The organism is Plantactinospora sp. B24E8, assembly GCF_039871735.1.
In the GTDB taxonomy this organism is placed as follows: Bacteria; Actinomycetota; Actinomycetes; order Mycobacteriales; family Micromonosporaceae; genus Plantactinospora.
The window spans coordinates 1-53,703 of sequence record NZ_JBDPMH010000044.1 but is presented as its reverse complement, the minus strand read 5'-3'; the positions used below and the strand labels follow the sequence as shown (position 1 = coordinate 53,703).

Sequence of the window (53,703 nt, the reverse complement as noted above, 5' to 3'; positions counted from 1 at the left end):
GTCGGTCAGCGCCTCCTCGCTCTGGCCGCTGTGATCTGGCACAACACCAACATCGGCGCACCCAACCCACGATCACTCATCGCGTACGACCATTGACCAGCAAAGATTTAGGACTCAATCATCTAGGTTTCTATATGCTCGGCCATCGCACCAGGAGTCGTCGCTCCACCATCCCCACGAGGCAGATCAAGTCCGGGCTACGCCTACGAACCCCCGCTTCGGTCGCAGGATCGGTGACGACGGGCCAGCCGACGCACCTGAGCGAAGGCTGGCTAAACAGCAGCGGTCACCGCCGTTGCCGGGCAGACTGCCCGCTCAGGGCTCCCGCATCCACGTTGCCGGATCGGTGATGAAGATTCCCTTGCCCTGGTGACGCCGGATCACCCGCAACGCCTCCAGCCGCGCGTACGACATCTGTACGGTGCCGTGACTGACGTCGTACTGCGCACGCAGCTCAGCAATCGAGGGCAGCTTGTCCCCCGGCTTCAGCCTCCCCGATCTGACGTCGGCGATGATCTCGTCGGCTATCCGCCAGTAATCCGGCATCTCAGGCATGGCGCTCCTTGCGTGGCACGCCAATTCGATCACATGACACCCCCACTCAACAAGCTGCATTGACTTATCTAGCTGTACTAGATATGTTTCCTGATGAGCCGCTCCTCGCGTGGCAACGAGATCGGCTCACCTGCGGTCGGGGCGGGTGCACACGTCCCGACCTTTCCTGGACTGCCCTGCTGTCGTACCGCCGAACGAGGCTGCGGTGGCAGGTGCCGGGCGGGCCGGTCACGGCCGGCAGGTGGACGGCCCGCCCTTCCAGTTCGGACCAGAGGGAGGTATTGGCAACCGCGCCCACCGCTCGACCCCGGGCAGCCCCGGCCCGAGACGGTACCCCCACGACGGGAAGGATCGAGGTGGCACAGATCTATCGAAGTGGTCACGCCTACGGCGGCGGCCAACCGGACCGCTGCCCCCGCTCGAGGTACGGACCCGCGAGTTCGCGCCGCGCCGACGCGGCATCGACCCAGCGGAGGTACGCGCCTTCCAGCGCAGACTGGCCGACGAGCTGGCCGCTACCCTGCAGGAGCTACGGATCGCCTGCCAGGAGAACGACCGGCTCAAGCGGGCGCTACGAGACTGGCATACCCAGCACGCCCGCCGGTGCGACCCGGAACAGCGGTCCCGGGGCAACACCGGCCGCTGGTAGCCGGCAATGCCCTCGCAATGGTGGTCGCCCCCGGACGGTCGACGTCAGCCAGCCGCCCCGATCACCCCTCCCCCACCGCCCGGACCGTCGCAATGGTGGTCGGCCCCGGAGGTCGACATCAGACCGTGATCGAGAAGGTGGTGTCGGCGCTGAGCCGGGACGGCCAGGGGCTTCGTCGCCGGATCGGCGTCGGAGGCTGCCCGCCGTTACGGGCCATCGACGGCCGACTAGGCTGCCGGGGTGGCGGACGGTGGCTTCCGGCTGAGTGTGGACTATGGCACGTCGCACACTGTGGCCGTGATGCGCTGGCCGGACGGGCGTACCCGTCCACTGTTGTTCGACGGTTCGCCGCTGCTCTCCTCGGCCACCTGCGTCGAGGACGGCGGCACGATCCTGTCCGGTCAGGACGCCACCGGCGCGGCCCGGCGGCGGCCGCACGGCTTCGAGCCGTATCCGAAGCGGCGCCTCGGCGAGAGCACTCTCTGGCTCGGTGACCGGGAGGTCGCCGTCAGCTCGCTGGTGGCCGCCACGTTGGCCCGGGTCGCAGACGAGGCCGCTCGGGTCGCGAGGCCGGGCGAGCCCGGATCGGTACTGCTTACCGTGCCCGCCACCTGGGGGCCGACCCTGCGGGCGCTGCTGGTGGCCGCCGCCGTCGAGGCCGGCCTGCCCGAGCCCCGGCTCGCCGCCGAGCCGGTCGCCGCCGCGAGCTACCTGGTGGGGGCCGGTGAACTGGCCGTGCCGGCCGGCGGTCACGTCGCCATCTACGACCTGGGCGCGGGCACCTTCGACGCGACCGTGGTCCGCCGCACCGCGACGGGCGGCTTCACCGTGCTGGCCACCGACGGGCTGTCGCAGACCGGCGGGCTGGATCTCGACGCGGCGCTCGTCGGCCACATCGGTCGGGTGCTGGCTGACCGCGACCCGGTCCGGTGGCGGCGGCTGACCGCACCCGACGACGACGCCGACCGCCGCGCCGCACTGGCCCTCTGGGACGAGGCCCGTCGGGCGAAAGAGAGCCTGAGCCGGACCTCGGTCGGTTACCTGCACGTCCCGCTCTTCGACGAGTCGGTGCCGGTCGGCCGGGAGGAGTTCGAACGTCTGGCCCGGGTGGTGCTGGACCGCACCGTCGAGGTGATGATAGCGGCGGTCCGCTCGGCCGGCACCGGAGCGGAACCGGCCACGGTCGTCCTGGTCGGGGGCGCGAGCCGGATCCCGCTGGCGGCCACCCTGCTGCACCGGGCCCTCGGGGTGGCGCCGATCGTCACCGAGCAGCCGGAACTCGTGGTCGCCGAGGGCGCCCTCGCGGTACCGCCGGACGACATGCTGCCGGCCGGCCCGGCCCCGGCACCACCCGCCCCGCCGCTCCCGGCACCGCTCCCCCCTGCGGCCACAGCACCGACTGGCCCGCCGGTCCCAGCACCAGCCGGAACGCCACCGCCCGCCTCAATGCCGACCGCCCCTCCGACGTCACCACCTCCGACCGGCTCTCCGGCGCCGGAGCCCAGCACGTCAGCCCCGGTACCGGTGCCGGGAGCCGACCCGTCGGCCGGCGTCCCGGGCCGGTCGGCGCCGTCCCGGGCACGCGGCCGGGTCCTGCTCGCCGGGGTACTCGTGCTGGCCGTGCTGGCCGTCGCCGTGGTGCTGCGCCCGTGGGACTGGTCCGGCGGTGGGGACGCCGGCCCCACGCCGGGCTCGCAGCCGACGCCGACCTTCGCCGACGGCACCACCATGCGAAGGTTGCAGGCAGCGGGGCGGATCGTGATCGGCAGCAGGTTCGACCTGCCCGGCACCGGTTACCGGGAACCCGACGGGACGATGTCGGGGTTCGACGTGGAGATCGCCCGGCTGATCGCCAGTGAACTCGGCCTCGACCCCGCCGGCGTGCAGTGGACGGAGGCTTCGTCGACGGACCGGGAACAGCTCCTCGAGCAGGGCGCGGTCGATCTCGTCATCGCCACCTACACCATCACCGAGACCCGCGCCCACCGCGTCGCGTTCGCCGGGCCGTACCACCTGCCGGGGCAGCAACTGCTGGTACGCGCCGACGAGACCACGATCACCGGCCCGGAGTCGATACCGACCGGCCGCCGAATCTGCACCGTCACCGGTACTCCACACCGTAGCCGGCTCGAAGAGCAGCTCGGCCGGTCGTTGGCGACGACCTCGCTCGGCAGCTACCAGGAATGCGCCGAGGCGCTGCTGATGCGCGGGGTCGACGCGATCACCGGGGACGGGTCGGCCCTGGTGGGCCTGGTCGCCGGCAGCGACGCGGGATTCCGGCTGGTGGGCCGGGCATTCGACCCGCAGCCGTACGGGATCGGCCTGCGCAAGGATGACGAGCCCTTCCATGTGTGGCTCACCGAGACGTTGCGGCGGATCATCGCCGACGGTCGCTGGCGGGCCGCCTGGCGGCGCACCCTCGGCCAGTACGACAAGCAAGAGCCGACAATTCCTGAGGTCCGCTGAGTTCAGAGCGGTCTTCGCATCGTGCCCCAACGCGTCGATTCAACCCTCGTCACCGACGACGGGCCTGAGCCCGTACTCCACGTAGCCAGCGCCTGCGCCCACGATCACCACTGCATCCAGCCAGCAGCCGTCGACGCTGCCTTCCCCGACGACTTCCCACCTGAGCTCGCCCACGGCCGACACATCCGGGCCCTCAGGGGCGACTCAAAGCCGGTCCGAACCCGGTCGACCGCCGCGAGCGCGGTTCAGCCCACAAGCCGGGGACACTGAGTTTGGTCAGGTACCGGACCGCCGCGTTGACCGGGCGGGCCGGGCGGCGATCCAGGTCCGGGTCCGGCGGTAGCCGATCCCGAGCATCGTGGCGACGGCGACCGTCAACACGTACCACCAGAGGTCGCCGTCCCGGGTGGTCAGCTCGCCGTACCGGTTGGCGAGGAACCCGGTGAAGACCAGTACCGACAGCCCGCCGACCCAGGACACGGCTCGCAGGTCGGCGACCCGGGCCGCGAAGACGCCGGCCGCCAGGGCCATCACCACCAGTCGCGCCGGCAGCTCCCGGGGCGGGAACAGGGCCCCCGCCACGCAGGCGGCCAGCACGACAAACACCGATCCGACGCCGACGTTGATCCCGGTCGGCGTACGCCCCGCCCGGTCGGACTGCACCCCGGAGCCGGAACTGGACATCTCCCCCACCTCACTCCGACGCCCGACGGCACCGGGCGTCCACCCGGACCGGGGAAGGGCTCCGGCACACCGCCACCGACCCAGGTCAACGCAGGATCGGGCGGCCGCCAACCGGCCTTGACGCGTTCCCGACGGGGAGCGCCGGTTTCCGCACGTCCCGCCGACGGGCCGGCGACAGACCGCCGACGTGATGACGGGCCGGCAACAGACCGCCGTCCTGATGACGGGTCGGCGACAGACCGCCGACCCGGTGACAAACCGCCCACCGACCTGACGATCGGCCGCTGACCAGCGCAGCGCCGGACCGGTGACCCGCCCGGCCAGAAGGGCCGTATCGGCGGCATGGGGAAGCGGGCCGTCGCCGTAGCGGCGGCGTCAAGACCCCTGGCGGACCGACCGCCGCCAGGGCGACCGTCGTCGCCGTGACCACATCCGTCCGTTCTGCTGGAGGCGTCCGATGACCCTGGCGGAGATCCTTCCCTCCCTGCGCACCTCGCTGCGGACACCGCTGGAGGAGGTCTGGCCGGCCACCGCGTCCTGGGGCGCGCACGGTGACCTGTTCGTCGGTGGGGTCGGCCTGGCCGACGTGGCTGCCCGGTATGGCACCCCGACCTACCTGCTCGACGAGGGCGACGTACGGGCCCGCTGCCGCGACTACCTGGCCGCGTTCGGTCCGGACAACGTGGCGTACACGGCGAAGGCGCTGCTCAGTCGGGGTGTCGCCCGATGGGTGGCCGAGGAGGGGCTACGGCTCTACGTCGGTTCGGCGGGTGAGCTGCGGGTGGCGCTGGCGGCCGGCTTCCCCGCCGACCGGGTGGTGCTGTACGGCAGCGCGAAAACCCCCGAGGACCTGGTCGCGGCGTACGCGGTCGGGGTCGGCACGATCGTCGTCGAGTCGGTCGGGGAGATCACCCGGCTCGCCGCGACCGCTCCGCCCGGCCAGCGGGTGCTGCTGCGGGTGATCGGGGCGACCGACCCGGCCGACGGCGTCGACCGTCGCTTCGGGCTGCGGATCGCCTCCGGGGACGCGGCGGCGGCGGTGGCCCGGATCGTCGCCCAGCCCCGGTTGACCCTGGTCGGGATGGACTGTTCGGTCGGCCACCAGGTCAGCCGGTTCAACCGCTACGAAGACGAACTGCACGTGGTGCTGGACTTCCTGGCCGCGATGCGGGCCCGGCACGACGTCGAGGTGACCGAACTGAACCTCGGCGGCGGACACGCCGTCGCCTACTCCGGTGGTGACCCCAGCCTCGCCCTGGCCGCCTTCGCCGGACGGATCCGGGGTGTGCTGCGGCTGGTCGCGGAACGCCACGAGCTGCCGGTGCCCCGGCTGACCGTCTCGCCGGGCCGGGCGATCGTGTCCCGGGCCGGGGTCACCCTCTACCACGTCGTCTCGGTGACCCGGGACCAGGACGGACGCGGCCTCGTCGCGGTCGACGGCGGGATGACCGACTGCCCGTCGGGCGCGCTCTGCGGTGCCCGGCACAGCGCGGTGCTGGTCGGGCGCCCGACCTCCGCCCCGTCGGTGCCGACCTGTGTGGTGGGCCGGCACAACGACGTCGACGACGTGGTCGTACCGACCCTGGCGCTGCCCTCCGACGTACGCCCCGGTGATCTGCTCGCGGTGGCCGGCACCGGCGCCTACCACCACAGCCGGGCGTCCAACTACCACCTGGTCGGCCGGCCGCCGCTGCTCGCGGTCCGCGACGGCCGGGTCAACACCCTGGTACGCCGGGAGTCTCCGGAGGATCTGCTCCGCCGTGACGTGGACGAGCCGGGCTGCTGCTGATCACAGGTCCCCGGCGGCCGGGCGCGGCCTGTCGGGCCGCCCGCCACGTGTGGTGGGCGGCCCGTGGCCGTCAGGGGAGGTACCGCACCTCGGGGAAGGCCCGGCTCGGACCGTCGAGTAGCCGGCTCCGGATGCCGCGGAGATGACGGTCGAAGAAGGCCAGCGGGTAGGCCTGCTGGATCCGGGTCGCGCGGGCCGGGTCCAGCGTGCCGATCCAGCCCTCGAGCTCCTCGTCAGTCCAGCCCATCAGCCTCGCCAGCTGCGGGATCAGCGACTGGTGGTCGCAGTAGGCGCCGTGCCGGGCACCCTCGGCCTGCACGTTGAGCCGCCATCCGCGCAGGAGTTGCCAGAACTCCTCGACGGGTGGGGCGTCGACCCGGTTGAAGTCTGCGGTCATCAGCATGAACGGCCGGTCCAGGGCTGCGGGCCGTGGTCCCGACTCCATCGGGCCGTCGAAGCTGAGACCGGCCCGCACCCGGCTGTCCACGTTCATGACCAGGGCGGCGGCGGTGGCGCCCTTCGAGAAGCCGTACACGCCGACGTGGCGCAGGTCGAGGGCGGCGGCCAGGCCGGCGGGCAGCGGAAGGTGTCCGGGGTTGCGGCCGGCGGCGATCTTCTCGAGGCGGTCGAGAACAAAAAGGATGTCGTCGGCGTGGGTCCAGGGTGTGGTCGACTCGTCGTCGGGGACGGCGAGCCGGCCGTCGGGGAACTCGACGTAGGCGTCGTGGGGGTGGTCGACGGTGGCCACGACGTAGCCGTGGCTGACCAGTTCCTGCGCCACGACGGTGGCCTCGGAGCGGTGGCCGTTGGCGCCGTGCGAGAACAGGATCACGGGGTAGCGGCCGGGGCGCACCGGCGCGCCGTCGCGGCCCGACGTGAGTGGTCCCGCCGCCACGTCGGGGTCGAAGCCGTTGTCCTCGAGGAGTGCCCGCAACGGCGCGGCCGGCATCCACGGGGTTCGCGGATAGTGCCGGGCGCCGGGCGTGGCCGGGTACCAGACGCTGGCCATCGTGCTGCGGTCGGCGAGGTGCAGCGACACGGTACCGACCGGATGCGGGCCGGTGGGTGCGGGCAACGTGAGCCGGACCGGGGCGGCCGTCACCCGGCTGGCACCGGCAGCCGTGGCGAGCGGGACGGCCAGGCCGGCGGCGAGCAGGCTGCGGCGGGTCAGGGGCATTTGTCCTCCGTGGTGGTTTCGACGCGGGCGATCAGCACCTTGAGCCGGCGGATCTCCTCGGCGAGGGCGGTGTTGCCGGCGGGGGTGAGGGTGATCCAGGTGCGGCCACGTTTGCCCTCGTAGCCCTTCTCGATGTCGATCAGACCGGCCGTCTCCAGCACGCTCAGGTGCTTGGAGAGGTTGCCGGCGGTCAGGTCGAGCTGGATACGCAGGTAGCCGAACTCGACGCGCCGTGCCTCGTGCGCGATGGCGAGGATGCCCAGCCGCACCCTCTGGTGCACGACCTCGTCGAGGCCGGTGGCCGGGTGGTCGGACGGGTCCGGGGTGTCGGTCGCGGCGGTCACCGCCGCCTCCGGCGGGCCACCGAGAAGCCGATCCCGCCGGCCAGGAGCACCGTGCCGGTGATGAGCTGGGGCGTCGTCATCGACAGCCGGAGCTGGGTGTCCGCCGCCGACATGAACGACAGGAGTGCCCAGTCCGGCGGTACGGCGCCCTCGGTCGTCGGCAGTACCAGCAGCACCAGCGCCAGGTAGCCCAGGGTGAACAGCAGCAGCGGGACGTTGCGTTCCAGGCGGGCCAGCACGAGCAGCGCAAGACCGATCAGGCCCCACGGGGCGATCAGCCGGTCCAGCACGATCCACCAGAACGGCGACGGACCGCCCCCGAACGGCGGGTGGCTCGGGAGGTAGAGCGCCGCCGCCACATACGCCGTGGTGAGGACGCCGGCAGTCACGGCACCGGTGATCGCGTACGGCAGCACGCGGGCCCCCAGCCCTTGCGCCCGGGCGGCCCGCACGTAGCTGACCGCGATCGCCGCGTAGCCGAGCAGGAGTGCCGGCGGCCAGTAGTAGAGCAGGCCGCGCCGCGCGAACATGCAGCCGTCGGCTTCGCACCGCACCGTCATGAAGAGCCAGTCGAACGGGATGGCCAAGAAGGTCGCCGCGGCCAGCACCAGCAACGCGACCCAGGTCAGGCGCTGGTCGCGGCGCACGCGGCCGGCGAGGATGCGCATGTCGGAGAGGAGGCGGCGGGGGTCGTCGCCGGCCGACACCGAGTCAGTGGTCATAGCAATAGGTTTCCACAGCAAACCTATTTGCACTACCCCCAACTTGGCGAAACACAGTTCAACCCAGACCTGCCCCGATGGACCCAGCCGTCGACGCGGCCGCGCGCCGGGCCGGCCAGAGCCGGAGCACGCTGGCGAGCAGCAGCCCGACGCCGGTGGTCGCGGTGACGGCGGCCACCACGTCGATGAGGTAGTGCTCGCCGAGCAACACCCGACTGGCCGACACCAGCAGCACCGCGCCGACCGCGACCGTCAGCACCGGTCGGCGCCATCCCGGACCCAGCCGCCAGGCGAGCAGTACCGCAGTGAGCGCGGCGGCGGTCACCACCACCGCGTGGCCGCTCGGATAGGTCCAGTCCGCCGCCGCGACCGGCGGGCCGGGTCGCTGGAAGACGACCTGCAGCAGCAGGGCGCTCGCGGAACCGAGCAGCAGGAGCAGGTGCCGGGCGAGTGGTCCGGCCGCCCGCCGCCGATCCCGCCAGAGCAGCCGGCCGGCGACCACCAGCAGCAGGGCCAACGCCGCCAGGGTGCCGACGCCGCTGACCACGGTGGCCACCGCCGCCACGGGCACGCCCGGTGCGGCGTACAGGTGGGCCAGCAGCCAGGCGTCCAACGGCGGTACGTCGTCACCGAGCAGCACGCCGACCAACGACACCGTGGCGAGGCCGGCGGCCCCGCCCAGAAGCACAACACGGCGGTCGGCAGGCGGACCGGCCGGAACGAGGTCAGGACTGATCGACATACCGACAGTCTGGGAGTTCCGCCGGCCGCCCGACCTCCGTCGACGCCCTGAGATCCCCCGGAGATACCCCGCCCCCTGATGGCCGACGTACCCCCGGGGCCGGCCGCCGCAGACCGCTATCGTGGCGGAAATCGTCAAGACGGCGTCATTGCCGCCGGCTCCGATCCGCCGCGACCATGGGTGCATGAACCGCCGCCGGATCGTCTTCGTGCTCTTCCCCGGATTCCAGGTCCTCGACCTGACCGGCCCGCACGAGGTGTTCACGCAGGCCGAGCGGCTCGCGCCCGGCTACTCGCTGGAGACCGTGACGGCGACCGGCGAACCGGTCACGTCCAGTGGTGGCCTGACCTTCACCCCGACCAGCGGCATCGGGGCGGGCGACGGCGAGCCGATCGACACCCTGATCACGGTCGGCGGGCCGGGTCGGGTACGGGCCTGCGCCGACGGGCGGCTGGTCGACTGGCTCGGCACGGCCGCCGCCCGCTCCCGGCGGATCGCCGCCGTCTGCACCGGCGCGTTCCTGCTCGCCGAGGCGGGGCTGCTGGACGGCCGGCGCGCGGTCACCCACTGGGCGAGCTGCGCGGAACTCGCGCAACGGTATCCGGCGGTCACCGTCGAACCCGACCCGATCTTCGTCCGGGACGGTACGGTCTGGACCTCGGCCGGGGTCACCGCCGGCCTCGATCTGGCGCTCGCGCTCGTGGAGGCGGACCGGGGCGCCGAGACGTCCCGGACGATCGCCCGGCGCCTCGTCATGTTCGTGCAACGCCCCGGCGGTCAGACCCAGTTCAGCACCCAGCTCGCCGCGCAGCGTCCGAGCCGTACACCGCTGCGCGACGTGCAGACCTGGATCGCCGAACACCTCGCCGACGATCTCGGCGTGCCGGTACTCGCCGCCCGGGCCGGCATGAGTGAACGGCACTTCACCCGGGTCTTCGCCGCCCAGACCGGACAGACCCCGGCCGCGTACGTCGAGGCGGCCCGCGTCGAGGCCGCCCGGCGGCTGCTGGAGAGCACCGACGGCACCGGCGAGACGATCGCCCGGCGCTGCGGCTTCGGCACCGTCGAGACGATGCACCGCTGCTTCAAACGAACCGTCGGGGTCACGCCCGGCCGCTACCGACAGCACTTCGCCGACCGAGGAGAACTCTGATGCGCATCGTCATCCCGCTGTTCGAGCGGTTCACCGCCCTCGACGCGGTCGGCCCGTACGACGTACTCAACCACCTGCCCGGCGCCAAGGTGGTGCTCGCGGCGGCCGAGGCGGGGCCGGTCCGGGACGGCGCCGGCCGGCTCGCGCTCACCGCAGACGCGGCGCTGGCCGACATCACCGCCTGTGACGTGCTGGTGGTGCCCGGCGGCCCCGGTGCCCGCGACTACCCGGCCGACGGACCGCTGCTGGACTGGCTCCGCCGGATCCACCCGGGCACCCGGTGGACCACCTCGGTCTGCACCGGTTCGCTGCTGCTCGGCGCCGCCGGGCTGCTGACCGGACGCACCGCCACCACCCACTGGGCCCGGACCGGGCAGCTGGCGTCGTACGGCGCGACGTACACCCCGAAACGGGTGGTCGTCGACGGCAAGCTGATCACCGCCGCCGGTGTCTCGGCCGGGCTCGACATGGCGCTCACCCTGGTCGCACGCCTCGCCGACCGACTCACCGCCGAAGCCATCCAGCTCCTGATCGAGTACGACCCGCAACCGCCCTTCGACGCCGGGTCCCTGGCGAAGGCGTCCCCGGCGGCCCGGGAGCGACTCAGGACTCTCTGACCGCCGCGCCGACGCCCCGGTCCGCCAACCGAGGCGGGCGACCGCGAGGGTACGGATGCCGGGCACGAAGGTTGCCGATCAACCGGCGGCGCCGTCGCCGGTGAAACCCTGCTGAAAGGGCGATGAAGACTCGTCTCGATAGCGTCGCGCCGACATCCGGATCCGATCAGCCGCGGAGGTAGGCGATGAGACGTGGACGCACGATCGTCGGGACACTCGGCGTCGCCGTGGGCATGCTGGTTCTTGCCCTGGCCGGCGCCCCGGCACAGGCGGCCCCGACGTCCCCGGTGACGGACTCGACCGTCATGGCCGCGTCGCCGGGTATCTCGCCGGCCGCCGAGCGGGTCACGCACGTCGGCCGGTACGACTTCGCGGACCACCCCTGTCCGCTCGGCCGGGCCTGCCTGGCCGTCTGGGACGACACCGTCAGTCAGTGGAAGGTCTTCCACCTGTACCGGTGCGGCGTGTACACGCTGTCGAACTGGTACGACCTGGGGGCGATGAAGAACAACCAGACCGGCAACGCCGCGGTGCGGACCTACGGATCCGGCGGTGGCCCGATCAGGACGTACCCGCCGAACGGCAACAACATCTACGAGGTCGACTGGTATCCGGTGTGGACAGTCAGGCCCTGCTGATCCCGGCCGGCGTCGGCGGTGGCGGTGGTCGCCCTGCTCGTCGTGGCTGACCGACGTTTCCGCCCGGCGACCGACCCTCTGCGGGCCGGCCCGGCCGTACGGTGCCCCGCCGGAGTCACCCCGATGTGCGGATGTCGTCGAGTTCGGTCTGCCCCTCGCTGGCGCGGTCGGGCAGGAGCAGCAGCGTGACGGCCCGTTCCAGCCGGGCACCGATGCGTTCCCAGCCCCGTACGGCGGTGCGCAGCACATCCCGGTCGCCGGTGAGCCTGCCGGGCCCGGGCCCGGGCCAGGCAGGCTGCCGCCCAGGCGTTGTCGGCGCCCGCCGGTTCGGCCCGGGTGAGCAGGTCCGCCGCGTCGGGCAGTTCGGCGACCACGGCGGCGATCGGCACCGGCCTGCCGGTGTTCGGCCACTCGGGTGACTACCAGCGGCTCGACCTGGTCAACGCACAGGCGTTCGATTGCGGCATCATCGCCCTGCACTACGCGCCCAAGCGGTCCTGAACCTGGTCCGCCGACCGCGACGCCGGGTCGGTTGGTCCGGCGTCGCGGTCGGGACCCGCTCAGCCTCGCCCGAGCGAGGCGGGCGGAATCCCGGTGTACGCCCAGTGCGCCAGGGCCGTCCGGTCGAGCAGGACGATGTCGAGTTCCCGGGCGAGTTGCTGTCCGTCGCCGGCGGTGAACGAGCCGTTGGTCACGATCGCGCAGATGTCTCCCCGGTGGATGCTGCGGCAGGTGCCGGCGAAGCGCTGGATCGCGGCGCTGCCCACCCGGTTCGTCGGGCTGTGCCGCTTGCACTGCAACACGAGCCGCCGGTTGTCGGGGGTGGTCGCGACGATGTCCGCGCCCCGGTCGCCGGCCCGACCGCTGACCGTCACTCCCGAGAATCCGGAACGGGTGAGCAGCGCGGCCACCCACTGTTCGAACTGCGGACCGGTCATCGTGTCGGTGACCTCGACGTGCAGCGCCCGCGCCTGCTCCTCCGCCCGCTGGCGCTGGTTGGCCCGGACAACCAGGGTCAGCACGCCAGCTCCGGCGGCCAGCAGCCCGACCAGGATGACAACCGACCAGATCGGATGTCGCCGGACGAACTCGGTGACCAGCCACAGCGCCACCAGCAGGGCCAGACCGGCAAGCCACCAACCGGACCGGTCGGGGGTGGACCGGGCCGCCGGACGGCGGCGCGATACCCGGGGCGCCCGCCGGAGGCGGGAGGTGGTCGCACGTCGGGTGCGCTGGTGGCCCCTGACCCGGGTGCCGTCGCGTCGTCGGTACGAACGCACTCGAGACATCGAAACTCCTGTAACGAGAGGGTGTCCCAGTGTGACATTCGCGTACGACAATCCTGTCGTCCGCCAAGGTGGCAAGATCAGTTGGATCATCGGCGACAGGCGAGGAGGCAGGGTGGCGAACCGGTTCCTGCATCTGGTCCGGCACGGCGAGGCGACCGCCGACGGCAGGCTCACCGAACGGGGTGAGCAGCAGGCCCGGCTGGTGGGCCGGCGGCTGGCCGGGCTGCCGATCACCACGATCCAGCACAGCCCGCTCCCCCGGGCGGTCCGCACCACCCAACTGATCAGCGAGTGCCTGCCCGAGGTGCCGGTACAGGTGTCGGAGCTGCTGGACGACCACGTTCCGCCGGTACCCGACCCGCAGTCGCTTCCCGACGTCTACCTCCGGTTCCTCGACGGCGTGACCGCCGAGGAGTACGCCGTCGGAGCACGGCTCGCCGAGGCGGCGATCGCCCGGTACGCGGTGCCTGCCGAGGTCGACACCCACGACCTGGTCGTCACCCACAACTTCCAGATCGGCTGGTTCGTCCGGCACGCCCTGCACGCCCCCGGCTGGCGCTGGCTCGGCCTCAACCAGGGCAACTGCGCCCTGACCACGATCCTCTACCGTTCCGACCGCCCCCCGGCCCTGGTGCTCTTCAACGACATGGGGCACCTGCCGCCGGAACTGCGCTGGACCGGCTTTCCGGCGGACCAGCACGTCTGACCAGCCCGGTGCCCCGGTCAGCCCGGTCCACGCACCTGTCGGTCAACCCGACACCGACCGGACGGGCCCTTGCCATACTGGCCCGATGATCGCCCCGGTGCTGCAGACCGCCGTGTACGTCCGCTCCCCCGACCGGACGCAGGTCCTGCTGATCCATCGGAACAAGCGCCCGCAGGACGTCCACCACGGCAAGTACCTGAGCCTCGGCGGTCACGTGGAGCCCGGCGAGGACGTGCTGACCGGCGCCCGCCGCGAGGTCTACGAGGAATCCGGCCTGGTCACCGCCGACCTGGCGCTACGCGGCACGATGCTCTGGACCGGTTTCGGCCCTCGACGGCTGGACCTGCTGTGTTTCGTCTTCCGAGCGGACAGCTTCGACGGTACGCCGCACCTCGGCAATCACGAGGGCACCCTCGAGTGGGTACCGATCAACGACATGCACAGCAGGCCGATGTGGGACAGCGACCATCTCTGGCTGCCGATGGTCTTCGACGCCGATCCCCGACCGTTCCACGGCGTCATGCCGTACGACGGCGACCGGATGCTCGACTGGTCCTACCAGCGCTGATCGCGAACCCGGTACGTCCGACGGCACGACCGCCGCGACGGTCCCAGGGGACACCGGCCGCCGGGACCGGCACCCGAGCGGTTGATCCGGCACGACCGCGAGGGGCAGCGCACGCTCCGTACCGGTTCCTATGCTCCGAGGCATGGATCTGAAGAAGCGGACGGCCCTGTTGTCGAAGACCCGGGGCTGTGTGCTCGGCCTTCTCCTCGGTGACGCGTTGGGCGGGAGCGGCGGCACTGTCCCGATCAGCGGCGCGGTGCCGGCGACCAGCGCCGGCCAGCTCGTCTGTTTCGCCATCGAGGGCCTGATCCGGTTCAGCGTGCGGGGCAGTCATCGGGGGATCTCCAGCATGCCGGGTGTGGTCTGGCACGCGTACCACCGGTGGGGCGCCCTACAGGGTGTCAAGGACATCAAGCGCTGGCGGGATCGGGAGTGGCCGGACGGCTGGCTGGCGGACCTCTCCATCCTCGGCCACGGACGGGGCACCGCACCATCCATCGCGACGGTGATGCGGGGCGGGGAGATGGGCACCGTCAAGGAGCCGGTCGGTACCAGCGTCGACGCGTACGGGCTTGTCCTCAGCCTGCCGGTCGGGGTGATGTCCCTGCTCAGACCCGCCATGCGCGGCGAGTTCGCCGCCGACGTCGCAGCGCTGACCCACGGGCCGGAGGCGATCGAGGCAGCCCACCTCGCCGGCGCGATCGTCTACCAGCTCACCGAGGAACCGGAGCAGGAGCAGGACGTGGAAGCGAGCCGACGACGAGCGCGGAGCCCGGCGTCGACAGTGGACATACCGGCGGCGGTGCGGACGACTCTGGAGACCTGTGCCGAGGAGGCCGGCGGTGCGGCCGGGCAGGCCCTGGAACAGGCGTTGGCCGCGGCCGCGTCCCGACCCGCCGACCCTGCCGAACTGGCCCGGCTCGTACCCGACGACCGGGCGGTCTCCGCGCTGGCCGGCGGTGTCTATCTCGCCTGCTCGCTACGAGATCCACACGGGATCTTCGAGGCGCTGCTGCTCGCCGCCTCGGTCGGGCAGGGCGGGCACTTGGCCCGGGTCACCGGCGCGCTCCTCGGTACGGCGTACGGCGCCGACCTGCTGCCCGCCAACCGGATCGCCCGGTTGGAACTGGCCTGGGTGGCCGACACCCTGGCCCGGGACCTGCTCGCCGAACGACTCGACTCCCCGTCCGGCGGCGAGTACATCGACGGACCCGACCCGTACTGGTACCGCCGCTATCCGGGCTGGTGAGCCGACCATCGGGCGTGGGCCTGCCGGGTAACCGCCTCGGCGGTACGGCTCCGGGCCGGGCGGTGGCGCGAGGGTCGGCCACCGCCCGCGCCCCGGGCCGGAAGGTGCGCTGGTGACGGGGTCAGCAGGGTTCATGAAAGGGTCAGGACCGCCACGTCGAGGAGCCGCTCCAGGGTGGACCGGGTCGGCAGGTGGGACAGCAGGTGCGTGACGCTGCGGTCCGCGTACCGTCGATCCTCCGGGTCACCGGCGGCCAGGGCGTAATCGACCTGCCCGGAGACGTAGTTCACCAGGCTGGTGACCGCTCCCCGGAACATGGTGAGATCCAGGTCCGGAAGGGTGCCGGCGGTTTCGCGGTACCCGTCGACCAGGGCTCGCGCCCCGACGGTGTTCACCGCGCCGCCGGGCTCGACGGTCCAGTCCAGCAGGCCGTTGGCGAGTTCCCAGCTCGGTGGCTGGCCTCCGGCGTGTTCCCACCCGGTGACCACGAGCCGACCGTTCGCGCCCCGCCGTACGCTCGCCGGGCCCAGCGTGTTGTGACACAGCACCGGTGCCGGCGGTGCCGGGGCGTCCGCCCCGATCAGCTCCAGGTCCACCAGGGTGGGCACCGCCGCGGCGAGCAGGGGCGCCCACCCGGCGGAGCGCCCCGTCGCCGTGGCCGCGACTTCCGGCCACTCCACCCCGCTCAACCGTGTCCCGTGCCAGGGGCTGATCCGGTCCACCGGCAGGGCGAGTCCGTGGATCGTGGCGAGGATCGCGCCCACCTCGCGGGTCACCGTCGCGCTCGCCGGGGCCGACAGCGGCGGCCCGGAGTGCAGCCACTCGGAGACCCGCCAGCGGTGTCCCTCGACGGTCTCCACGATCCGGCCCGACCGGCTGCGCACCGGAGTCGGCAGCAGTACGCCGGCGGCGGCTACCGCTTCCTGCAGTCGGACGTCGGTTTCGGCGTCGACGATCGGCCACCAGGTGTCCATCGTCCGGACCGCCCAGCGGCCACGGTCCGTCTCCAGCGACCACTGCCGGCCCATGTCGTCGGGGCGGGCCAGCGCCCGCATCTCGCCGACCACCTCGCCGAGCCGGTAGCGGTCGGCGAGCGCGCGGGCGAGCGCCGGGGCGGCGACGTCGGACCGGCCGCGCCGACGGTCGACCTCCGCCTTCAGTGCGGTCCAGGTACGGAAGCCGTACTGGCGGGCCAGCGATGCCTGCGCGTCGGCCAGTGACGCGGTCGGTTCGACGTCCCGCAGTCCGGCCAGCAGGTCCTTGGCCTGCTGACGCAGGTGGTCGAGATGGGGGTTGTCGGGCAGCGTTTTCACGGAGCACCTCGCTCTACGCCCGGACTCGCACGGGCGGATCAGAGCTTCGGCATCCGTCGCTCACCTCGGAGGCGAGGGGTGGCTTCAAGCCTTCCGGCGAGTCTCGGCGCGATCCCCACGCGCTACGGACGAGGGTAGCCCGTGGTCACCGACCACTGTCAAGTGCTCGCCTCGGACCCGTTGGCCCCCACCAGCCGTTCGCACCACGATCGGCTGGTGGGGGCCAACCTGCCAGCTGGCCCACCCGGGGCTCATGGCGCTCGTCGACGCGCGCGGATCCAGGTCAGCCCTTCACCGCGCCCGCGGTGAGCCCTTCGGTCAGGAAGCGCTGCCCGAAGGCGTACATGACCACCACGGGGATGCTGACAAGCAGCGACGCCGCGGCGAGCTGCCCCTGCGGTACGACGTCCCCGGTGATCATCGACTGCATCCCCACCGGGAGCGTCTTGTACTCGTCCTTGGTGATGAACACGAAGGCGAAGAGGAACTCGTTCCAGGCGTTGGTCAGGGTGAACAGCGCCACCGCCAGCAGGCCCGGCTTGGCCAGCGGCAGCATCACCCGGCGGAACGCCTGGAAACGGGTGCAGCCGTCGACCAGCGCGGCCTCCTCCAGCTCGACGGGAATCGACGCGAAGTACCCGGTCAGCAGCCACGTGGCGAACGGAAGCGTGAAGGTCGGGTACGTCACCACCAGCGACCACAACGAGTCGGTGAGCCGCGCCTCGATGAGCAGCTGGTACAGCGGGATGAACAGCAGCGCCCCCGGCATCACGTAGGTGATCAGCACCGTGACGGTGAACCCCTGCGCCCCTCGGAACCGCAGCCGGGCCAGCGCGTAGCCCGCCAGGGCGGCACAGACCAGTGCCACCACGGTGGACGCCAGGGACACCAGCACCGTGTTGAGGTACCAGCGCCCGAAGGGCTTGGTGGCGAAAAGGTCGGTGAACTGCTGCAGGGTCCACGGGGTCGGCCACAGGTCGTCGTTGCGCATGACGATCTGACCCTCGGACTTGAAGGCCGTGACGACGATCCAGTACAGCGGGACCAGGACAAAAACGAGCAGCGCGGCGAGCGCGAGACCGGACGCCAGGCCCGACATCAGGGACGACGCCCGGCGGTGTCCGCCGGACTGGAACGCCGAGACCACCCGGCCGACACCCGCCGCGACCAGCAGGATCACCCCGAGGACGACCGCCGCCTTCCAGATGATGTGTGGCGACGCCCAGGCCAGCGCAGCGGTGAGCACCAGGGCGACGACCCACGGCAGCGCCGTCCGCGCTTTCGACGTCGACCCCGCCGTCCGCCCTTCCGACGTCGACTCCGCCGTTCCCGCCTTGCGCTCGGTCCGTCCCGGCCGCGCCTTCCGGATACGTCGGGTCGGCGCGGTGCCGACGTCCCGGTACATCAGCCGGACCAGGAGGTACACCAGCCCGCCGATGACCGGCAGCATGACGAGCGTGACCGCCGCTCCCGCGCCGTACTGCAGTTGCAGGATCGCCTTCGAGTAGGCGACCAGCACGTACGGCGCGGTCGCGTCGCCCGGACCGCCCTGGGTCAGCAACCAGATGAGGTCGAAGTTGTTGAACGTCCAGATCGACGAGAGGGTCACCGTCACGGTGATCACGTGACGCAGTCCCGGCAGCGTCACGTGGACGAACCGACGCCACGGCGAGGCACCGTCGACGGTCGCCGCCTCGTACAGGTCTGCCGGGATGGCCTTCAACCCCGCGAGGAACGCGACGGTGAAGAACGGCACCCCCTTCCAGACGTTGACCATGATCACCGACGGCATCGCCAACTCGGCGTCGGACAGCCAGCCCGCGGGCCAGCTGTCGACCAGATGCAGGGAGGCCAGCAGCGGCCCGATCCCCGACTCGGTGAGCAGCATGTTGACGCTGCCGAAGATCGGGTCGAGCAGCGACCGCCAGCTGAACGCCGTGACCACCGTCGGCACCACCCACGGCAACAGCAGCAGCCCGGCCAACACGGCCCGCCCACGGCGCAGGTGGTGCAACAGCAGGGCGGCGGACAGCCCCAGTACGACCTTGAACACCTCGGCGTACGCGGTGAAGACGAACGAGTTCACCACGCCCGTACGGAACTGGTCGTCGTCGGCCAGGGCGAAGTAGTTCGCCAGACCGACGAACACGCTCTGCTGCCCGTGCCGTTCCGTCGTGCTGGTGACGACCGACCAGACGATCGGCACGAGCACGAGCCCGCCGACCAGTATGGCGGTGGGCGACAGGAACAGTGCCGCCAGCCGCCAGTCGCGACCCAGCCTCCGCCGGGTCACGCTGAGAGAGCCGGACCCCGGTGGCGGGGTTGCCGCCTTCGCCGGGGCCGGCGCTGGACGGACCGTCACTGTGGCAGCCCCTGCTGGGTGAAGATCTGCACCATCTTCTCGTGGGCGTCCTGTACGGCCTGCGCGGGCGCCGTACCCTGGATGACCTGCTGCATCATGTCGGTGAGGACGTAGGCCCCGACGGCGGCCTGCTGGCCCGCGCTGGCCTTCTGCGGGAAGTTCAGACCGTTCTTCGTCTTCAGCGGCAGCGACAGTTCGGTGATCTTGCGCATGATGGGGAACGCCGGGTCCCCGCTGGTGAAGAACGGGTCGGCGTCCCAGACCTTCTCCCAGGCGGGCAGCGCCAGGCCGGGCGCCTCCTGCGCCACCCCGAGCAGGGCGGGCGCACTGACCAGGTACTGCGCCAGCAGCTTGGCGAGCGGTGCGTTCTTGGCGCCCTTGAAGATGACGAAGGCCTGGGACTGTCCAAGCAGCAGCGGGTTGTCGGTGGCCGGCCCGATGCAGTCGGAGAAAACGTGGGTGTTGTCGTACACGGGGTTCTTCTTGGTCCTGGAGTCCGCGTAGACGCTGAGCTGGTTGCGGGTGTAGCCGAGGATCCCGGCGAGCCAGTTCTCGTTGTTGCTCGAGTCGGTCCAGGCGGCCACCCCGGGCGGCAGCATCGGCTTGTACTTGGGGTTGGTGTAGATGTCACCGAGGAAGGTCACCGCCTGAACCGTCTCCGGCGAGTTGAACATGACCTTCCTGCCGTCGTTGGAGGCGATCGCCCCGCCGTACGAGTTGATCAGCGCCTCGATCATGCCGTTGGCGTCACCGGACCGGTTCACGGTCATGCCCCAACCGAACCGGCGCTTGGCCGGATCGGAGATCTCCAGGCACAGGTCCCGCAGCTCTTCCCAGCTGTAGATGTCCTTCGGGGCGATGCCCTTGTCCTGCATCCAGTCCTTGCGCAGGAACGACCCGATCCCGATGAAGTGGTAGGGGATGGCGAACCACTTGCCGTCGAAGACGCAGAAGTTCTTGGACTCCGCGGTGGGCTCGCCGTACTTCGCGGTCAGCGCCTGGACGACGTCCGTCACGTCCTCCAGGTCGCCCAGCGCCTGGAACTGCGCGACGAACCGCGAGTCGGTCATGAACGCGAGGTCACGCGCCACGCCACCTTCGACCTCGGCATGGATCTTGGCCACCACGTCACCGGCGTCGGCCTGGACCAGGCTGTTCTCGATCTTCGTACCGGTGCTGTCGGCGAACTTCTTGATCGAGCTGTCGAGCGCCGCGTTCGCCGCCTCCGAGTACAGCTTCTGCGACAACATCCCCATCGAGGAGCCCTTCAACGACGCCGCGGCGTCGATCAGCTCCTTCGGAACCTCGGCCTGCACCCGGGGAGTCGACGGCGTACTGTCTCCGCACCCAGCCAGACCGGCCGCGCCGAGCAGCCCCACCCCCATGCCCAGAAAGCCGCGCCGGGACCACAACGGGTTGCCCTCCATGACCATCCCCCTCCTTCGTCTCGTCTCACCGCTGAACGTCGAAAGGGGGCCGGGAGGCTTGTCGCCTTCCCTGTGTACGCCTGAGGACGGCGCACGAGGACGGATTGTGTGGTGGTCGCAGCCCCCCTGCCGCGCAGTCATCGGGAAAGATGCCCCGTGCTCGGCGGGCCTCCCCAACCTGCCCCGAGACGTGCGCGCCGCCGGTCTGGGACGTCGGCCGGCCCGGCGGTGCGCTCACCCTACACATTCCGGAAAGTCGCGCCTAGGGATGGAAGGAAGTTCTGAGAAAACCGTTGCCATTTGTCACCGCCAATAGCAGCGCCCGAGGTCACGGCACGTCCCTCGCATCAGCAGCATCGAGGGCGATCGTGCTTCATTGTGACCCGGCGGTCACTCCGGCATGGATGCTCACGCCTCTCGCCCTGCCGACAGCCGGGTCCTCCGGCCCTTATCGCGCAGGCAACGGCCGGCTCGCGCTCCACGCTCGACGGTGGATCTTCGACCAACCGCCCGGCCGTCGCCCGTGGCTCCGCCCGCGTGAACCGGCCGGCGACACGCGTCACCGCCTCGTGCAAGGACCGCCACACAGCCGGGGTCTACGCTGCCGCAATCCGTGGCCAGAGCAGGGCGGTCCTGTACCACGGGGCGCGAGCGCCGCACCGGTCGGCCAGTCGACGCCCGTCACGTCGACCAGCAGCTCGAACACTCGTTCATCGCAACGGGCTTTCCACGCGGGTAAGTAGGCGCCCGAGCCCCGCCGAGGTACCAACCGCGATCACGCGGTGCTCGTGCTTCAGGCGTGGATCACCGAAAGGCGGGAACAGCATCGGGCGGTCCTGACCGTGGCTTACCGCTATGACGCGCACCAGCCCGGGCGCCTCAGCGGTACTGGTCAGCGCTCCGTCGAGTTGTGAACTGGCGCCGACGGCGAATTCGGCCAGCAGCAGAACGTCACGTTTGACAGGAATGATGCCCAACATCTCCCGTGACATCAGGCTGGCTGCGAAGGCTGGCGCGGCCAGGGCCGCCACGCTTCGGGATACTTGGATGCCGAAGGCCTCGGCGACCCGACTGGCGAGTTCGTCGTCGGCGAGACGCAGCACGATGGAGAGATTCGGCTGTCGGGAACGAGCACGCAAGGCCGTTTCAAGGTTCACCACGTCATCCGAGGTGACGACGATCAGCGCACGTGCGGCCGGTACAGCGTCGAGTGCCTGCATCCGGGTGGCGTCCTGGACGAGGACCGGAATGTTGAGTTGGCGGGCAATATCCACGCCGCGTGCCTGTTCGGAGCTGTCGACGGCGATGACCGGTACACCCTGGGCGTGTAGGTTGAGGATCACTGCGGTACCGACGTTGCCCAGTCCGACTACCACGACTGGGGCGCCCAAGCTCGAGAGTCGCCCGAGGGACCCGACCAACCGCGAGTTGATGACGGCCTCCGTTACCGCGGCGGCGAGCAGCGGTACGAGCCCGACGCCCAGCAAGGCCAGAGTCGCACTCACGATCTGGAGGAATACAGGTCGATCGAATTCGAGTTGCCAGCCGTTCGTGGCAAAGGCGATGGCTATCAGTACGGCGCTGACGGGGTCGAGTGCTTCTGCCCAGGCGATCAATGTACTACCGAGCGCGCAGAGCACCAGCATGACAATCAGTGCAGTTCGTATCGGTCGGCTGACCATACTGGATAGGCGTCGGAGTCGGCGTAGCAAGCCCGCCGTTCCGCCCTGCCTCGTTGTCCGGCGAGCCGGGCGAGGCGTACCGACAGGAACATGACCTGTCGCAACCCGGGCCAAAACCAGATCCGCCTGGTTGGCGTCGCCGGGAAGCAATTCCAGCCGGTCGCGGCAGGTAACCGCGAGCCCACAGACGACCTGATCGCCTGGTACCGCCTGACGCGGTGCGGTGTACAGGGTGCCCAGTTCGTCACTCTGGCAGACGACGGTGGGAGCATCCAGCGCGGCGTCCACGAAGGCTTCGCCGGCCAGCGCCGCGTCGGAGACCACCACCGTGTCGCCCAGCAGCAGACTGCGAACGCCGGCACCCAGGGTCTGGTCGAACATCCGCAGGACGACCCGGGCATCGGGGTTGATCTCTCGGATGATCAGGGCCGTCCGGATGTTGCCCACGTCATCCTGATCCAGCAGGGCCACGGCGTTGGCGTCAGCCAGCCCGGCGCGACGGAACGCGTCCGCGTCGAGATGCCGCGTCGGCACTGTCCGAACCGGCAGTCGGGCGATCTCGGCGTCGCGGTCACCGCCGCCCATGGTCAGCACGACGACACGGGCCCGGTAGCGCGCTACCAGTTCGACAACCGTGCGGTAGGCCAGGTCGTCGGAGCCGCAAACGACAACCTGGGCGGTGTCCGTGTCCGCATTCCCCCTGCCCGGCCCGAAAGAGGTCACAGCACATCCACGATCGAGGTGAGGTTCCGCGTGGGTAGCCCTGACGTCCAGGTAGTGACGTGGCTGCCGCCCACCACGGCCAGAATGTCTGCCACAGCCTCCCACTCCTGTGCGTTCAGACCGGCACGCCACAGCCGAACAGTGGAGCGCATCCAGTCCGTCGGATCCGCCTGAGGCGTGCACACATCGGCGAGAGGCAGCGGTCGGGGCGCGAGGTACACCGCGAGTAGGAACAGGTTGGCGGTATAGGCGGCAGCCGCTCGCACCACGTCGTCCGCCTGCGGTCGGTAAGGTACCGCCCGGCCCCGCGTCTCCCACCGGCGCGCATGGCCGCAGAGGTAGCGGAGAAGCTCGCGGCAGCGCCCCTGTTGCTCGCCGGGCAGAGCGGCGAACAATGCCCTGGCATAGTTCAGGATCGGCATGCGTAACGCCAGGCAACGGTGCGACAACAAAGCCCGCAGCATTCCGATGTCCAGCTCCATGCCGGCCCGCTGGGACATACGCCAGGTTTCCGTCAGCACGTCGAGCAGTTCCACGACATGCAACGCAATCAGGAACTCTTCGAACGTCGCGTGCAGAAACTCGTAACAGCGGTCGGGCTTGAGGCCGACTCTCGTGTTTATCTCGGATGTCTGCACAAAGAAGAACTGGCCGATGGTTCGCTCGGCGTTGCCCGCCGGGCTCGGCGTACCTGGGGACGGCTCCTCGTCAAGGAGGGCGGCGAAGTCAGCTGCCAACTCGGACTCGGAGACTCGCAGTCCGTCGGGCCTGTTGAACATGGCAAACGCCGCGATCCCCAGGTGCCGGAGAGCCCTCCGGACGGAGGTTTCAATTTCAGCAGGATTCTGAACAGTCTTTCCGACCTCCCGGCGGATGAAGTTGTCCAGGAGCCCGCGGTAGAGGTCGGCCTCCGAGAGAACACTGTCGGACAGGTCAGGCACCTGGGGATCGGAGCCGTAGAGCGCGAGCATCAACAGAAGCAACGGCTGGTGCGCGAGCTCAGCGTGCCTGAGCACAGCGTCGGCGGCTACCGCCCGGGTATGTCCGGCGAAAATTCCTGACCGATTGACCTCGTTCCAGGTGTCGAGCCAACGAACCACCGCTGGTTCGTCAAAGTCCACAAGCTGGACCATGGAGCACCCTGTGGGCAACCGCGCTCGATCTGCCACGACGGTACGGGTGGTCACGATCACGGCGACAGGACGTTGCATCTCGTATTCCCGTCGCTGGAAGTCCGCTACTTCCTGTAGATAACCGATCTTCGCCCTGTGATTCGCCGCAAGCAACAACTCGTCGAACCCGTCGAGCAGGACGACGCGGATCAACTCCGCACTCTCATCCGTCACACCAGCCCAGGTGACTCGGCCATGAGTGGCCGAATCGAGGGCTTGTTGGATCTGCTCCCAGACCGGAGCGTCAGCATCGACGGACCGGAGCGGAACACGTACCGCCACGTAACCCTCTGCCGGCAACCGGGCGGCCAGAACGCGAGTGAGTAGCGACTTCCCCGCACCGGGATGGCCCAGTACCAGCATGGGCAGCCTGGTCCCCTCCGGCGAGGCGAAGTGGCCCGCGAGGAACCTGTCAAGATCCGAACGAACGCTCTGTTCACCCCACCACGCTTCCTGGGCGGGTCGAGCGTTCGGCATGAAAACGGCGTGCCGGAACCGCGGCGTGACGTATCCCTCCTCCAGCGTGGGAAACGTCGTACCCGTCGAGTGGTGCAGTGTCCCCTCGGGTACGAGCGAATTCGTCAACGCACTGCGGTTGACCAGCCCCAGCATGCCTACCTGAGAGTGAGGGCCGGGCGCCGGCCGTGGCGCCGTCTGCAGTAGCAACTGCTCGAGCCGAACCAACTGTTCGGCCTGCTGTTCGAGGATGGCGCTTACGGAATGGCTCAAGATCGAGATCTGGCCGCGTGTGGCCGCGTGCTCCTGGAACCCAGCCCAGATGAGGAACTCAGGTACCTCGGCGGCGAGTTCGAGGTAGAACGACCGATAGCGTCTGACCGACTCACGCACGACCCGGTCGCGCAGACTGTCGATCTGGGGTATTCCCTGACGCACCTGCGGCCATGCCTCTAGGCCGTCGAAGAACCGGGTCGCCGTCTCGGTAGCCTGCGCGAAGAACCTCGGCAGCTCTGTGCTGGCGATCTCGTCAAACCCTATGACAGCAGAGGGCATTGCCACAGGCGCTTCGTAGAGGCGCTCCACGGCAGTCGCTGAAGTTCGGTAATCCAGCGTGATCAGCTGGATCTTTTCTCGTTCCGTCACCGCCAACGAACGGTAGCCCGAACCAATCGCCTCGGCGAGGCTCTCGAAGAACGCGGTGCCGACGATAATCGTGTGGGCGGCTTTCAACAGCTCATGTCGCCGGTGACCAGCCGCGCCACGGACGGCGGGCAGTCCATCCTGAGAAAGCTGACGTACCAGGTGGACCGCTGCGCCCTTCTGGTCCACCCAGCCCCACAGCGCCCCCAACGGCGCGGCGACCGTGGCCCCGAGCAGAGGTCCCGCCAGGATCACGCCTCCAAGCACCCTGTCCACAGTCTCCAGCAACGGAGGCTGATCTCGACCCAGGATCCGCAGGGCTCCACGGAAGGACACGGCGGGGTCACGCATTGCTTCTCCGTCCTTCTGCCTGGCCGAGGCGTCGGTACCTCACGTGACCCGATCTGCCACGACATCGTCAAGGCTCACCGCAACGCTGGTGACCATTTTGACAGGGGCCGACGATCCTGGGGTGCCGAAACTGGCGGACCTGGTACGGCCGCTGTCCGCCGCTCCGAGGCGACCTGCGCTGATCTGGCCTGCTCTTGCCCAGGTCTGTGCCCGGAGCGCCCCGGCCCTTGGTGGAGACGGTGATCATTGCGCGGGGCCTACCGCACTCGACGAGGCTCCCGCGGACGCCCGTCCGGCACGGTCTCGTGCTGGGCCGACAGCACGGCAGGCGAACCGACACCACCCGTCCAGCGGCGTTGCAGTACCGGCCCACGCTTGCTGATCCCTACCACGACCACCTGCGCCGATGCCGTACACAAGAACCCGCCGTCGGCGCAGGTGCCTGTTGGCGGAGATCAGAGAGTTGGGCTGCGCCGGCAGCATCAACCCCGCTCCACCGCCACATCGCCAACGCCCGGCTGGATCACCCACGCCCAAACCGCCGACCTGCCCCACCTACACAACACCTTCACCCGCGGGCTCAGTCTGACCGCGACACTCTCAACGCCGCCGTCGGCTGCCGGTTCCTGCCCCTATCACTGCCTGCCTATGCGGTGTAACCACTCGCCGAGCAAGACGCGTTCCCCGTCGGTGAGGACGGTGGCCTCGTCGAGGTGGGCTTGTAGCGAGACCGCGGCGTTGAGCAGATCGGTGGAGGTGGCCGCGGTAACGGTGTCCGTGGTGATGGCGGCCAGGATGGACTCGCGGGCGATCGTCGAGAGTGCCAGGTCGCGTTTCGCCGGCGGTGTGGCGATGAGCGTGAGCGTCACACCTTTGCCGGTGGAGTGGACGAGTTGGGCGGCGCGTTCCTCGGTCACGCGAAGCCGGCCGACCTGGGCAATGCGGTTGACCCGGTGGGCGAGGATGGCGGCGGCCTGTTCCGCGGCCGGAGACTGGTGGCCGGGACGTACGTCGCCGAAGATGAGGGTGTAGAACGCCGGCTGGGCGAGACCGAATTCGACGTGGAGATCCCAGCCGAGGCGCAGGTCCTCGACGGGATCGTCGCTGTCCGCTATCGCGGTCTTCCCAGCCAGGTAACTGGCGAGACCGTAACTGCCGGCGGCGTCGAGCAGGCCCTGCATGTCACCGAACAGCCGGTAGATGGCTGGCGCCTGCACGTGGGCCGCCGCGCAGACGGTACGCGTGGAGACGGCGTCGCGTCCGCCTTCGGAAAGGAGCGTCGCCGTGGCCTCGATGATGCGTTCGCGGGGGCCTTTGGCGGGCATGGCCGTAGGGTACATCGGCTGTCACCTCCTCACGCCGACAAGCCGCGGAGCGTCGCCGGGATCGTCGGTGTGCCACTCAGCCTGGTCGGACCTCGACGCGCAGGATGCGGTCGTCACCCGGACGCGGATCGGTACCGCCCCAGGTGGCGCGGTCGGTGTTGGAGGTGACCAGCCATAGGGCCCCGTCGGGGGCGACCTCGACGGTACGGATGCGTCCGTGGTCGCCTTCGAAGTGCTCGACGGCATCCCCGGTCGCAGCGTTGCCGTCGACCGGTAGTTGCCACAGACGTTGACCGCCGAGCGCGCCGATCCACAGGGACCCGGCGGCGTACGCGACACCCGAGGGCGAGGCATCGTCGGGGTGCACGGTGAAGATCGGCGGCACTCCGGTGCTGCCGTCCAGGCCCTCGGTTTCGGGCCAGCCGTAGTCCTGCCCCGGTCGGAGGATGTTCACCTCGTCCCAGGTGCGGTGGCCCAGTTCGGACCCGTATGCCGTACCGTCCGGCCCGAAGGCGATGCCCTGGACATTGCGGTGCCCGGAGGAATAGATCGGAGAGCCGGGCGTGGGGTTGTCTCGCGGGATGGAGCCGTCCGGACGGATCCGCAGGATCTTGCCGTTGAGGGTGGCCTCGTCGGCAGCGTTCTGCGGCTCGAACGCGTCGCCCGTGCCGATCCACAGGTTGCCGTCCGGGCCGATCACGACGCGTCCACCGTGGTGGCGGTCGGCAGTCTGGATTCCGTCGAGCAGCACCCGCTCCTGCCGCAGCGATCGGAAATCGTCGGCGACCCGAAGGGCGACGATGGCGTTCTCCTGTGCACCGGACACCGAGGCGTAGACCGTGCGATCGGTGGCGAAGTCGGGTGAGGCCGCCATGCCGAGCAGGCCGCCCTCGGCGCTGGCCACCACACCGGGTACCGTGCCGACCGGCTGCGGCGTGCCGCCGCCAGCCGGGACTCGGACGACATCACCGCTGATCCGCTGTGACACCAGCGCGGATCCGTCGGGAAGGAAGGCCAACCCCCAGGGCGCGTCCAGGCCGCGGGCGATCTCGACGGGTTCGCCCAGCGTCGCGACTGGGCGGTCATCGTACGTGACGCTCGGCTGCCCGCTGCCGGGGCTGGTCATCGGCTGGGGATCGGGCGAGCAGGTTGTCAGGGCAAGCGCGGCGATCAGGCTCGAACCCGTCGCGGCGTGTCGAAGTGGTCGATGGAACACGGCTGTACCTCCTCTGAAGGGTGAGCTTCCGCCGCTGGCCGGTCGTAGCTGGTGTGGTGCACGATCGAGCCGGCACCGTGCCGGTGGGCCGGGTTGCACCGGCCTGTCGACCTGTGGTGCCGGCTCGTCCGCGCCACTCAGGCGGCGAATCGCCGTTGCAGGCGCTGGCAGGTATAGCCGGCGCCGGCGCCGACGCCGCTGGCCGCGATCAAGGTCAGCAGCCCCGTCAGTACGTCGTCGGGGTGCAACGCGAAAAACGCGACGAGACCGACGAACCAGGCGAGCATGTTGTTGAGCACGGGTGTGGTGCGCATGCCGACGGCGACGCAGGCGAGTACGAACACCGCGACGGGAAGCGCCGCCACCCCGATCGACGGAGACAGGAGGGCCACGATGAGGTGCCCGACCACGGCCAGCAGCATTCCCGCCCACAGACTGATCACGGCGTGGACGCCGTGCAGGGCCGAGGTGGGGCGGGTGAACCAGGCCACCCAGCCGACGAACATCGCCCAGGCATGTAGACCGACTGCCTCGGTGAGGAACGCCGCCGCTGCCGCGATGACGGCTGCGACGAGGGTGAAGCGTACGAATTGAGCAGAGGACGATGCTGCGGCGCGCGACACGGGCGCGGCCGGTGTCGGTGCGGTTGCGGAGTCGTGGACTTGCCGAGTCATCTGCTGTTTCCTCCTCATGCCGCCAAGGGCGGCTGGTTGGGCGGTCAGCGGTTCGTCAGGCGGCGCCGCCGTTGACGAAGATGGTCTGCCCGTTGATCCATCGACCGTGACCGGCGAGCAGGGACACCACTTCGGCGATGTCCTCCGGGCGGCCGAGCCGTTCCATCGGGTTCTGCTTCGCGATGCTCTGGATGAGGTCGTCGCTCTTGCCCTCGAGGAACAGGGCCGTCGCCGTGGGTCCTGGAGCCACTGCGTTGACGGTGATGTCCCGGCCGCGCAACTCCTTGGCCAGGATCGGGCTGAGGGCCCCCACGGCTGCCTTGCTGGTGGCGTACGCGGCGTAGCTGGGCAGGTTGAGTCGGGTGACCGAGGTGGAGAAGTTGATGATCGCGCCGCCCGGACGCAGACGACTGATCGCTTCGCGGGCGACGACGAAGGTGCCGCGAAGGTTGGTGCGGTGCATCCGGTCGAACTCGCCGAGGTCCAACTGGGCGACCCGGCTGAGGACCATGACGCCCGCGGCGTTGACGACAACGTCCACGCCGCCGAACGACCGCTCGGCGGTGTCGAACAGTGCGGTGACCCCTCTCTCGTCGGCCACGTCCACCTGAGCCGTCACGGCGCGCCCCCCGACGGTCCTGATCGCCGCGACCGTGGAGTTCGCCTCGGTCTCGTTACCGAGGTAGCCGACGACCACGTCCTGGCCGTCGGCGGCGAGCCTCAGTGCGACGGCGCGACCGATCCCCCGGGATCCTCCGGTCACGACGGCGACCCGGCCCTGGTTCGAAGGCACGGTGTTCTCCTTTCTCTGGTTCCGGTTGGTCAGGCACCGGCCGGGGTGAGCAGCTCGGGGTAACCCAGCCGCCGGACGAAGTCGGCGCGGGTCCGGTACGCGACGTCGTTGACGTGTTCCACCCCGGCGTGGGCGTCGTCGATCACGGTCCGAAAGGGCTTCTCGCCGAAGGGCAGGGCCAGGACACGGACGATCTCCGCGGCGACGCCGGCGGCGCCCATCAGCGGGCGCCTGAGCAACGCGGCGGTGGCCCGCTCGGTGCGTTCGACGAGCTGGTCGAGGGCGGCGTATGCCGACGCGACGTCCTGGTCGCTCGCCCGACTCGCGTTGGGGAAGTGCTCGGTGCCCTCGGTGATGGCGCCCGGCATGACGATGACCGTCTCGATGCCGAACGCGTTGGCCTCGTAGGCGGTCGTCACGGCGAGCGCGTCCATGGCGGCCTTGCTGACCACGTACGGGCCGAGGAACGGCGGGGTCGTGACCGGGATCGTGCTGCCGACATACATCAGCACCCCGGCCCGGCGCCGCCGGAAGTGCGGCAGGACCGCACGGTTGACACGATGCGCGCCGACGGCATTGACGTCTATCAGGCGCGTGACGTCCTGGTCGGTGAACGCCTCGACGTAGCCGACGTACAGGTGCCCGGCATTGTTGATGACCACGTCGAGGCCACCGTGCCGTTCGACGACGCTGCGCACGGCGGCGTCGGCGGAGTCCTGGGACGTGACGTCGAGTTCGACGACGTGCAGATCGGTGCCGGACTCCCGGGCGTGTGCCCGCATCTCGGCCGCATGCGCGGCGTTACCGCCTCCGACGTCCCGCATGCTCGCGTAGACGGTGTGACCGGCGCCGGCCAGGGCGCGGGCGGCCAGGTTGCCGATCCCGGTGGCGGCGCCGGTGATGAGGACGACAGACATCGGACGACACTCCTTCGCATTCCGGTAGCATTGATACCACTGTATTTGGTAAGGGCGATGTAGTCAAGGTGCTATCGGATCGCCGTTACTTCCGCTACCACGCGGCCCGTCCGAGACACCGCCTCCATGCCACCGACCTCGTGGCCGACGACGCCGACCCGACCCGACCGAACAGGCAAATGACGCACTCACCGCAGGGCCCCGAGCTGCGGCGATCCCGGCGCCGGCCCGCAAGGCGCGTCGAAACGGGATTGCCGACTGTCACCCCTCGCCGAGAAAGCCGCCGCCACGCCAGGCCACGCCACGCCACGCCACGCCAGGCCAGGCCAGGCCAACCGGCGCAGCCGACACAGAGACGCCCCTCCGCCAGGCGGGACCCGCGGCGCTCGAGACGAGCAGCCCTCCCCGAATCCCCGACCTACCCGGGACGCGTCGCGCGCCCCGGGATGCGCGCACCGCAAGGGGCACGCTCGACGTCAGCGCCGACACCGCCAGCGGTGCAGACTTCGGTCTTTGCGAGTTTCGGGACGACGTAGGCGGTGCACGCGCCGTCAGGGCGAGGCGCCAGGTCTGGGCATCGGCCTGGTCCGGCGGCTGTCGACGAACGTCTCAACTCACGGGGACACGACCCCTACGCGGCACCGCGACGCGCACCGTCACGCCAGAGGGTTCAGTGTCCCAGCAGGACCCGCAGCGTGCGGCGGAACTGGTCCGCGGCACTTGGGCTGATCGCCGCGAGGAACGGGAGTTCCTCATGATCCTTGTTACCGGAGGGGCCGGTTTCGTGGGCTCCCACACCGTCCGGGCGCTCGCCGAGGCCGGGCAGGAATGCGTCCTGCTGCAGCGCCGGGGCCCCCGGCGTCCCCGCGAGCCTGGCGGGCCTGCCTGTGCACGCCGCGCAGGCCGACGTCGCCGACCTCGACGCGCGGACACTTGCGGGACTCCTCAACATCGGTGATCTTCGAGTTGCTTGCCGGGCACCTGTCGGCCGTCACCGATGTCACGATCGTCAACGCCCGGATCTCCGGCATCCGGGGGACCCGGCGGGCACCTGCCCGACCCGTTTCTCGTCGCCTCGACGCTCGTGCACGCCGCGCCGGTCGGGCGCTCGCCCTCCTGCAGCTCACCGAGGAGCTGCACCACACGACACACAACGTCGCCTCCGGTCGTGCCACCAGCAACGCCGAGGTCATCACCGCGATCCGATCCGTCGAGCCCGGTTTCCGGTTCGAACTTCCCTCGGCCGGGGCTCGCCCGCGGGCCTGGCTCGACATCACCCGCCTGCGCGAGGACACCGGATTCGAACCGCAGTACGACACCGCCGCCGGCGCCGCCGACTACATCGCCTGGCTCCGGGCCGGCAACGAGCGGTAGCGCCACCCCACCGCCGAACACGCGGCGGGGGCCGACCCGCCGTCGGAGACCCGGGCACCGGATCAGCCGGCCGAGCCGACGGGTTCGGGGCCGAGCAGGCTGTCCAGCAGGGCGTCGAGGACCGCGAGCGCGGACTCCGGGGAGTACTGTCCACTGAGGATGTAGACGCCGAGCCCCTCCACGGTGGCCAGCAACGCGGTCGCGGCGTGCAGTGGGTCGCCGCCGGACGGCGGCGCCGGGCTGGCCGCCCGGATGACCCGTACCCGCTCGGCGATCCACTGGTGCATCAGGGCGTTGTCCCGGCCCAACTCGGCGGCGATCGCCGGGCGTACCGCGGCGTAGGCGAGGAAGGCGAGGGCGACCCGGCCGTCGAGTTGTCGCCGCTCGTCGAGCGGGAGCAGGGCCATCAGCAGGGCACGCAGCGAGACCCGGGGGGACGGGGACTCCCCCAGGGCCTGTTCGGCGGCGGCGAGCCGAACCTGGGCGTTGTCCCGGACCACCTCCATGGCGAAGGCCATCATCTCGTCCTTGGTCCGGAAGTAGTGCTGGACCATGCCGGAGGAGACGCCGGCCTCGGCGGCGACGTGCCGCAGGCTCACCTCCTCCAGGCCACGGTCGGCCGCGATCCGCAGCAGCGCCTCGGCGATCAGCGCCCGCCGCGCCTGGTGATCCACTCTCTTCGGCATCCCACCCATGCTTTCACAGTGCAGTCGCATTGACACGTGCTCGACCGGAGTTTTACATTGCAGTTGCAACGTAAAACTCCACTGTCCGGGGCGGATCGTATCGAAACGACCGGGACGCCCCGCGCCACCGACCGGAGGAGCTCCCATGTCCCGTTCCGCCAGTGACCTGGCGATAGAGGCCTCCGGCCTGGTCAAGAGGTTCGGCGCGGTCACCGCGCTCGACGGCGTCGACCTCGCGGTACCGGCCGGTTCGGTGCTCGGTGCCCTCGGCCCGAACGGTGCCGGCAAGACCACGGCGGTCCGCATCCTCGCCACCCTGCTCCGACCCGACGCCGGAACCGCCCGGGTCGCCGGTCACGACGTACTCCGCGACGCCCACCGGGTACGGCAGACGATCGGGTTGACCGGCCAGTACGCCTCGGTCGACGAGGACCTCACCGGTCGACAGAACCTGACGATGGTCGGTCGGCTGCTCGGGCTCTCCCGGACCCGGGCCGGGCGGCGCGCCGACGAACTACTCGACGAGTTCGGGCTGACCGAGGCCGGACAGCGGTCGGTCAGGACGTACTCCGGAGGCATGCGCCGCCGACTCGACCTGGCCGCCAGCCTGGTCAGCCGGCCCGACGTGATCTTCCTGGACGAGCCGACCACCGGGCTCGACCCGGTGAAGCGCGCCGAGATGTGGGGCAGCATCCGCCGGCTGGTCGCCGAGGGCACCACCGTCCTGCTCACCACGCAGTATCTGGAGGAGGCCGACAACCTCGCGGACGAGGTCGTCGTCTTCGACGCCGGCAGGGTGGTCGCGCAGGGCAGCCCGCACCAGCTCAAACGACGTTCCGGGACCCGGACCCTCGAGGTGCAGTTGACCGACCCGTCCCGGCTGGCCGAGGTGACCGGCCTGCTGGCGGCGATCGTCGACACCGAACCGAGCCGTGACCCGGGCGCCGGACGGCTCAGCATCCCGGTCACCGACGGCACGGCACTGCCGGCGGTGGTCCGCCGGTTGGACGACGCCGGCATCGAGGTGGCCGAGTTGGCGTTGCGGCTGCCCAGCCTCGACGACGTCTTCCTCGCCCTGACCGGACACACCACCGGATCCGGAAGCGGGAACACCGTCGGAACCGACGCGGGCACGACCACCACCGGGCCGGCCCGGACCCGCACGGAGAGGAGTGCGGCATGACCCCTACGACCGGACCCGGGCCGCTCGCGGCCGACCGACGACCCCGACGTGTCGGGCTGACCCACGGTCTCGCCCAGTGTCTGACGCTCTCCTGGCGCGGCGTCGTCAAGATCCGCCGCAACCCGCTCGTCCTGGCCGACGTCCTGCTCGGCCCGGTCGTCCTGCTGGTGCTCTTCGTGTACGTCTTCGGTGGCGCCCTCGAGGGCAGCACCCGGGAGTACCTCCAGTTCGTCCTGCCCGGCACCCTCGGCCTGATGACGCTGTTCGCGACGATGGGGGTCGGGGTGGCCCTCAACCAGGACGTCGGGAAGGGGGTCTTCGACCGGTTCCGCAGTCTGCCGACGATGCGGGCCGCACCGCTGGTCGGTGCGATCGGCAGCGATCTGGTCCGTCAGGTCGTCGCGATCGGGGCCCTGCTCGGGTTCGGCACCCTGCTCGGATTCCGCTTCCAGACCAGTGTCTGGTCGGTCGTCGCGGCCTGTCTGCTCGCCCTGGGCTTCGCGATGGCGCTCTGCTGGGTCTGGGTGCTGCTCGGACTGGTGATGAAGGATGCCCAGAGTGTGCAGGGCCTGGGCGCGATGATCATCTTCCCGTTGGCGTTCGCCAGCAACATCTTCGTCCGCCCGGAGACGATGCCGGGCTGGCTGCGGGCGTTTGTCGAGGTCAATCCGATCCGACACCTGATGGACGCGATGCGGGGACTGATGCTGACCGGGCCGGTGGCCGAACCGGTGCGCAACACCCTGCTCTGGATGGTCGGTTTTGTGGTCGTCTTCGCCCCGCTGGCGTTGGCCGCGTACCGCCGCCGCACCTGACCTGTCCCGGGGATCCGGGGGCGCCGTCGTCGCCCGGCCACCGGGTGTACCCCCCCGCCGGCGCCCCACCCGCCAACCAGCCCGTGGGGTTCACCCCGCCGCCGGGCGACCGACCGGCCTACCTGCCGGTCGAACCGCTCGGAACCGGTGCAGCGGCGCGCCGCATCAGGGCGACGTAACCCTCCTCGAGGGAGGGCGCGGCCGGGACCGCGTCGGCACCGGGCCGGGTCGGGCTGACCACCCGGTAGTGGGTGCCGTCGGTCCGGCTGACCGCCGACACCACCACCCCGGCCGGCGGCGGCCCGCCGACCCCGGTCACCACCTCCCAGGTGGCCCCCTCGCCGACCCGGACCAGGTCGGCGACCGTACCGGTGTACACGACCCGGCCGGCGGCCATCACCGCGGTGTGCTGGCAGGTCTGCGCCACGTCCTCGACGATGTGCGTACTGAGCAGCACGGTACGGTGCCCGGCCAGCCCGGCCAGCAGGGTCCGGAACCGGACCCGCTCCTCCGGGTCGAGGCCGGCGGTCGGCTCGTCGACCACGATCAGAGTGGGGTCGCCGAGCAGTGCCTGGGCGATGCCGACCCGGCGACGCATCCCGCCGGAGAAACCCTTCATCCGCCGGCCGGCCACCTCGCCGAGCGCGACGAGGTCCAGCAGTTCGTCGACCTGGGCCCGGCGCGCCCGGGTGTCGTCCAGCCCCTTGAGCAGGCCGACGTAGTCGAGGAACTCCCTCGGCGTCAGGTCGGGATACAGGCCCAGGTCCTGCGGCAGGTAACCGAGACGTCGTTGCACGGCGAGCCGGCCGGCACCGGTGGTCAGGTCGTGACCACCGACCCGGACCTGTCCCGAGCCGGGTGGCAGTACGCCGGCCAGGATCCGCATCAGGGTGGTCTTGCCGGCGCCGTTCGCGCCGAGCAGCCCGTACATGCCGCCGGGGATGCTGAGGTCGACCGAGTGCAGCGCGGTTACCTTGCCGAACCGCCGGGCCAACCGGCTGATCTGGATGTCCATGTCGAAACAGACCCTTCTAGACGGTGGTACGGCGACGGCGGTTGAACACGAGGCCGGCCACCAGCAGCGGCAGCAGACCGGTCAGGACCAGCAGAAGAACGCTGGACAACGCGGCGAGGCCGTCCGGCTCCGGACGGAGGAACGACAGCCAACCCGGATCGCCGGCGTACATCTGCCACTGTCCACTCAGCCAGCTCGCCGGATAGGCGCCGACCGGGGTGAGCAGGGTGCCGGTCAGCGACGGAAGGATCTCCGCGCCGAGAAAGTTGCCCCAGAACCAGTAGCCGACGAAGAGCACCCGGAACAGCGGCGCGGAGACGACCAACGGGCAGACCAGGGCGAACCCGGCGACGAACGCCAGCCCGGGGAGCATCACCACGGCGAACACCAGCACCGTCCACCCGAGCAGCAGCGGGTCGCCCCGGTGCAGACTCTCGTAGCCGCCGGCCACGAGCATCAGCAGGAACACCGGCAGGGCGGAGGCGGCGAGGCCGCCGAGGTACTTTCCGGCGAGGAACCGGCCCGGGCCGACCGGCAGGCTCTCCAGCAGCGCGGTGGTGCCGAGCCGCCGGTCCCGGATGAGCCGGTCGGCCAGCACCATGCCGAAGCCGAGCGGGACGACGATCCCGAGCAGGATCGCCCAGGTGGTCATCACCTCGGCGGGCGGTGTGTCCGCCGGCAGGTGGCGGGGACCCTGGTCGCCCTGGATGGCGATGAGGAGGCAGCCGAGCAGCAGCGTCACCAGCCAGAGCGACCGTTTGCGGGCCTGCATCCGGAACTCGTACCGGCTCACCGCGAGCAGTTCGGACATGCCGGTCACACCTCCTCCTCGGTCAGCAACTGGTGGGGCCGGCGCAGCAGCAGGGCGACCACCACGACGATGAGCAGTCCGGAGGCGGTCAGCGCCAGCCGGTTGGTCCACCAGTCCCCGTCGACCCCGAACCGGACGGTGGTGAACAGGAAGAACGGTCGCGCCCAGCCCTCGGCGGCGAACCAGGCGGCGAAGAGCAGTTCGCCCAGCCACACCACGGCGACGACCGTGGTGGCCACGACGAGACTGCGGCCGAGTATCCCGACCAGCACGGCCAGGGCGGCGAGCCAGAGGGTCGGAGGCAGCCAGACCAGCGTCGACGCCAGCGGTCCCGGCCCGGCCCACAGTCCGGTCAGGCCGAGAATCGCGGAGAAAAGCAGCGTGCAGACCGCCCCGGCCAGGGCCAGGGTGCCGAGCCTGCGGCCGAGGGTGACGGCGTACCGGGTGGGCAGGGAGAGCTGCAGTTCCCGGCAGCCGTCCCGGGCCACCATGCTGACCGCGGCCATGCCGGTGGTCAGCGGCAGCAGGACCTCCGGGCCGGCGAGGAGCATCCGGCCGACCTGGTCTCTGGACGACCCGCCGTTGGCCGCAAGCAGGGCCAGCGCCACCCCGACCAGCAGGGCGGTCAGCGGTGCGGCGAGCAGTGTCCAACCGGCCCGCCGGGCCTCGTACCGCCAGAGCGGTAGGCGTCTGTTCTGGATTGGCCGGATCAATTCGGATTTCACAGTTATGAGTGGCCTGTTCCGTCCGGATGGTTCATCCGTACACCGGTGACCCACACCACAACCATCACCAGCCGTACGCCCCGACGGAGCGGCCCGGCCGGTGCGGGGAGAGCGCCACCGCTCCGGCCACCAGCAGCGCCGCACCCGCCAGGACCGGACCGCTGGTCCGCCACAGTGGTTCCACCACGTCCAGGACCGTGTTGTCGAGGGTGCCGGTGCCGGCCAGCGCCCGCAGACCCCAGAGCGAAATCGCGGCCCCGATCCCGATCGCCGGCCGCCACAGCACCGACAGCGTGAAACTCACCGCGGAGAGCAGCGCCACCGGGCCGAGCCAGGCCACGAACAGCCGTGCCGGACTGCTGCCCACGTCGAACCAGCCCAGGCCGAGGGAGGCCACCGAGGCGGCGCCGACGATCACGCCGAGGACCAGGCTGAGCCGGGCGAGCAGCACGGTGCGTACCCCGGTCGGACTGGCCGCCACAAGCTCGGCGGCCGGATCGGCGCCGCTGCCGCAGGCGGCGGCCACCGCCAGTGCCGCGACCAGCGGCACCACCATGGCGAGCACCCCGCCGGAGAGGGCGGGTGGCGCCCACGCGGCGACGCCGGTACCGAACGCGAGCACCACCCCGGCCACCGGCCAGACCCGCCAGTCGACGAGCCGCCACTGCCGGGCCAGGAGCCGCAGCGCGCGGGACCCGGCAGCGCCACCCGGCGTCGCCGCGTACCGGGGCACGCCCCGTGGCCCGCTCGCAGCAGAGCCGACCGGTTCCGGCCGGGCGACCGGCTCGCCGTCCGCCGACAGCCGGGCGAGCACCGCGTCGAGCAGCCCGGCCGGGGGTACGGCGACCGCCGCGACCCGGTCCGCGACCGCGTCCGCGACGCGGTGCCAGGCGGCGGCCTCGGTGGCACAGCCGGCGCATCCGGTGAGGTGTCCGGCGACCTGCCGGGCCTGTCCGTCCGGCAGTGTTCCGGCCGCGTAGGACGCCAGCAGTGCGGTCGGGTGTGTCATCGTCCGCTCCCCCTTCCCGAGGATCCGACCGGTGGTGGCCACCTGACCGCCGGCGGGGTGCCGGTCGGCGCGGCCGACGACGGGGTCGTCCCGGCGGACGGCGCCCTCGGGCCCGCTGCTGCCGCCCCGGTCGATCGGTCGCCGGCCGTCGGACTGGCGGCGGTCGGGCTGCCGGCGGCGTGGCCGGGCAGCGCCCGGGCGAGGCTGGCCCGGGCGTGGAAGAGACGGCTCTTCACGGTGCCGACCGGGATGCCGAGCACCTCGGCGATCTCGGCCTGCGCCAGTCCGGCCCCGAACGCGAGGTCGAGCACCTCCCGGTGTCCGGCCGGCAACCCGGCCAGGGCGGCGGCCACCGCCCGGGCGTCGGCCCGGGCCACCACCACCGCCTCCGGTCCCGGCTCGGCGGCCGCCACCTCGGCGGCGGCCTCCACCGGTACACACACCGGCTGCCGGCCGGGCAGCCGGTTCAGCGCCTGCCGCCGGCAGATGCCGAAGAGCCAGGTACGCACCGTCGACCGTCCCTCGAACGAGCCGGCGCCCCGCCACAGGGCGAGGAGGGTGTCCTGGACCGCCTCCTCGGCACGGCCCCGGTCGGCGAGCAGCCCCTCGGCGTACGCCAGCAGCGCCCGGCCGTGCCGGGCGTACAACTCCGTGAAGGCCCGCTGGTCGCCGGTGGCCACCCGGTGCAGCAAGGGCCGGTCCCTGTCATCCATCCCGCTCCTGGGTAGCCCGGAGGGCCGCCGAGGTTCACGCTCCGGGGCCGGTTGTGTGGCTGATCACAGCAGAAAGGGCTCGAATGGCGGACAGGCCGGGCAGGCCGGCGACGAACCGACCGGCCAGCCAGCCGGGTGACGACACTCGACCCACCGGGCGCCGGCACGGCGATGGTTCTGGCCGGTTCCGGCCGGCAACCACCGGTAATGATCTTGTAACGACTCGGTAAGGGTCGGCCCGGATGATGCCCGGAACCCCCGACATCCTCACCTGGAGGTCCCGTTGTCCAGCCTGAAGGATCGACTCCGGACGAACCCACGGCGTGGCGTCGCCGTACTCGTCCCACTGCTCGCCGCGGCGCTGACCGCGACCGTGGTCTCCGTCCTCGACGACACCCCCGCACCGGAGGCGCTCGCCCTGCCGGCCACCTCCGTCGGCGCGGTGACCGGGCCGTCCGGCATCCGCAGCGTCGCCTACACCGAGGCGGTCAACCGGGCCAAGACCCGCAAACCCCGGGTGACGGTGATCGGCACCGGCGGCACCATCTCCGGGGTGGCGACCTCCCGGAGCAGCTTCACCGACTACCGCTCCGGCCAGATCCCGATCGCCAGCCTGGTCGGGCAGCTCCAGCCGGAGATCGGCCAGGTCGCCGACGTCACCACCGTCCAGTTCGGCAACAAGGGCTCGGGCGGCTACACCATCGGCGAGTTCCACGCCCTCACGCTCGCCGTGGAGAAGGCGCTCCGGGACTCGGACGGGGTGGTGGTGACCAGCGGCACCGACACCATGGAGGAGTTCGCGTACTGGCTGGACCTGACCGTGCAGAACCGCAAACCGGTGGTCCTGACCGGCGCGATGCGCCCCTGGGCGGCGGTCACCCCGGACGGGCCGCAGGTCATCGGCGCCGACGGGCCCGCCAACCTCTACAACTCGATCGTGCTCGCGGCGAGCCAGTCGACGTACTGCTACGGCACGGTGCTGCTGCTCGGCGACGAGTTCCACGCCGCCCGGGACGTCACCAAGACCAGCGCCTACCGGATGGACACCTTCCAGACCCGGGAGTTCGGCGTACTGGGCTGGATCGACGGGCCGAACATCAAGGTCGGCCGGGCACCGGCCCGGGTCGACGACTGCGACTCGAAACACCGGTGGATGACACCGTTCGACCTGTCGAGGATCGCACCGACCGCACTGCCCCGGGTCGAGGTCGTCTACGGCTACCAGCAGGCCGGCGGCGAGGCGATCACCGCGTTCGCGGACGCCGGGGTGAAGGGGATCGTCACCGCCGGCACCGGTGCCGGCGGACTCTCGTCCGCGCAGAGCGCCGCCCGGACCGCCGCCGCGGCGAAGGGCGTCGTGTTCGTCAGCACCACCCGTACCGGCTCCGGCTCGGTCTACGGTGGTAGCACGACCACGCCGATCATCGCCGGCGATGACCTGCTGCCGCAGAAAGCCCGACTACTGCTCCTGCTCGGCCTCGCCTTCGCCCCGGACGACGTGGCCAAGGTGCGCGGCTGGGTCGGCACCCTCGGCAACCCGGAGTGGGACACCGCCCCCACCGGACACCCGAAGGACTGACCGACACCGGGCGGGTCCACCGGGGCGGACGGCGGTCGGCGGGCCCGCCCGGCGGACGGTCGACACCCTGACCGGCTGGCATTCATGGACATGCCAGCCGGGTACCAGGTCTAATCCAGCTCATGACCGAACCGAGCAGGATCCTGTTGGACGAGTCGGAGCTGCCCCGTCGCTGGTACAACATCGTCGCCGACCTGCCCAGCGCGCCGCCGCCGGTGCTGCATCCGGGCACCCTGCGCCCGGTCGGACCGGACGACCTGGCCCCGCTGTTCCCCGCCGCCCTCATCGCCCAGGAGGTCACCGACGAACGGTGGGTCGACATCCCGGACGAGGTTCTCGACGTCTACCGGCTCTGGCGGCCGTCCCCGCTGCACCGGGCCCACCGCCTGGAGAAGGCCCTCGGCACCCCGGCCAAGATCTTCTACAAGTACGAGGGCGGCTCACCCGCCGGGTCACACAAACCGAACACCGCCGTGCCGCAGGCGTACTACAACCGGGCAGCGGGGATCCGGCGGCTGACCACCGAGACCGGGGCCGGCCAGTGGGGCACCGCGCTCGCCTTCGCCTGTTCACAGTACGGACTGGACTGCGAGGTGTGGCAGGTGCGTGCCTCGTACGACCAGAAGCCGTACCGCCGCATCATGATCGAAACGTTCGGTGGTGTCATCCACCCGTCCCCCTCCGAACTCACCGCAGCCGGTCGTGCCGTGCTCGCCGAACACCCCGACTCCCCGGGTTCGCTGGGCATCGCCATCTCCGAGGCGGTGGAGGTGGCCGCCGGCCGGGCCGACACCAACTACGCACTGGGCAGCGTGCTCAACCACGTGCTCCTGCACCAGACGGTGATCGGCGAGGAGGCGCTCGCCCAGCTCGGCAAGGTCGGACTGACCCCGGATCTGGTGATCGGGTGCACCGGCGGCGGCTCCAACTTCGGCGGGCTGGCGTTCCCGTTCCTGCGGGAGAAGCTGGCCGGGCGGCTGGACGTGACGATCCGGGCCGTCGAACCGGCGAGCTGCCCGTCCCTGACCAGGGGCGTCTACGCGTACGACTACGGCGACACCGCAGGACTGACCCCGCTGATGAAGATGCACACCCTGGGCCACGACTTCATCCCGGATCCGATCCACGCCGGCGGGCTGCGGTACCACGGCATGTCCCCGCTGCTCTCGCACATCTACGAACTGGGCCTGATCGAGGCGGTGGCGAAGACCCAGCGGGAGTGTTTCGAGGCCGGGATCCGGTTCGCCCGTACCGAGGGCATCGTGCCGGCCCCCGAGCCCACCCACGCCCTGGTGGCCTGTGTCGAGGAGGCGCTGCGGTGTCGGGAGACCGGTGAGGAAAAGGTCATCCTGACCGCGCTCTGTGGACACGGCCACCTCGACCTCGCCGCGTACGGCGCCTACCTCGCCGGTGAGCTGGTCGACCATGAGTTCTCGGCGGAGCAGCTCGGCGCCTCGGTCGCCGGTCTGCCGGTGGTACCGGCCTGACGGATCAACCCTCGGCGATGTCGTGGGTGGTTGTTACGGTCCGCGGATGGCCCTGGTGGAGGTTCTCGAGGACGACGAGCACTGACGGAGTTCAGCACCCTGGTGGTGGCCGACGCCCAGCCGGACGCCGGGGTCGAGGAGCTGCCGATGCGATCACGCCCCCGCCGCGCTGACCCCGGCCCCGTCGAGCGCGGCGACCAGCCGGCGCGCCTCGGTGACCAGCCGGCTCGACCTGCGCCGCGCGACCACCTCGACCAGCCCCGGAACCTCGACCCGCACGCCGGTCAGGGTCGCCGCCTCGGCGGCCAGCGAGAGCAGGTCGGGCGTGCCCCGGGGCGGGGTCGGCGCGGCGAGCAGCGCCGGCAGCGCGGCGGCGAGCAGCCGCCACACGGTCAGCGGTGCGCCGGCCGCCGCCGCGTCCCGCAGTGGTTCGACCGTCCGGGTCACGGTGAGCGCCCCGGTCACACCCAACTTCCCCAGCTGCCGGCCGACGGCCTCGGCATCCAGGTCACCGGCGGCGGCGAGGAGCAGCAGCGCGTCGAGGGCGGCGACCCGGTCCACGGCGTGCCGGGCGGCGAGCCCGTAGACCAGGGCGAGGTCCAGCGCGGGTCCGCCCCGGCCGGTGCTCTCGGCGAGCAACGGAAGCACCGCCGCCCCGCCCTGGATGTCCAGGTCGGCGGCGCCGGCGACGTCCGGCAGGACGTACGCGGCGACCAGTCCCCGGTATCCGGGGAGTACCGAGGGCCAGAGCAGGGACCAGGTGGCACAGTGCCCGTCGAACCGGGCCCGACGGCCGCTGAGCAGCCGCAACGGCTCCTCGAACCGGTCCGCTGCGGGGCTGGACGGTGGCTGGAGTTCCACCGCCCGCCGCTGCGTCGGCCCGCCCTCCCACCGGTTCAGCCGCACGATGGTCGTACGGTGGACCGGTTCCGGGACGCCGCCGGTACGCAGCCAGTCGGCGACCCGGTCACCGGTCGGGGTACACAGCGCCGCGGCCCGCCTGGCCAGTCCCTCGTCGACGACCGGCGGCAGTCGCAGCAGCGCCTGGAGCAGGTCCCAGCGCCCGGGTTTCCGGTCACCGAGTGCGGTGATCCGGTCGACCAGCACCGTGGCGTCGAGGGAGCCGTTCGTCGAGGTCGGCGTCGAGAGCAGGGTGAGCTCGGCACGCTGGTCGCCTGGTGGGGAGCCGGCGCAGGAATCCGGCCGCCTCGGCGGCGGGTGTCTCGGCCCGTGGTGCGAAGGTCGAGGCCAGCATGTGGACCTCGGCGAAGCCACGCAGCCAGCGGTCGGGCAGCGGGACCTTCTTCTCCACCACCGCACCGTCCAGGGTGAAAACCGTGAGGTCGTCGGGGCCGACGGCGAGGTGTAGCGGGTCGATCCCGCTGATCCTGGCCAACGCCTCCCGCAACGGCGGGTTCACGTCGACGTTGGTGGTGCCGTGCGCGAGGATCTCACCGTCGATCCCGGCCGGCAGGGCGTCGAGCCGGGCGTAGACGCCGCAGCAGCCGGAGAAGGACTCGAAGCGGAGTCGGTCCCGGCTACCGGTGACGACCGGGTCGAGGCTGGCCGGGTCGACCGGCCGGTGGTAGCGGGTGCGGGCGACCTCGGCGACGGCGAGCAGGCCGGCGGCGGCCCGGGGCGTGGTGAGGAACCCGGAGAAGAACCGGGGGTTGGCCACCGGCCCGCCGCTGGTCTGCAGCGCCAGCCCGTCGGGGCGCAGCGTGGAGGGGGCGAGGTACCGGTAGGTGGCGACGGCGGTCACGGTCGCGGATGCTATCCGCGGGCTCCGACAACCGCCGCCGTCGCCGGTCACCCCCGTGACGAGATCTGCTGGACGGCCCAGCCGTTGCCGTCCGGGTCGTCGAAGAAGACGAACCCCACGTTGTCCAGCGGCTCCGGGACCGGCCTCGGGTTCTCTCCCAGCACCTGGATCTCGCTGACCTGCACGCCCCGTTCGACGAGCTGGGCGCGCGCCTGCTGGATGTCCGGAACGACCAGTTGCAGGCCGCGCAGTGATCCGGGGGTCATGGCCGGGCCCATGCCCTGGCCGATGACGATCGAGCAGCCCGATCCGGGCGGGGTGAGTTGGACGAAACGGACCTCGTCGTTGACCCGGGTGTCGTGGTCGACGTGGAAGCCGAGCTGGTCGGCGTAGAAGGCCTTGGCGCGGTCCACGTCGGAGACGGGTACGACGACAACTTCCAGAGTCCAGTTCATGGTGCTGATCCCTCTCCTGGCTGGTCCCTGACGGGCTGTGGTGCCACGAGCACCCGGTCGAGCCGGGCGTAGCTCTCGCTGACGCCGCGGGCCATGGGATACCGCAGCACCCGGTCCCGCCCTTCCGGTGTGGCGTACCGGATGGTGGTGGTCAGCGTCGTCCTGCCGTGATTCTCGACAAGGCGGTGGCTGATCACGGTGACGCCCGGATACGACTGGTCGTCGTACTGCTCGGTGTAGCTCAGCCGCTCGACCGGCCGGATCAGTTGGTAGACCCCGCCGTGTCCCATCCGCGCTCCGTCCGGGCCCTGGGAGACGAACCGCCAGGTCCCGCCGACCCGCAGGTCGACCTCGCAGACGACCAGCTGCCAGCCCTGCGCGCCGAACCAGCGACGGAGCAGGTCGGGCCGGGTGAGCGCGTCGAAGACCAGCCGACGGGGTGCGTCGAAGTCCCGGGTCAGCACGATGTCCCGGTCGGCCGGCGTGCTGACCCGGACCGGTCTCGCGGCGCCGCTCACGACGGGCCGCCGACCAGTCGGTCGGGGCTGTCCCGTGCCTCGGCCTGTAGCGTGCCGAGCAGGTCGTCGAGGCGCTGGTAGCTCTCCTCCCAGTAGGCCCGGTAGTTCGCCAACCAGTCGACGGCGGCCTTGAGTGGCCGGGCCTCGAGGCGACACGGTCGCCGCTGCGCGTCCCGGCCCCGGGAGACCAGGCCGGCGCGTTCCAGCACCCTGAGGTGTTTCGACACGGCCGGCTGACTCATCCGGAACGGCGCGGCCAGCTCGGTCACGGTGGCCTCTCCGGCCGCGAGTCGGGCCAGGATCGCCCGCCGGGTCGGATCGGCCAGGGCGGCGAAGGTCGTGTCCAGCTGTTCGGGCGTCATCGCACCGTCCCTTCCGGCTCCACTACCGATCGGTTTTATAACCGGATGGTTTATAACCGTGCCCGTGGCGGCTGTCAAGGAACGCGGCCCGTCGTAACATGGCCCATGGCCAGACCGCGGATCGATCCCGTCGTGTGGCGACCGGACCGGGCACCCACCCGGGCCCGACAGGGCAGCGGTGGGCGACCTATGCCACCGGTACGGCTGCGGACCCTTCCCGGCCAGGGCCCGGAAGACGTCGCCGTCGACTCCCGGGGACAGGTCTACACCGGACTGGCCGACGGCCGGATCGTCCTGGTCACGACGGACCGGGCCGAGACGGTGGCGCAGACCGGTGGTCGGCCGCTCGGCGTCGAGGTGCAGCCGGACGGACGCCTGGTGGTCTGCGACGCGCTGCGCGGGCTGCTCCGGGTCGACCCCGTCGACGGACGGGTGGAGACCCTGGTCGCGGCCGGTACGCCGATCGACGGTGCGCCGTTGCGGCTGTGCAACAACGCCGCGGTGGCCGCCGACGGGACCATCTTCTTCAGTGACTCCTCCCAGCGGTTCGACCTGGCGCACTGGAAGGCCGACCTGCTGGAGCACTCCGGCACCGGGCGGCTGTTGCGCCGTGATCCCGACGGGCGCACCGGGGTGGTGTGCGACGGGCTGCACTTCGCCAACGGCGTGGCGCTGGCCGCCGACGAGTCGTCGGTCGTGGTGGCGGAGACCGGGGCGTACCGGCTGGTCCGGATCCGGTTGTCCGGTCCACGGGCCGGCGGTGTGGACCGACTGGCGGAGAATCTGCCCGGCTTCCCGGACAACCTGTCCCGGGGTACCGACGGCCTGCTCTGGATCGCGCTCGGCTCGCCCCGCAACGTCCTGCTGGACCTGCTGTCGCCGCGACATCCGGCGCTGCGCCGGATGGTCTGGGCGTTGCCAGAGCGCTTCCAGCCGAAGCCGGCGGACACCGTCTGGGTCCAGGCGGTCGACGTGGACGGACGACTCGTCCACGACCTGCAGGCGAGGGTGCCCGGGTTCTCGATGGTGACCGGGGTACGGGAACACCGGGGCCGGGTCTGGCTCGGCAGCCTGCACGGGACGGCCGTGGCCGCGTTCGACGTACCGCCGGAGGGCGTGGCGACGGGCTGACCGTCGGAGCACCGCCACCCACGGATCCGTGTTAGTTAACACTCAACTCGTTAACTTCTCAGAACCAGTCGCCGCGCGGCCGACCGAGGCAGACCTCAACATGCCCCGGGAATCCGTGCTCAACGACTTTCGCATCGGGGATGCCCGGGCAACCGCGCTCGGGATGCGTGATGTTAAGTTAACGTCTACGCCTGTTCACTTGCTCTCGCCGTGGAGGCGGTAACCCCCGATGCGAAAACACCAGCCGGGCGCCGGCCGACTGTGGGCGGGCGTCGACGTCGGCACGCAGAGCCTGCGGGTGCTGCTCGTCGACGGCGAAGGCACCGTCGCCGGCCAGGGCACGCAGGCCCTGACCAGCCACCGGGCCGGCGTCCGACACGAACAGGACCCGACCGGCTGGTGGGCCGCGCTCGGCGTGGCGTTCCGGCGGGCCCTGCGGGATGTCGACCCGGCCCGGGTCGGCGCCGTGGCGATCTGCGGCACCTCCGGCACCTTCCTGCTGGCCGACCGGGACGGAACGCCGCGGACCCCGGCGCTGATGTACGACGACGCACGCGCGCGACCCGAGGCCGAGGAGATCGCGGCGACCGGCGCCGACCTGTGGGCCCGCCTCGGGTACGCCGCCCAGCCCTCCTGGGCACTGCCCAAACTGCTCTGGCTGCTCCGGCACGGGTCGGCGGCGCTGCGGGCGGACCTGCGCGCCGGTCGCACCACGCTCCGACACTGCGGCGACCATCTCGCCGCCCGGTTGACCGCGGCCCCCGTCGCCACCGACCGGAGCAGCGCGCTCAAGACCGGCTACGACCCGGACGCCGGCGCCTGGCCCACCGACCTGCTGGCCGCACTCGACCTGCCGGTCGGCGTCCTGCCCGACGTGGTCCGGCCCGGTACCCGGCTCGGCACGGTCGGCCCGGACGGCGCCGCGCACACCGGGCTGCCGGTCGGGGTGCCGGTACGCGCCGGCATGACCGACGGCTGCGCCGCCCAGATCGCCGCGGGCGCGCTCGACACCGGCAGCTGGAACTCGGTACTCGGCACCACCCTGGTCCTCAAGGGCGTCACCAGGGACCGGTTGACCGACCCGGCGGGTGCCGTCTACAGCCACCAGCACCCGGACGGCGGCTGGCTGCCGGGCGGGGCGTCGAACGTCGGCGCCGCCGTCCTGGACACCCGGTTCCCCGGCACCGACCGGTCCGCGATGGACCGGGCCGCCGCCCGGTACGAGCCGGCCGGTGGCCTGGTCTACCCGCTGCGTTCCCGGGGCGAGCGGTTCCCGTTCGTCCGGCCCGACGCCGAGCCGTTCGAGCTGGGTGTCTTCGTCGACGACACGGACCGGTACGCCGCCGTCCTCCAGGGAGTCGCGTACGTCGAACGACTCTGCTACGCACACCTGCGCCGCCTCGGCGCCGACGTCACCGGCCCGCTGTCGCTGACCGGCGGGGCGACCCGCAGCCGCTACTGGTCCCAGCTGCGCGCCGACGTGCTCGGCCGGGAGGTGACCCTGCCCCGGACCGCCGAACCCGCGTTCGGGATGGCGGTCCTGGCCGCCGCCGGCGACGGGCACCTCGCCAGCACCGCCCGGCGGATGGTCCGGGTGGCCGACGTACTGCCGCCCCGACCGGGCGCCCGGGAACGGTTCGCCGAACCGTTCGCCCGGTTCGTCGACGCGCTCGCGGACCGGGGGCACCTCGAGCCGGCGTTCGCCGACTACGCCAGGGAGCTGTCGTGACCCGTACGACGATCGTCCTCGCCCGACACGGCCGGACCGTCTGGCACCACCCGAACCGGTACGCGGGCCGCAGCGACGTACCGCTGGACCCGGTCGGTGAACAGCAGGCCCGGGACCTGGCCCGGTGGGCGGCCGGGGAGGCGTTCACCAGTCTGGTCTGCTCTCCGCTGCGTCGGGCCCGGGACACGGTCGCGCCGACGGTGTCGGCGACCGGGCTGGCGCCGGCGGTGGAGCCCCGGCTGCGGGAACTCGACTTCGGCGTCGCGGAGGGTCGTACGCTGGCCGAACTGCGCGCCGCCGACCCCGAGCTGGTGGCCAGGTTCGAGGCCGATCCGGTGGCCGGACACTTCCCCGACGGGGAGCCGCCGGCCGCGGCGGTCGCGCGGGCGCTCGACGCGCTCGCCGACCTCGCCGCCGCCGACCCCGGCGGCCGGGTGCTGGTGGTCGCGCACAACACCCTGATCCGGCTGGTCACCTGCGCGGTGCTGGGCGTGCCACTGGCCGAGTACCGGCGCCGGCTGCCGGTGCTGGACCCGGTCGCCACGACCACGCTGCGCCTTCCGGTACCGGCCGACGCCGGGCCGGTGGCGTTGCTGGCCTTCAACGTGCCGTTGTGTCGAGGATGGAGCGATCCCGATCACCACGACGCCGACCAGAGGACACCATGAGCGAACGAAGCGGAGTGCCGGTATGAACGCGCCTGACGTTCCGGAGCGCGCCCGGCCGGCGCAGCGCCAGGCGGAGATCGCCGAACACGTGCTGCAGCACGGCTCGGTCTCCGCCACCGAACTGGCGGAGATGTTCCACGTCAGCCTGATGACCATCCACCGCGACCTGGACGAACTGGCCCGGCAGGGTGTGGTCCGCAAGTTCCGGGGCGGGGTGAGCGCCCAGCCGTCCAGCGTCTTCGAGTCCAACGTGTCGTTCCGGCTGCGTGCCGCCCGGGAGGAGAAGCTGGCGCTGGCCCGGCGGGCGCGGACGCTGATCGAGCCGGGCATGGCGGTGATGCTCGACGACTCCACCACGACGCTGGAGGTGGCCCGGCTGCTGGAGGACGACCCCGGACCACTCACCGTGATCACCAACTTCCTGGAGACGATCAAGCTGCTCTCCGGGGTACCCGGCATCCGGTTGCTGGCACTCGGCGGCGAGTACTACCCGACGCACGACTCGTTCCTCGGCGTCCCCTGCGTGGAGGCGATCGAGGCGCTCCGGGTGGACCTGCTCTTCGCCTCCACCTCGGCGGTCTCCGGCGGTTACGCGTACCACCAAGAGCAGGAGATTGTGCTGGTGAAACGGGCGATGATCCGTTCGGCGCAGCGCAGCGTGCTGATGGTCGACCACACCAAACTCGGCCGGGCCGCCCTGCACCGGCTGGCGCCGCTGCGGGACTTCAACCTGGTGCTGACCGACGCGCGGGCGCCGAAGGAGACGTTGGCGGAGATGCGGGAGCACGGTGTCCGGTACGAGATCGCCTGACCCGGTGGTGTACGGCGTCGACGTCGGCACCACCGTCACCAAGGCGGTCGCCTTCGACGTGACCGGTACGGCGCTGGCCCGGGCGGCCCGCCCGACCGTCCTGGACCGGCCCGGACCCGGCCGGTACGAGCAGGACCCGGACCAGGTCTTCGACTCGGTGCTGGCGGTCCTGCGCGAGCTGCGGGAACGGGTGCCGAACCCGGTGACCGCGCTCGGGGTCACCGGCCAGGGCGACGGGCTGTGGCTGCTGGACGCGCAGGGGTGCCCGGTCCGACCGGCGCTGTCCTGGCTGGACGCCCGGTCGACGCCGGTGGTCGACCGGTGGGCGGCGGACGGTCTGCTGGAGACGGCGTACCGGCGGACCGGGAACCATCCGTTCCCGGGCGCCTCGGGGCCGCTGCTCGCCTGGCTCGACGCGTACGAGCCGGACGTGCTGGACCGGGCGACCACCGCCGCGTACTGCAAGGACATGGTGGTGCAGCGGCTGACCGGGTTGCGGGCCACCGACCCGTCGGACGCCTCCGCACCGTTCCTCGACCCGCACTCCCGCCGGTACGACGAGGAGCTGATCGCCGCCTGCGGCCTGGCCCACCGCCGTCACCTGCTCGCCCCGGTCCTGCCCGCTCCGCACGACACCCTGAGCGCCACGGCCGCCGGGGCGACCGGGCTGCCCGTCGGGCTGCCGGTGGTCGGCGCGCCGTACGACCTGCCGGCCTCCGCCTGGGGCGCCGGGGTCCGGACGGTCGGCGCCGGCCTGCTGATCGTCGGCACCACGCTCGCCTGTCAGGTGCTGCGGGACCGGGTCGACACGACCGGTGAGCCGGCCGGCCTGACGTTGAGCACCTGGCGGCCCGACCGCTGGCTGCGGGCGCTGCCGGCGATGGTCGGCACCGCCGCCCTGGACTGGGTGCTGCGGCTGGTCGGCGCCACCCTCGCCGACCTGCCGGGGATGCTGGAGCGGGGCCGGGCCGACGGCCTGACCGTGCTGCCGTTCCTGGCCGAGTCCGGCGAGCGCGCCCCGTTCGTCGCCCCCCGGGCCCGGGCCCGGGTCGACGGCCTGCACCTGGGTACCGAGCCGGCGGACCTGGTCCGGGCCACCTGTGAGGCGGTCGCCTACAGCGCCCGGCACTGTCTGACCTCGGCCGGCCTGGCCGGGGACCTCACCGCCTGTGGCGGCGGCGTCGGTTCGACCCGGTGGGCGCAGATCTTCGCGGACGCGCTCGGCCGGCCGGTACGGGTGCTGGCCGGTGAGGAGATCGGCGCCCGGGGTGCCGCCCTGGCCGCGTTGTCGGTGCTCGACGGCAACCCGGCCGAACCGGCACCGCCGGTACGCGACGCGGACCCGGCCGACCTTGCCCCGCCGGTGGTCGATGCGGCCCCGGACGGCTGGTGCCCGCCGGGGCGGTGGTACGCGCCCGACCCGTCCGTCCGGGACCGGTACGAGACCGGGTACGCCCGCTACCTGGACCACCTCGCACAGGCCCGCCCGAGCTGGAACGAAAGGTGACCCGTGAGCCCCACCCCGCTGTCCGTGCTGATCGCCGGCGACCACTTCGTGACACCCGACCTGGTCGCCGACGCCCTGCGGTCCCGGATCGGCCCGTCCTTCACCGCCCGGGTCGTGACACTGCCCTGGCCGCACACCCCGTTCGGGCGGGTGGCGGAGGTGGACGAGGCGTCCGGCGCCGAGGACGAGTTGATCGCGGCCCTGCCCGGGGTCGAGGTGGCGGTGACCCAGATGGGACCGTTCACCGCCCGGGTGCTGGCGGCGGCGGACGCGCTGCGGCTGCTCGTGGTGTGTCGGGGCGGTCCGGTCAATGTCAACCTGGCGGCGGCGGCCGAGGCCGGGATCGAGGTGTGCAGCACACCGGGCCGCAACGCGGTCGCCGCCGCCGAGCACACGGTGGCGCTGTTGCTCGCCGCGCTGCGGCAGATCCCGCAGCGGCACGAGGGGCTCCGGGACGGCGCCTGGCGCAGTGATCTCTACGCCCTGGACGAGGTGGGTACCGAGCTCGGCGGCAGCACGGTCGGCCTGGTCGGCTACGGCGCGATCGGTCGGCGGGTCGGTCGGATCCTGCGCGCGTTCGACGCCGAGGTGCTGGTCCACGACCCGTACGCCGACCCGGCCACCCTGGACGGGGCGAGCCCGGTCGGGCTCCCCGAGCTGCTGGACCGGTGCACGGTGCTGAGTCTGCACGCCCGGCTGACCCCGGAGACCGCCGGCATGGTCGGGGCCACCGAACTGTCCCGGCTGCGCCGGGGCGCGGTGCTGGTGAACACCGCGCGGGGCGGTCTGCTCGACTACGACGCGGTGGTGGACGCGTTGGAGTCGGGGCAGCTCGGCGCCGCCGCGTTCGACGTCTTCGACGCCGAGCCGTTGCCGGCCGGCTCGCGGCTGCGTACCGCGCCCCGGGTGGTGTTCACCCCGCATCTGGCCGGCGCCACCCGGCAGACCGCCGAGCGGGCCGCCGCCCTGGCCGCCGACGCCGTCGCGGCTTATCTCGCCGCCCGGGGCCGCTGACCGCGCTCCGGGACGCCGGGCCGCCGTACACCTGCGGGTATTTCGCTGTGGGCATGGTCATAGCCGGGTCGGGACGAACGGTCGACCCCGCCGGGCCGTTCCGTCGATCCCCGGGTCGCCGGTAGTGGCGGCGACGAAGACCACACGGACGAGGAAAAGCCCCACGGTACGCCCCGCAGGGTGAGCAAGCACACGCTTCACCGAGGGCCGGCCGTACGACGGCCGGGTCCTGCGATCCTGGACGCGGAGCCGGCGACCGGAAAAGTGGCCGCCACAATCGCGCGGCCCACGTACCTTCTCACCCGCACCGGTCGACAGTGCCACCGGCCCCGAGGACTTGGAGATTCGTGACCAATCAAGCCGCCGTGGCGCCGAACAAGCTGGACGGCGCCGTTCTGAAGATCGCCGGCGTGGTCGTGCTCGGCGCGATCATGTCCATCCTCGACGTCACGGTCGTCAGCGTCGCGCTGCCGACCTTCCAGAGCGAGTTCGACGCGACGTACGCCCAGGTCGCCTGGACCATGACCGGCTACACGCTGGCGCTGGCCACGGTGATCCCGCTGAGCGGCTGGGCCGCCGACCGGTTCGGCACCAAGCGGCTGTACATGCTCGCGCTGCTGCTGTTCACGCTCGGTTCGGCGCTCTGCGCCAGCGCCGACTCGATCGGCCAGCTGATCACCTACCGGGTGGTGCAGGGCCTGGGTGGCGGCATGCTGATGCCGCTCGGCATGACGATCATGACCCGGGCCGCCGGCCCGGCGCGGATCGGCCGGCTGATGGCGGTCCTGGGCATCCCGATGCTGCTCGGCCCGATCGGCGGTCCGATCCTCGGCGGTTGGCTGATCGACGCGAGGAGCTGGCACTGGATCTTCCTGATCAACGTGCCGATCGGCGCGGTCGCACTCGTCTACGCCCTCCGGGCGCTGCCGAAGGACGCTCCCGAGCCCTCCGAGTCGTTCGACTTCGTCGGCATGCTGATGCTGTCGCCGGGTCTGGCACTCTTCCTCTTCGGCGTCTCGTCGCTGCCGGAGACCGGCACGATCACCGCCACCCGGGTCTGGGCGACGATGCTGGTCGGCGCCATTCTGCTGGTCAGCTTCGTGCTGTACTCGTTCCGGCCGCGCCACCCGCTGCTCGACCTGCGGCTGTTCCGCAACCGCAACCTGACGGTCGCGTCGATCTCGCTCTTCGTCTTCATCATCGCGTTCATGGGCGCCGGCCTGCTCTTCCCGAGCTACTTCCTGCAGGTCCGGGGTGAGTCGACGCTGCACGCCGGTCTGCTGATGGCGCCGCAGGGCATCGGGGCGATGCTGACCATGCCGATCGCCGGCACCCTGGCCGACCGGATCCCGGTCGGCCGGACCGTACCGTTCGCGATGGCGCTGATCGCCGCCGGCTTCTTCACCTTCACCCAGGTCGGCACGGACACCTCGTACCTGCTGCTCTGCGGTTCGCTGTTCGTGATGGGGCTCGGCATGGGCGGCACGATGATGCCGATCATGACCTCGGCGCTGCGCACGCTGACCGCCCACGAGACGGCCCGCGGTTCCACGCTGGTGAACATCCTCCAGCAGATCGGCAGCTCCATCGGCGCCGCGATCATGTCGGTGATCCTGACCAGCAAGCTGAACGGCTCGGCCGTGATCCCCGGCATGACCGACCCGCACACCGGCGAGCCGGTCACCGAGGCCGGCGCCGCGATCGCCCACCAGCACGGCGCGCAGATGCCGCTGGACCCGTCGCTGCTGGAACGGGGCCTGCGTTTCGTGGCGGACTCGTTCGCCAGCACCTTCTGGGTCGGCTTCGTGCTGGTCCTGCTGACCTTCATCCCGATCGCCTTCCTGCCGCGCAAGCGGGAGGTGTCGCGCCTGCTGGACGACCCGTCCGGCGAGGGCGGCGAGTCGACGCCGGCCCCGGTGCTCATCCACTGAGCCGAGCGGCCACAAGC

General features: G+C 71.4%; 50 protein-coding genes and 1 pseudogene. 22 read left to right on the top strand and 29 right to left on the bottom strand.

The features are described from left to right. Positions 1 to 96 (top strand): annotated as a pseudogene (locus ABGB21_RS33935) (IS982 family transposase); the annotation flags it as partial. Positions 97 to 315: 219 nt separating this feature from the next. On the opposite strand, the gene ABGB21_RS33930 reads toward ABGB21_RS33935, so the two are convergent. Further along, entirely contained in the window at positions 316 to 555 is a 240-nt protein-coding gene (locus ABGB21_RS33930) for a winged helix-turn-helix domain-containing protein (protein ID WP_347657820.1), read from the bottom strand. A gap of 889 nt (positions 556 to 1,444) precedes the next feature. Between ABGB21_RS33930 and ABGB21_RS33925 the strand changes: the two genes are divergently transcribed. Further along, a complete protein-coding gene (locus ABGB21_RS33925; protein WP_347681282.1) occupies positions 1,445 to 3,670 on the top strand; it encodes a transporter substrate-binding domain-containing protein in 2,226 nt (741 codons plus the stop codon). A gap of 276 nt (positions 3,671 to 3,946) precedes the next feature. Here ABGB21_RS33925 and ABGB21_RS33920 read toward each other — a convergent pair whose 3' ends face one another. Beyond that, a complete protein-coding gene (locus tag ABGB21_RS33920) occupies positions 3,947 to 4,354 on the bottom strand; it encodes a hypothetical protein (RefSeq protein ID WP_347657817.1) in 408 nt (135 codons plus the stop codon). A 457-nt stretch (positions 4,355 to 4,811) separates the two neighbouring features. Between ABGB21_RS33920 and ABGB21_RS33915 the strand changes: the two genes are divergently transcribed. After that, positions 4,812 to 6,143 (top strand): diaminopimelate decarboxylase, encoded by a 1,332-nt coding sequence (locus ABGB21_RS33915; RefSeq protein ID WP_347681280.1) that lies wholly within the window; start codon positions 4,812 to 4,814, stop codon positions 6,141 to 6,143. Positions 6,144 to 6,213: 70 nt separating this feature from the next. On the opposite strand, the gene ABGB21_RS33910 is transcribed toward ABGB21_RS33915, so the two are convergent. The 4 genes from ABGB21_RS33910 to ABGB21_RS33895 are packed head-to-tail and all read right to left on the bottom strand — an operon-like array spanning position 6,214 to position 9,128. Further along, the gene (locus ABGB21_RS33910; protein WP_347681278.1) at positions 6,214 to 7,320 is read right to left on the bottom strand and encodes an acetylhydrolase; all 1,107 of its coding nucleotides are present in this window, start codon (positions 7,318 to 7,320) and stop codon (positions 6,214 to 6,216) included. Beyond that, a complete protein-coding gene (locus ABGB21_RS33905; RefSeq protein ID WP_347657813.1) occupies positions 7,311 to 7,664 on the bottom strand; it encodes a transcriptional regulator in 354 nt (117 codons plus the stop codon). Before ABGB21_RS33905 ends, ABGB21_RS33910 begins: the two co-directional genes overlap by 10 nt. Then, the gene (locus ABGB21_RS33900) at positions 7,661 to 8,386 is read right to left on the bottom strand and encodes a hypothetical protein (protein ID WP_347681276.1); all 726 of its coding nucleotides are present in this window, start codon (positions 8,384 to 8,386) and stop codon (positions 7,661 to 7,663) included. Before ABGB21_RS33900 ends, ABGB21_RS33905 begins: the two co-directional genes overlap by 4 nt. 58 nt (positions 8,387 to 8,444) lie before the next feature. Further along, the gene (locus ABGB21_RS33895) at positions 8,445 to 9,128 is read right to left on the bottom strand and encodes a phosphatase PAP2 family protein (protein WP_347681274.1); all 684 of its coding nucleotides are present in this window, start codon (positions 9,126 to 9,128) and stop codon (positions 8,445 to 8,447) included. Between the two features lie 184 nt (positions 9,129 to 9,312). On the opposite strand from ABGB21_RS33895, the gene ABGB21_RS33890 reads away from it, so the two are divergent. From ABGB21_RS33890 to ABGB21_RS33880, 3 genes are all read left to right on the top strand, one after another. Beyond that, complete coding sequence (locus ABGB21_RS33890; RefSeq protein ID WP_347681272.1) at positions 9,313 to 10,281, top strand: GlxA family transcriptional regulator; 969 nt, start codon at positions 9,313 to 9,315, stop codon at positions 10,279 to 10,281. Next, on the top strand, positions 10,281 to 10,898 hold the full coding sequence (locus ABGB21_RS33885; protein WP_347681270.1) for a DJ-1/PfpI family protein: 618 nt from the start codon (positions 10,281 to 10,283) through the stop codon (positions 10,896 to 10,898). The genes ABGB21_RS33890 and ABGB21_RS33885 overlap by 1 nt, the downstream gene beginning before the upstream one ends. A gap of 185 nt (positions 10,899 to 11,083) precedes the next feature. Further along, the gene (locus ABGB21_RS33880; RefSeq protein ID WP_347657808.1) at positions 11,084 to 11,536 is read left to right on the top strand and encodes a hypothetical protein; all 453 of its coding nucleotides are present in this window, start codon (positions 11,084 to 11,086) and stop codon (positions 11,534 to 11,536) included. 115 nt (positions 11,537 to 11,651) lie between these two features. Here the strand turns inward: ABGB21_RS33880 and ABGB21_RS33875 are convergent, their stop codons facing one another. After that, positions 11,652 to 11,783 (bottom strand): hypothetical protein, encoded by a 132-nt coding sequence (locus tag ABGB21_RS33875; protein ID WP_347657807.1) that lies wholly within the window; start codon positions 11,781 to 11,783, stop codon positions 11,652 to 11,654. Between the two features lie 89 nt (positions 11,784 to 11,872). Here ABGB21_RS33875 and ABGB21_RS33870 point away from each other — a divergent pair, with 89 nt between their 5' ends. Then, complete coding sequence (locus tag ABGB21_RS33870; RefSeq protein WP_347657806.1) at positions 11,873 to 12,037, top strand: hypothetical protein; 165 nt, start codon at positions 11,873 to 11,875, stop codon at positions 12,035 to 12,037. Between the two features lie 59 nt (positions 12,038 to 12,096). On the opposite strand, the gene ABGB21_RS33865 is transcribed toward ABGB21_RS33870, so the two are convergent. Then, the gene (locus ABGB21_RS33865) at positions 12,097 to 12,825 is read right to left on the bottom strand and encodes a restriction endonuclease (protein WP_347657805.1); all 729 of its coding nucleotides are present in this window, start codon (positions 12,823 to 12,825) and stop codon (positions 12,097 to 12,099) included. Between the two features lie 112 nt (positions 12,826 to 12,937). On the opposite strand from ABGB21_RS33865, the gene ABGB21_RS33860 reads away from it, so the two are divergent. The 3 genes from ABGB21_RS33860 to ABGB21_RS33850 all read left to right on the top strand — a co-directional run bounded on the left by ABGB21_RS33860 (position 12,938) and on the right by ABGB21_RS33850 (position 15,348). Beyond that, the gene (locus tag ABGB21_RS33860; protein ID WP_347681268.1) at positions 12,938 to 13,531 is read left to right on the top strand and encodes a histidine phosphatase family protein; all 594 of its coding nucleotides are present in this window, start codon (positions 12,938 to 12,940) and stop codon (positions 13,529 to 13,531) included. An 85-nt stretch (positions 13,532 to 13,616) separates the two neighbouring features. After that, positions 13,617 to 14,099 (top strand): 8-oxo-dGTP diphosphatase, encoded by a 483-nt coding sequence (locus ABGB21_RS33855; protein ID WP_347681266.1) that lies wholly within the window; start codon positions 13,617 to 13,619, stop codon positions 14,097 to 14,099. A 142-nt stretch (positions 14,100 to 14,241) separates the two neighbouring features. After that, positions 14,242 to 15,348: an ADP-ribosylglycohydrolase family protein gene (locus tag ABGB21_RS33850; RefSeq protein ID WP_347681264.1), complete on the top strand. Its 1,107-nt coding sequence runs from the start codon at positions 14,242 to 14,244 to the stop codon at positions 15,346 to 15,348. 131 nt (positions 15,349 to 15,479) lie between these two features. Here the strand turns inward: ABGB21_RS33850 and ABGB21_RS33845 are convergent, their stop codons facing one another. The 10 genes from ABGB21_RS33845 to ABGB21_RS33800 form a co-directional block, all read right to left on the bottom strand. Further along, a complete protein-coding gene (locus ABGB21_RS33845; RefSeq protein WP_347657802.1) occupies positions 15,480 to 16,661 on the bottom strand; it encodes a phosphotransferase in 1,182 nt (393 codons plus the stop codon). A 283-nt stretch (positions 16,662 to 16,944) separates the two neighbouring features. Next, positions 16,945 to 18,954, bottom strand: a complete 2,010-nt coding sequence (locus tag ABGB21_RS33840; protein ID WP_347657801.1) for an ABC transporter permease subunit — start codon at positions 18,952 to 18,954, stop codon at positions 16,945 to 16,947. A 65-nt stretch (positions 18,955 to 19,019) separates the two neighbouring features. Further along, complete coding sequence (locus tag ABGB21_RS33835) at positions 19,020 to 20,450, bottom strand: extracellular solute-binding protein (RefSeq protein ID WP_347657800.1); 1,431 nt, start codon at positions 20,448 to 20,450, stop codon at positions 19,020 to 19,022. A 710-nt stretch (positions 20,451 to 21,160) separates the two neighbouring features. Then, on the bottom strand, positions 21,161 to 22,855 hold the full coding sequence (locus tag ABGB21_RS33830; protein WP_347657799.1) for an NAD-binding protein: 1,695 nt from the start codon (positions 22,853 to 22,855) through the stop codon (positions 21,161 to 21,163). After that, positions 22,852 to 25,380, bottom strand: coding sequence for a hypothetical protein (locus tag ABGB21_RS33825; protein WP_347681262.1), 2,529 nt, complete (start codon positions 25,378 to 25,380; stop codon positions 22,852 to 22,854). The genes ABGB21_RS33830 and ABGB21_RS33825 overlap by 4 nt, the downstream gene beginning before the upstream one ends. 731 nt (positions 25,381 to 26,111) lie before the next feature. Continuing rightward, entirely contained in the window at positions 26,112 to 26,801 is a 690-nt protein-coding gene (locus ABGB21_RS33820; protein ID WP_347657797.1) for a TetR/AcrR family transcriptional regulator, read from the bottom strand. Positions 26,802 to 26,877: 76 nt separating this feature from the next. Continuing rightward, positions 26,878 to 28,017 (bottom strand): PQQ-dependent sugar dehydrogenase, encoded by a 1,140-nt coding sequence (locus tag ABGB21_RS33815; protein ID WP_347681260.1) that lies wholly within the window; start codon positions 28,015 to 28,017, stop codon positions 26,878 to 26,880. A gap of 137 nt (positions 28,018 to 28,154) precedes the next feature. Then, positions 28,155 to 28,691: a DUF1097 domain-containing protein gene (locus ABGB21_RS33810; RefSeq protein ID WP_347681258.1), complete on the bottom strand. Its 537-nt coding sequence runs from the start codon at positions 28,689 to 28,691 to the stop codon at positions 28,155 to 28,157. A 55-nt stretch (positions 28,692 to 28,746) separates the two neighbouring features. Continuing rightward, a complete protein-coding gene (locus ABGB21_RS33805; RefSeq protein WP_347657794.1) occupies positions 28,747 to 29,484 on the bottom strand; it encodes an SDR family oxidoreductase in 738 nt (245 codons plus the stop codon). A gap of 29 nt (positions 29,485 to 29,513) precedes the next feature. Further along, entirely contained in the window at positions 29,514 to 30,401 is an 888-nt protein-coding gene (locus tag ABGB21_RS33800; protein WP_347657793.1) for an SDR family NAD(P)-dependent oxidoreductase, read from the bottom strand. A gap of 954 nt (positions 30,402 to 31,355) precedes the next feature. On the opposite strand from ABGB21_RS33800, the gene ABGB21_RS33795 reads away from it, so the two are divergent. Further along, positions 31,356 to 31,775 carry a hypothetical protein gene (locus ABGB21_RS33795; protein WP_347657792.1) on the top strand — a complete coding sequence of 140 codons (420 nt, stop codon included), beginning with the start codon at positions 31,356 to 31,358 and terminating at the stop codon, positions 31,773 to 31,775. 62 nt (positions 31,776 to 31,837) lie between these two features. Here the strand turns inward: ABGB21_RS33795 and ABGB21_RS33790 are convergent, their stop codons facing one another. Beyond that, on the bottom strand, positions 31,838 to 32,461 hold the full coding sequence (locus ABGB21_RS33790) for a TetR/AcrR family transcriptional regulator (RefSeq protein ID WP_347657791.1): 624 nt from the start codon (positions 32,459 to 32,461) through the stop codon (positions 31,838 to 31,840). Positions 32,462 to 32,606: 145 nt separating this feature from the next. Between ABGB21_RS33790 and ABGB21_RS33785 the strand changes: the two genes are divergently transcribed. Then, complete coding sequence (locus ABGB21_RS33785; RefSeq protein ID WP_347681256.1) at positions 32,607 to 33,644, top strand: ATP-binding cassette domain-containing protein; 1,038 nt, start codon at positions 32,607 to 32,609, stop codon at positions 33,642 to 33,644. Next, positions 33,641 to 34,459 (top strand): ABC transporter permease, encoded by an 819-nt coding sequence (locus tag ABGB21_RS33780; protein WP_347681254.1) that lies wholly within the window; start codon positions 33,641 to 33,643, stop codon positions 34,457 to 34,459. Before ABGB21_RS33785 ends, ABGB21_RS33780 begins: the two co-directional genes overlap by 4 nt. 118 nt (positions 34,460 to 34,577) lie before the next feature. On the opposite strand, the gene ABGB21_RS33775 is transcribed toward ABGB21_RS33780, so the two are convergent. The 5 genes from ABGB21_RS33775 to ABGB21_RS33755 all read right to left on the bottom strand — a co-directional run bounded on the left by ABGB21_RS33775 (position 34,578) and on the right by ABGB21_RS33755 (position 38,732). Further along, on the bottom strand, positions 34,578 to 35,474 hold the full coding sequence (locus ABGB21_RS33775; RefSeq protein ID WP_347681252.1) for an ABC transporter ATP-binding protein: 897 nt from the start codon (positions 35,472 to 35,474) through the stop codon (positions 34,578 to 34,580). A gap of 16 nt (positions 35,475 to 35,490) precedes the next feature. Continuing rightward, entirely contained in the window at positions 35,491 to 36,294 is an 804-nt protein-coding gene (locus ABGB21_RS33770; RefSeq protein WP_347681250.1) for a hypothetical protein, read from the bottom strand. Beyond that, complete coding sequence (locus tag ABGB21_RS33765) at positions 36,291 to 37,010, bottom strand: hypothetical protein (protein WP_347681248.1); 720 nt, start codon at positions 37,008 to 37,010, stop codon at positions 36,291 to 36,293. The genes ABGB21_RS33770 and ABGB21_RS33765 overlap by 4 nt, the downstream gene beginning before the upstream one ends. A gap of 64 nt (positions 37,011 to 37,074) precedes the next feature. Next, complete coding sequence (locus ABGB21_RS33760) at positions 37,075 to 38,019, bottom strand: zf-HC2 domain-containing protein (protein ID WP_347657785.1); 945 nt, start codon at positions 38,017 to 38,019, stop codon at positions 37,075 to 37,077. Further along, positions 38,016 to 38,732 (bottom strand): sigma-70 family RNA polymerase sigma factor, encoded by a 717-nt coding sequence (locus tag ABGB21_RS33755; protein ID WP_347681246.1) that lies wholly within the window; start codon positions 38,730 to 38,732, stop codon positions 38,016 to 38,018. The genes ABGB21_RS33760 and ABGB21_RS33755 overlap by 4 nt, the downstream gene beginning before the upstream one ends. 283 nt (positions 38,733 to 39,015) lie before the next feature. On the opposite strand from ABGB21_RS33755, the gene ABGB21_RS33750 reads away from it, so the two are divergent. Both ABGB21_RS33750 and ABGB21_RS33745 read left to right on the top strand, forming a co-directional pair. Beyond that, on the top strand, positions 39,016 to 40,311 hold the full coding sequence (locus tag ABGB21_RS33750) for an asparaginase (protein WP_347657783.1): 1,296 nt from the start codon (positions 39,016 to 39,018) through the stop codon (positions 40,309 to 40,311). 122 nt (positions 40,312 to 40,433) lie between these two features. Continuing rightward, entirely contained in the window at positions 40,434 to 41,798 is a 1,365-nt protein-coding gene (locus tag ABGB21_RS33745; protein ID WP_347681244.1) for a TrpB-like pyridoxal phosphate-dependent enzyme, read from the top strand. A gap of 153 nt (positions 41,799 to 41,951) precedes the next feature. Here ABGB21_RS33745 and ABGB21_RS33740 read toward each other — a convergent pair whose 3' ends face one another. Genes ABGB21_RS33740 through ABGB21_RS33720 form a run of 5 tightly spaced genes read right to left on the bottom strand, consistent with a single transcriptional unit; the run spans position 41,952 to position 44,895 of the window. Next, positions 41,952 to 42,905, bottom strand: a complete 954-nt coding sequence (locus tag ABGB21_RS33740; RefSeq protein WP_347681242.1) for a hypothetical protein — start codon at positions 42,903 to 42,905, stop codon at positions 41,952 to 41,954. Next, positions 42,874 to 43,560, bottom strand: coding sequence for a hypothetical protein (locus ABGB21_RS33735; RefSeq protein ID WP_347681240.1), 687 nt, complete (start codon positions 43,558 to 43,560; stop codon positions 42,874 to 42,876). The genes ABGB21_RS33740 and ABGB21_RS33735 overlap by 32 nt, the downstream gene beginning before the upstream one ends. A gap of 47 nt (positions 43,561 to 43,607) precedes the next feature. Next, positions 43,608 to 44,015 carry a VOC family protein gene (locus ABGB21_RS33730; protein WP_347657780.1) on the bottom strand — a complete coding sequence of 136 codons (408 nt, stop codon included), beginning with the start codon at positions 44,013 to 44,015 and terminating at the stop codon, positions 43,608 to 43,610. Continuing rightward, positions 44,012 to 44,533 carry an SRPBCC family protein gene (locus ABGB21_RS33725; protein ID WP_347681238.1) on the bottom strand — a complete coding sequence of 174 codons (522 nt, stop codon included), beginning with the start codon at positions 44,531 to 44,533 and terminating at the stop codon, positions 44,012 to 44,014. Before ABGB21_RS33725 ends, ABGB21_RS33730 begins: the two co-directional genes overlap by 4 nt. Continuing rightward, positions 44,530 to 44,895 (bottom strand): metalloregulator ArsR/SmtB family transcription factor, encoded by a 366-nt coding sequence (locus ABGB21_RS33720; protein WP_347657778.1) that lies wholly within the window; start codon positions 44,893 to 44,895, stop codon positions 44,530 to 44,532. The genes ABGB21_RS33725 and ABGB21_RS33720 overlap by 4 nt, the downstream gene beginning before the upstream one ends. A 189-nt stretch (positions 44,896 to 45,084) precedes the next feature. Between ABGB21_RS33720 and ABGB21_RS33715 the strand changes: the two genes are divergently transcribed. The 7 genes from ABGB21_RS33715 (at position 45,085) to ABGB21_RS33685 (ending at position 53,686) form a co-directional block, all read left to right on the top strand. Continuing rightward, a complete protein-coding gene (locus ABGB21_RS33715) occupies positions 45,085 to 46,026 on the top strand; it encodes an SMP-30/gluconolactonase/LRE family protein (RefSeq protein WP_347657777.1) in 942 nt (313 codons plus the stop codon). Between the two features lie 229 nt (positions 46,027 to 46,255). Beyond that, complete coding sequence (locus tag ABGB21_RS33710; protein WP_347657776.1) at positions 46,256 to 47,755, top strand: FGGY family carbohydrate kinase; 1,500 nt, start codon at positions 46,256 to 46,258, stop codon at positions 47,753 to 47,755. Beyond that, positions 47,752 to 48,423 carry a histidine phosphatase family protein gene (locus tag ABGB21_RS33705; RefSeq protein ID WP_347681236.1) on the top strand — a complete coding sequence of 224 codons (672 nt, stop codon included), beginning with the start codon at positions 47,752 to 47,754 and terminating at the stop codon, positions 48,421 to 48,423. The genes ABGB21_RS33710 and ABGB21_RS33705 overlap by 4 nt, the downstream gene beginning before the upstream one ends. Before the next feature lie 22 nt (positions 48,424 to 48,445). Then, positions 48,446 to 49,234, top strand: coding sequence for a DeoR/GlpR family DNA-binding transcription regulator (locus ABGB21_RS33700; RefSeq protein ID WP_347681234.1), 789 nt, complete (start codon positions 48,446 to 48,448; stop codon positions 49,232 to 49,234). Continuing rightward, entirely contained in the window at positions 49,212 to 50,741 is a 1,530-nt protein-coding gene (locus tag ABGB21_RS33695) for an FGGY-family carbohydrate kinase (protein ID WP_347657773.1), read from the top strand. The genes ABGB21_RS33700 and ABGB21_RS33695 overlap by 23 nt, the downstream gene beginning before the upstream one ends. Positions 50,742 to 50,744: 3 nt before the next feature. Further along, positions 50,745 to 51,755, top strand: a complete 1,011-nt coding sequence (locus ABGB21_RS33690) for a 2-hydroxyacid dehydrogenase (protein WP_347657772.1) — start codon at positions 50,745 to 50,747, stop codon at positions 51,753 to 51,755. A gap of 347 nt (positions 51,756 to 52,102) precedes the next feature. Next, the gene (locus ABGB21_RS33685) at positions 52,103 to 53,686 is read left to right on the top strand and encodes a DHA2 family efflux MFS transporter permease subunit (RefSeq protein ID WP_347681232.1); all 1,584 of its coding nucleotides are present in this window, start codon (positions 52,103 to 52,105) and stop codon (positions 53,684 to 53,686) included. Positions 53,687 to 53,703: the final 17 nt, after the last annotated feature.

Excerpts from the sequence above, each read along its gene's own strand:
- ABGB21_RS33930 (WP_347657820.1), bottom strand. The coding sequence starts at position 555 with ATGCCTGAGATGCCGGATTACTGGCGGATAGCCGACGAGATCATCGCC.
- ABGB21_RS33920 (WP_347657817.1), bottom strand. The coding sequence starts at position 4,354 with ATGTCCAGTTCCGGCTCCGGGGTGCAGTCCGACCGGGCGGGGCGTACG.
- ABGB21_RS33915 (WP_347681280.1), top strand. The coding sequence starts at position 4,812 with ATGACCCTGGCGGAGATCCTTCCCTCCCTGCGCACCTCGCTGCGGACA.
- ABGB21_RS33910 (WP_347681278.1), bottom strand. The coding sequence starts at position 7,320 with ATGCCCCTGACCCGCCGCAGCCTGCTCGCCGCCGGCCTGGCCGTCCCG.
- ABGB21_RS33900 (WP_347681276.1), bottom strand. The coding sequence starts at position 8,386 with ATGACCACTGACTCGGTGTCGGCCGGCGACGACCCCCGCCGCCTCCTC.
- ABGB21_RS33895 (WP_347681274.1), bottom strand. The coding sequence starts at position 9,128 with ATGTCGATCAGTCCTGACCTCGTTCCGGCCGGTCCGCCTGCCGACCGC.
- ABGB21_RS33890 (WP_347681272.1), top strand. The coding sequence starts at position 9,313 with ATGAACCGCCGCCGGATCGTCTTCGTGCTCTTCCCCGGATTCCAGGTC.
- ABGB21_RS33885 (WP_347681270.1), top strand. The coding sequence starts at position 10,281 with ATGCGCATCGTCATCCCGCTGTTCGAGCGGTTCACCGCCCTCGACGCG.
- ABGB21_RS33880 (WP_347657808.1), top strand. The coding sequence starts at position 11,084 with ATGAGACGTGGACGCACGATCGTCGGGACACTCGGCGTCGCCGTGGGC.
- ABGB21_RS33865 (WP_347657805.1), bottom strand. The coding sequence starts at position 12,825 with ATGTCTCGAGTGCGTTCGTACCGACGACGCGACGGCACCCGGGTCAGG.
- ABGB21_RS33855 (WP_347681266.1), top strand. The coding sequence starts at position 13,617 with ATGATCGCCCCGGTGCTGCAGACCGCCGTGTACGTCCGCTCCCCCGAC.
- ABGB21_RS33850 (WP_347681264.1), top strand. The coding sequence starts at position 14,242 with ATGGATCTGAAGAAGCGGACGGCCCTGTTGTCGAAGACCCGGGGCTGT.
- ABGB21_RS33835 (WP_347657800.1), bottom strand. The coding sequence starts at position 20,450 with ATGGAGGGCAACCCGTTGTGGTCCCGGCGCGGCTTTCTGGGCATGGGG.
- ABGB21_RS33820 (WP_347657797.1), bottom strand. The coding sequence starts at position 26,801 with ATGCCCGCCAAAGGCCCCCGCGAACGCATCATCGAGGCCACGGCGACG.
- ABGB21_RS33810 (WP_347681258.1), bottom strand. The coding sequence starts at position 28,691 with ATGACTCGGCAAGTCCACGACTCCGCAACCGCACCGACACCGGCCGCG.
- ABGB21_RS33800 (WP_347657793.1), bottom strand. The coding sequence starts at position 30,401 with ATGTCTGTCGTCCTCATCACCGGCGCCGCCACCGGGATCGGCAACCTG.
- ABGB21_RS33790 (WP_347657791.1), bottom strand. The coding sequence starts at position 32,461 with ATGCCGAAGAGAGTGGATCACCAGGCGCGGCGGGCGCTGATCGCCGAG.
- ABGB21_RS33785 (WP_347681256.1), top strand. The coding sequence starts at position 32,607 with ATGTCCCGTTCCGCCAGTGACCTGGCGATAGAGGCCTCCGGCCTGGTC.
- ABGB21_RS33780 (WP_347681254.1), top strand. The coding sequence starts at position 33,641 with ATGACCCCTACGACCGGACCCGGGCCGCTCGCGGCCGACCGACGACCC.
- ABGB21_RS33775 (WP_347681252.1), bottom strand. The coding sequence starts at position 35,474 with ATGGACATCCAGATCAGCCGGTTGGCCCGGCGGTTCGGCAAGGTAACC.
- ABGB21_RS33760 (WP_347657785.1), bottom strand. The coding sequence starts at position 38,019 with ATGACACACCCGACCGCACTGCTGGCGTCCTACGCGGCCGGAACACTG.
- ABGB21_RS33755 (WP_347681246.1), bottom strand. The coding sequence starts at position 38,732 with ATGGATGACAGGGACCGGCCCTTGCTGCACCGGGTGGCCACCGGCGAC.
- ABGB21_RS33745 (WP_347681244.1), top strand. The coding sequence starts at position 40,434 with ATGACCGAACCGAGCAGGATCCTGTTGGACGAGTCGGAGCTGCCCCGT.
- ABGB21_RS33730 (WP_347657780.1), bottom strand. The coding sequence starts at position 44,015 with ATGAACTGGACTCTGGAAGTTGTCGTCGTACCCGTCTCCGACGTGGAC.
- ABGB21_RS33720 (WP_347657778.1), bottom strand. The coding sequence starts at position 44,895 with ATGACGCCCGAACAGCTGGACACGACCTTCGCCGCCCTGGCCGATCCG.
- ABGB21_RS33715 (WP_347657777.1), top strand. The coding sequence starts at position 45,085 with ATGCCACCGGTACGGCTGCGGACCCTTCCCGGCCAGGGCCCGGAAGAC.
- ABGB21_RS33710 (WP_347657776.1), top strand. The coding sequence starts at position 46,256 with ATGCGAAAACACCAGCCGGGCGCCGGCCGACTGTGGGCGGGCGTCGAC.
- ABGB21_RS33700 (WP_347681234.1), top strand. The coding sequence starts at position 48,446 with ATGAACGCGCCTGACGTTCCGGAGCGCGCCCGGCCGGCGCAGCGCCAG.